At 70.6% G+C, this 57,554-nt stretch carries 47 protein-coding genes, 2 tRNA genes and 2 pseudogenes (1 of these 51 running past the window's edge); 33 read left to right on the forward strand and 18 right to left on the reverse strand.

What is annotated here, in order from left to right; genetic code table 11:
• Window positions 1-194: IS3 family transposase (locus tag ABZ823_RS22285; protein ID WP_361663016.1), on the forward strand; the 194-nt coding region annotated here is incomplete at its 5' end.
• A 117-nt stretch (window positions 195-311) separates the two neighbouring features.
• Here the strand turns inward: ABZ823_RS22285 and ABZ823_RS22290 are convergent.
• The 3 genes from ABZ823_RS22290 to ABZ823_RS22300 form a co-directional block, all read right to left on the reverse strand.
• Window positions 312-385, reverse strand: a tRNA-Pro gene (locus tag ABZ823_RS22290).
• A 33-nt stretch (window positions 386-418) separates the two neighbouring features.
• Window positions 419-1,204, reverse strand: coding sequence for a Pr6Pr family membrane protein (locus ABZ823_RS22295; RefSeq protein ID WP_361663019.1), 786 nt, complete (start codon window positions 1,202-1,204; stop codon window positions 419-421).
• Between the two features lie 99 nt (window positions 1,205-1,303).
• A complete protein-coding gene (locus ABZ823_RS22300) occupies window positions 1,304-2,230 on the reverse strand; it encodes a metallophosphoesterase (protein ID WP_361663022.1) in 927 nt (308 codons plus the stop codon).
• A gap of 242 nt (window positions 2,231-2,472) precedes the next feature.
• On the opposite strand from ABZ823_RS22300, the gene ABZ823_RS22305 reads away from it, so the two are divergent.
• The gene (locus ABZ823_RS22305) at window positions 2,473-2,940 is read left to right on the forward strand and encodes a GatB/YqeY domain-containing protein (RefSeq protein WP_361663025.1); all 468 of its coding nucleotides are present in this window, start codon (window positions 2,473-2,475) and stop codon (window positions 2,938-2,940) included.
• A 106-nt stretch (window positions 2,941-3,046) separates the two neighbouring features.
• Here ABZ823_RS22305 and ABZ823_RS22310 read toward each other — a convergent pair whose 3' ends face one another.
• A complete protein-coding gene (locus ABZ823_RS22310; protein ID WP_361663028.1) occupies window positions 3,047-5,386 on the reverse strand; it encodes a transglycosylase domain-containing protein in 2,340 nt (779 codons plus the stop codon).
• 408 nt (window positions 5,387-5,794) lie between these two features.
• On the opposite strand from ABZ823_RS22310, the gene ABZ823_RS22315 reads away from it, so the two are divergent.
• Window positions 5,795-6,133 (forward strand): WhiB family transcriptional regulator, encoded by a 339-nt coding sequence (locus ABZ823_RS22315; protein ID WP_360984378.1) that lies wholly within the window; start codon window positions 5,795-5,797, stop codon window positions 6,131-6,133.
• A 269-nt stretch (window positions 6,134-6,402) separates the two neighbouring features.
• Here ABZ823_RS22315 and ABZ823_RS22320 read toward each other — a convergent pair whose 3' ends face one another.
• Window positions 6,403-7,884 (reverse strand): ArsA family ATPase, encoded by a 1,482-nt coding sequence (locus tag ABZ823_RS22320; protein WP_361663031.1) that lies wholly within the window; start codon window positions 7,882-7,884, stop codon window positions 6,403-6,405.
• Window positions 7,881-8,858 carry an ArsA-related P-loop ATPase gene (locus ABZ823_RS22325; protein ID WP_361663034.1) on the reverse strand — a complete coding sequence of 326 codons (978 nt, stop codon included), beginning with the start codon at window positions 8,856-8,858 and terminating at the stop codon, window positions 7,881-7,883. The genes ABZ823_RS22320 and ABZ823_RS22325 overlap by 4 nt, the downstream gene beginning before the upstream one ends.
• Window positions 8,859-9,099: 241 nt before the next feature.
• Here ABZ823_RS22325 and ABZ823_RS22330 point away from each other — a divergent pair, with 241 nt between their 5' ends.
• The 4 genes from ABZ823_RS22330 (at window position 9,100) to ABZ823_RS22345 (ending at window position 11,647) form a co-directional block, all read left to right on the forward strand.
• The gene (locus ABZ823_RS22330) at window positions 9,100-9,261 is read left to right on the forward strand and encodes a DUF4177 domain-containing protein (protein WP_003975360.1); all 162 of its coding nucleotides are present in this window, start codon (window positions 9,100-9,102) and stop codon (window positions 9,259-9,261) included.
• Window positions 9,258-9,725, forward strand: a complete 468-nt coding sequence (locus ABZ823_RS22335) for a RidA family protein (RefSeq protein WP_361663037.1) — start codon at window positions 9,258-9,260, stop codon at window positions 9,723-9,725. The genes ABZ823_RS22330 and ABZ823_RS22335 overlap by 4 nt, the downstream gene beginning before the upstream one ends.
• Before the next feature lie 196 nt (window positions 9,726-9,921).
• A complete protein-coding gene (locus ABZ823_RS22340) occupies window positions 9,922-10,791 on the forward strand; it encodes an NUDIX hydrolase (protein ID WP_361663040.1) in 870 nt (289 codons plus the stop codon).
• A gap of 25 nt (window positions 10,792-10,816) precedes the next feature.
• A complete protein-coding gene (locus tag ABZ823_RS22345) occupies window positions 10,817-11,647 on the forward strand; it encodes an MBL fold metallo-hydrolase (RefSeq protein WP_361663042.1) in 831 nt (276 codons plus the stop codon).
• Window positions 11,648-11,824: 177 nt separating this feature from the next.
• Here ABZ823_RS22345 and ABZ823_RS22350 read toward each other — a convergent pair whose 3' ends face one another.
• Window positions 11,825-12,499: a Crp/Fnr family transcriptional regulator gene (locus tag ABZ823_RS22350; RefSeq protein WP_103837943.1), complete on the reverse strand. Its 675-nt coding sequence runs from the start codon at window positions 12,497-12,499 to the stop codon at window positions 11,825-11,827.
• A gap of 251 nt (window positions 12,500-12,750) precedes the next feature.
• On the opposite strand from ABZ823_RS22350, the gene nth reads away from it, so the two are divergent.
• From nth to ABZ823_RS22365, 3 genes are all read left to right on the forward strand, one after another.
• Window positions 12,751-13,986, forward strand: coding sequence for an endonuclease III (gene nth, locus ABZ823_RS22355; RefSeq protein ID WP_361663045.1), 1,236 nt, complete (start codon window positions 12,751-12,753; stop codon window positions 13,984-13,986).
• Window positions 13,987-14,182: 196 nt separating this feature from the next.
• A complete protein-coding gene (locus ABZ823_RS22360) occupies window positions 14,183-14,896 on the forward strand; it encodes a CoA pyrophosphatase (protein ID WP_361663048.1) in 714 nt (237 codons plus the stop codon).
• Window positions 14,897-15,016: 120 nt separating this feature from the next.
• Entirely contained in the window at window positions 15,017-16,216 is a 1,200-nt protein-coding gene (locus tag ABZ823_RS22365) for a MarP family serine protease (protein ID WP_361663051.1), read from the forward strand.
• Between the two features lie 39 nt (window positions 16,217-16,255).
• On the opposite strand, the gene ABZ823_RS22370 is transcribed toward ABZ823_RS22365, so the two are convergent.
• The 6 genes from ABZ823_RS22370 to ABZ823_RS22395 all read right to left on the reverse strand — a co-directional run bounded on the left by ABZ823_RS22370 (window position 16,256) and on the right by ABZ823_RS22395 (window position 24,576).
• Entirely contained in the window at window positions 16,256-16,435 is a 180-nt protein-coding gene (locus ABZ823_RS22370; RefSeq protein WP_361663054.1) for a hypothetical protein, read from the reverse strand.
• Between the two features lie 334 nt (window positions 16,436-16,769).
• Complete coding sequence (locus ABZ823_RS22375) at window positions 16,770-17,720, reverse strand: alpha/beta hydrolase (protein ID WP_361663057.1); 951 nt, start codon at window positions 17,718-17,720, stop codon at window positions 16,770-16,772.
• The gene (locus ABZ823_RS22380) at window positions 17,717-18,196 is read right to left on the reverse strand and encodes a phage holin family protein (RefSeq protein WP_361663060.1); all 480 of its coding nucleotides are present in this window, start codon (window positions 18,194-18,196) and stop codon (window positions 17,717-17,719) included. Before ABZ823_RS22380 ends, ABZ823_RS22375 begins: the two co-directional genes overlap by 4 nt.
• Before the next feature lie 129 nt (window positions 18,197-18,325).
• The gene (gene nhaA / locus ABZ823_RS22385) at window positions 18,326-19,759 is read right to left on the reverse strand and encodes a Na+/H+ antiporter NhaA (protein ID WP_361663063.1); all 1,434 of its coding nucleotides are present in this window, start codon (window positions 19,757-19,759) and stop codon (window positions 18,326-18,328) included.
• 267 nt (window positions 19,760-20,026) lie between these two features.
• Window positions 20,027-21,982: an acetate--CoA ligase gene (acs, locus tag ABZ823_RS22390; protein WP_361663065.1), complete on the reverse strand. Its 1,956-nt coding sequence runs from the start codon at window positions 21,980-21,982 to the stop codon at window positions 20,027-20,029.
• 212 nt (window positions 21,983-22,194) lie between these two features.
• Window positions 22,195-24,576 (reverse strand): bifunctional SulP family inorganic anion transporter/carbonic anhydrase, encoded by a 2,382-nt coding sequence (locus tag ABZ823_RS22395; RefSeq protein ID WP_361663068.1) that lies wholly within the window; start codon window positions 24,574-24,576, stop codon window positions 22,195-22,197.
• A gap of 340 nt (window positions 24,577-24,916) precedes the next feature.
• Here ABZ823_RS22395 and ABZ823_RS22400 point away from each other — a divergent pair, with 340 nt between their 5' ends.
• A complete protein-coding gene (locus ABZ823_RS22400; protein WP_361663071.1) occupies window positions 24,917-26,176 on the forward strand; it encodes a hypothetical protein in 1,260 nt (419 codons plus the stop codon).
• Between the two features lie 90 nt (window positions 26,177-26,266).
• Here ABZ823_RS22400 and ABZ823_RS22405 read toward each other — a convergent pair whose 3' ends face one another.
• Complete coding sequence (locus tag ABZ823_RS22405) at window positions 26,267-27,247, reverse strand: ATP-binding protein (RefSeq protein WP_361663074.1); 981 nt, start codon at window positions 27,245-27,247, stop codon at window positions 26,267-26,269.
• Window positions 27,248-27,347: 100 nt separating this feature from the next.
• Here ABZ823_RS22405 and ABZ823_RS22410 point away from each other — a divergent pair, with 100 nt between their 5' ends.
• The gene (locus tag ABZ823_RS22410; RefSeq protein ID WP_361663077.1) at window positions 27,348-28,172 is read left to right on the forward strand and encodes an oxidoreductase; all 825 of its coding nucleotides are present in this window, start codon (window positions 27,348-27,350) and stop codon (window positions 28,170-28,172) included.
• A 517-nt stretch (window positions 28,173-28,689) separates the two neighbouring features.
• On the opposite strand, the gene ABZ823_RS22415 is transcribed toward ABZ823_RS22410, so the two are convergent.
• The gene (locus ABZ823_RS22415) at window positions 28,690-29,514 is read right to left on the reverse strand and encodes an HAD family hydrolase (RefSeq protein ID WP_361663080.1); all 825 of its coding nucleotides are present in this window, start codon (window positions 29,512-29,514) and stop codon (window positions 28,690-28,692) included.
• 580 nt (window positions 29,515-30,094) lie between these two features.
• On the opposite strand from ABZ823_RS22415, the gene ssd reads away from it, so the two are divergent.
• The 7 genes and pseudogenes from ssd to ABZ823_RS22450 form a co-directional block, all read left to right on the forward strand.
• Window positions 30,095-31,186, forward strand: a complete 1,092-nt coding sequence (gene ssd, locus ABZ823_RS22420; protein WP_361663372.1) for a septum site-determining protein Ssd — start codon at window positions 30,095-30,097, stop codon at window positions 31,184-31,186.
• Between the two features lie 174 nt (window positions 31,187-31,360).
• Window positions 31,361-32,518, forward strand: a complete 1,158-nt coding sequence (locus ABZ823_RS22425) for a TadA family conjugal transfer-associated ATPase (RefSeq protein WP_361663376.1) — start codon at window positions 31,361-31,363, stop codon at window positions 32,516-32,518.
• A 102-nt stretch (window positions 32,519-32,620) separates the two neighbouring features.
• Window positions 32,621-33,463, forward strand: a complete 843-nt coding sequence (locus ABZ823_RS22430) for a type II secretion system F family protein (RefSeq protein WP_361663083.1) — start codon at window positions 32,621-32,623, stop codon at window positions 33,461-33,463.
• Window positions 33,460-34,449, forward strand: a complete 990-nt coding sequence (locus tag ABZ823_RS22435; RefSeq protein ID WP_361663086.1) for a type II secretion system F family protein — start codon at window positions 33,460-33,462, stop codon at window positions 34,447-34,449. Before ABZ823_RS22430 ends, ABZ823_RS22435 begins: the two co-directional genes overlap by 4 nt.
• Before the next feature lie 85 nt (window positions 34,450-34,534).
• A complete protein-coding gene (locus ABZ823_RS22440) occupies window positions 34,535-34,753 on the forward strand; it encodes a DUF4244 domain-containing protein (RefSeq protein ID WP_361663379.1) in 219 nt (72 codons plus the stop codon).
• Window positions 34,740-35,132: a TadE family type IV pilus minor pilin gene (locus ABZ823_RS22445; protein WP_361663089.1), complete on the forward strand. Its 393-nt coding sequence runs from the start codon at window positions 34,740-34,742 to the stop codon at window positions 35,130-35,132. Before ABZ823_RS22440 ends, ABZ823_RS22445 begins: the two co-directional genes overlap by 14 nt.
• A 241-nt stretch (window positions 35,133-35,373) precedes the next feature.
• A pseudogene (locus tag ABZ823_RS22450) lies at window positions 35,374-35,736 on the forward strand (Rv3654c family TadE-like protein); the annotation flags it as partial.
• Between the two features lie 83 nt (window positions 35,737-35,819).
• Here the strand turns inward: ABZ823_RS22450 and ABZ823_RS22455 are convergent.
• A complete protein-coding gene (locus ABZ823_RS22455; protein ID WP_361663092.1) occupies window positions 35,820-38,393 on the reverse strand; it encodes a DEAD/DEAH box helicase in 2,574 nt (857 codons plus the stop codon).
• A 79-nt stretch (window positions 38,394-38,472) separates the two neighbouring features.
• On the opposite strand from ABZ823_RS22455, the gene bldG reads away from it, so the two are divergent.
• The 11 genes from bldG (at window position 38,473) to ABZ823_RS22510 (ending at window position 55,216) form a co-directional block, all read left to right on the forward strand.
• A complete protein-coding gene (gene bldG / locus ABZ823_RS22460) occupies window positions 38,473-38,814 on the forward strand; it encodes an anti-sigma factor antagonist BldG (RefSeq protein WP_010986038.1) in 342 nt (113 codons plus the stop codon).
• Between the two features lie 103 nt (window positions 38,815-38,917).
• The gene (locus ABZ823_RS22465) at window positions 38,918-39,352 is read left to right on the forward strand and encodes an ATP-binding protein (RefSeq protein WP_361663095.1); all 435 of its coding nucleotides are present in this window, start codon (window positions 38,918-38,920) and stop codon (window positions 39,350-39,352) included.
• Window positions 39,353-39,681: 329 nt separating this feature from the next.
• Window positions 39,682-42,084: a sodium-translocating pyrophosphatase gene (locus tag ABZ823_RS22470; RefSeq protein ID WP_361663098.1), complete on the forward strand. Its 2,403-nt coding sequence runs from the start codon at window positions 39,682-39,684 to the stop codon at window positions 42,082-42,084.
• A 228-nt stretch (window positions 42,085-42,312) separates the two neighbouring features.
• Window positions 42,313-42,921: a small secreted protein gene (locus ABZ823_RS22475; protein ID WP_361663101.1), complete on the forward strand. Its 609-nt coding sequence runs from the start codon at window positions 42,313-42,315 to the stop codon at window positions 42,919-42,921.
• Between the two features lie 64 nt (window positions 42,922-42,985).
• Window positions 42,986-44,506, forward strand: coding sequence for a class I SAM-dependent methyltransferase (locus ABZ823_RS22480; RefSeq protein WP_361663104.1), 1,521 nt, complete (start codon window positions 42,986-42,988; stop codon window positions 44,504-44,506).
• A 618-nt stretch (window positions 44,507-45,124) separates the two neighbouring features.
• A complete protein-coding gene (locus ABZ823_RS22485) occupies window positions 45,125-45,322 on the forward strand; it encodes a hypothetical protein (protein ID WP_361663107.1) in 198 nt (65 codons plus the stop codon).
• A 254-nt stretch (window positions 45,323-45,576) separates the two neighbouring features.
• A complete protein-coding gene (gene topA / locus ABZ823_RS22490; RefSeq protein ID WP_361663110.1) occupies window positions 45,577-48,420 on the forward strand; it encodes a type I DNA topoisomerase in 2,844 nt (947 codons plus the stop codon).
• Window positions 48,421-48,546: 126 nt separating this feature from the next.
• Window positions 48,547-51,810, forward strand: a complete 3,264-nt coding sequence (gene tmk / locus ABZ823_RS22495; RefSeq protein ID WP_361663113.1) for a dTMP kinase — start codon at window positions 48,547-48,549, stop codon at window positions 51,808-51,810.
• A gap of 167 nt (window positions 51,811-51,977) precedes the next feature.
• Window positions 51,978-53,183 carry a DNA polymerase III subunit delta' gene (locus ABZ823_RS22500; protein WP_361663116.1) on the forward strand — a complete coding sequence of 402 codons (1,206 nt, stop codon included), beginning with the start codon at window positions 51,978-51,980 and terminating at the stop codon, window positions 53,181-53,183.
• Window positions 53,184-53,487: 304 nt separating this feature from the next.
• Entirely contained in the window at window positions 53,488-55,035 is a 1,548-nt protein-coding gene (locus ABZ823_RS22505) for an alpha/beta hydrolase (RefSeq protein WP_361663119.1), read from the forward strand.
• Window positions 55,036-55,142: 107 nt separating this feature from the next.
• Window positions 55,143-55,216, forward strand: a tRNA-Thr gene (locus ABZ823_RS22510).
• Window positions 55,217-55,263: 47 nt separating this feature from the next.
• Here the strand turns inward: ABZ823_RS22510 and ABZ823_RS22515 are convergent.
• A pseudogene (locus ABZ823_RS22515) lies at window positions 55,264-55,535 on the reverse strand (integrase); the annotation flags it as partial.
• Window positions 55,536-55,627: 92 nt separating this feature from the next.
• On the opposite strand from ABZ823_RS22515, the gene ABZ823_RS22520 reads away from it, so the two are divergent.
• From ABZ823_RS22520 to ABZ823_RS22530, 3 genes are read left to right on the forward strand one after another with little or no spacing between them, the layout of a single operon-like run.
• Entirely contained in the window at window positions 55,628-55,783 is a 156-nt protein-coding gene (locus tag ABZ823_RS22520; protein WP_361663121.1) for a GntR family transcriptional regulator, read from the forward strand.
• On the forward strand, window positions 55,773-55,958 hold the full coding sequence (locus tag ABZ823_RS22525; RefSeq protein WP_361663124.1) for a hypothetical protein: 186 nt from the start codon (window positions 55,773-55,775) through the stop codon (window positions 55,956-55,958). The genes ABZ823_RS22520 and ABZ823_RS22525 overlap by 11 nt, the downstream gene beginning before the upstream one ends.
• On the forward strand, window positions 55,955-56,713 hold the full coding sequence (locus tag ABZ823_RS22530; RefSeq protein WP_361663127.1) for a glycosyltransferase: 759 nt from the start codon (window positions 55,955-55,957) through the stop codon (window positions 56,711-56,713). The genes ABZ823_RS22525 and ABZ823_RS22530 overlap by 4 nt, the downstream gene beginning before the upstream one ends.
• Before the next feature lie 205 nt (window positions 56,714-56,918).
• Here ABZ823_RS22530 and ABZ823_RS22535 read toward each other — a convergent pair whose 3' ends face one another.
• Window positions 56,919-57,554: the 3' portion of a hypothetical protein gene (locus tag ABZ823_RS22535; RefSeq protein WP_361663130.1), read on the reverse strand. It continues 828 nt past the right edge of the window; the window shows 636 of its 1,464 coding nt (coding positions 829-1,464); the start codon falls outside the window, past its right edge; it ends in the stop codon at window positions 56,919-56,921.

Genomic DNA, 57,554 nt, shown 5'->3' on the forward strand with positions numbered 1-57,554 from the left:
TCAACAGCGTGCTCAAGGTCGAGTACGTGCACCGGCACACCTTCCGCACCCGCACCGAGGCCCGCATCAGGATCGCCACCTGGATCACCGACTTCTACAACACCAGGCGGCTACACAGCGTGTGCGGGTTCAAGAGCCCGATCGACTACGAACGTGACTACCGGGCCACCCTTGCCGAGGGACTGGCCGCATAGATCGTCTCCACGCTGCGAGGGGATTGACACTCCCAAGTGGCTCCCAAAACGGGGTCGCAACGCAAATCAGGCCCGGTGCTGATGTCTCAGCACCGGGCCTGACCTGGTGTTTCTCTGTCGGGGTGGCGGGATTTGAACCCACGACCTCTTCGTCCCGAACGAAGCGCGCTGCCAAGCTGCGCTACACCCCGATGTCGCTGCTTGCCGCGGCGACGACGTTTACTTTAGCCCACTGGCGGCTGGAGACGAAATCCGGTTTTCGTGCGGCGGCGGGTGGGGTCCGGGCGCAGGTGGTCGGCGGCGACCATGAGGAGGGCCAGGGCGAAGAAGGCCAGTCCGAGCAGGAGCGCGTTGGCGAGGACGCTCCTGTAGCCGAGCCGGCCGGCGTCCAGGAACGGGTAGAGGTAGCGCTCCGGCGTGCCCGGTGGGAGGTACTCTCCGCGGGCCAGGGAGAAGATCAGGTAGGCCAGGGGGTACAGCAGCCACGTTCTCGCCTGTCGCAGGCCCAGTGGGGCCGGGCTTGTCAGCAGCAGCCAGTCGAGGAGTGCCGCGAGCGGGATCAGCGTGTGCAGGATCTGGTTGGTGAGCGCCGACCAGCCCGTGGGCGGGCCGGTCTGGCCGGTCATGGAGAAGGGGCCCGGTTCGTTCACCAGGAGGACGTGGTAGACGAGGCTCGAGATCAAGGCGTAGAAGACCGTGCCCCCGGTCACCAGGGCGGGGAGCGGGCGGTGGGCCGTCCACGCCCGCCACGCCGACAGGACGAGGACGAGCGCGAGCAGTACGTCGACCTGGATGGTGAAGTAGCTCAGCACCCGCGCCGGGTTGCCGAGCCGCAGGTCCACGGCCACCGCGGCGGCAGCCGTCAGGGCCACCATCAGGCGGTACAAGGCCACCTTCGGGCGGTGTACGACGGCCACCACGGCGGTGGCGGGAACGGCGGACGGCAGCAGTGTCGGCACGCCCGGCACTGCGGGGAGGTCCGGGATGTCCTTGGGGAGCGGCCCGATCATGTCCTCACGCTAAGCAGACCGGGCATAACGGGCGATACGGGTGGCCCAGGCGGGTTACGGCGCCGGCCGCCGCCCCCTTCTCATTGAGCCTCGCCCCGGCTACTCCCTCCCCACCAGCGTCAGCAGCGTCGCCTCCGGCGGGCACGCGAACCGTACCGGCGTGTAGCGGTTCGTACCGCAGCCCGCCGACACGTGCAGATACGAGGTGCGACCCTCCGCTGTGTGCCGGGACAGGCCCTTCACCCGGTCCGTGTCCAGGTCGCAGTTGGTGACCAGGGCGCCGTAGAAGGGGATGCACAGCTGGCCGCCGTGGGTGTGGCCCGCGAGGACCAGCGGGTAGCCGTCCGCGGTGAACGCGTCCAGGGTGCGCAGATACGGCGCGTGGACCACGCCCATCGAGAAGTCGGCCGACGCGGAGGGGCCGCCCGCCACCCGCGCGTACCGGTCGCGCTTGATGTGCGGGTCGTCCAGGCCCGTCAGCTCGATCTCCAGGCCCTCGACCTTCAGCGTGCCCCGTGTGTTCGTCAGGTTCAGCCAGCCGGCCGTGTCGAAGCCGTCCCGCAGATCCTCCCAGGGGTTGTGGATGGCGCCGACCACGGGCGGATTGCCGTTCAGACCGTGGCTCCCCCTCACCTTCTCCACCAAGTAGCGGGCGGGGTTGCGGAGTCTGGGGCCGTAGTAGTCGTTCGACCCGAAGACGTACGCCCCCGGGAATTCCATCAGCGGGCCCAGCGCGTCCAGCACCTCCGGCACGCCCTCGGTGTCGGAGAGGTTGTCCCCGGTGTTGATCACGAAGTCCGGGCGCAGTCCCGCCAGCGAGCGCAGCCACCGCTGCTTCTTGCGCTGACCGTTCACCATGTGGATGTCGGAGACCTGGAGCACACGCAGCGGGCGCATGCCCGGCGGCAGCACCGGGACCGTCACCCGGCGCAGCCGGAAGGAACGGGCCTCGAACCCGGCCGAGTACAGCAGTCCGGCGGCGGCGACCGCCGTCATTCCCAGGGGCACTCCGTATCGCGCGCGCATACGACCATCGTGTCAGAACCACGGCACGCCACGCCCCCACCTGTGGACAACCCCGCCAAACGGCAGACGGTGGAGCGGAGACGCACCCCACTCTCGTCCCGCCGGAAGTGACGGCGCACTTCACCCCGCGCCACCGGAAGTGACGGCGAACCACTCCCGCCGGCCGGAGATTACGGGCACCACTCCCGCGCCACCGGAAATCATGGGGCGGTCGCCCCGGCACACCTGCGACAATCGGAGCCATGACCACGCTCAAGTCGAAGCTGCAGGAAGACCTCAACGCCGCGATCAAGGAGCGCGACGAGCTCCGCTCCTCGACGCTCCGGCTGACGCTCGCCGCGATCACCAAGGAAGAGGTCGCGGGCAAGGAGAAGCGCGAGCTCTCCGACGAGGAGGTCACCAAGGTGATCACCCGCGAGGCGAAGAAGCGCCGTGAGGCCGCCGACGCCTTCGCGCAGGGCGGGCGCACCGGGCAGGCCGAGCGGGAGAAGGCGGAGGGCGAGGTGCTCGCCGCGTACCTGCCCAAGCAGCTGTCCGACGACGAGCTGCGGCAGATCGTCGCCCAGGCCGTGGAGGAGGCGAAGGCGGCGGGCGCCGAGGGCCCGCGCGCCATGGGCCAGGTCATGAAGATCGTGAACCCGAAGGTAGCGGGCCAGGCGGAGGGCGGACGCGTCGCCGCCGTCGTCAAGCAGCTCCTCGCGGGCAGCTGACCCGCCCACCCCTCGCCCCGGCGCTTGAGACAGCGGGGGCGCCCCTCCGGTTGAGGGGCGCCCCCGTCGTCGTACGGGTCGCCGACGTCCGCGGTTCTGAGCGGGGCTACCCCCGCCGCCTGCCGTTGCCGTTCCCTCCGTTTCCATTGCCCTGGAACCATCCCGCCGGGAGGGAGAAGGAAGGCGACGGAAACGTGCCGCCGGCGGTCGCTCCGGTCGTCGCCCCGTTGGTCCCTCCGTTGGTCCCTCCGGTGCCCAGGCCGCCGATCAGCCCGCCGACGAGTCCGCCGGCGTCCTGCCCGCCGTTGTCGTTGCCGTGCCCATCCCCGTTTCCGTTGCCGTTCCCCTGGTCGCCCTGCCCCGCGTCCCTGTTGCTGTTGCTGTCGGGGATGTCGACGAGGTTGAAGTCCTGGACCGGCTTGCCCGCCAGCGCGCCCGACATCATGTCGCGCCAGATCGGACCCGGGACCTGGCCGCCGTAGACCTTGGCGTAGGAGGTGCCGCCGATGGTGATGTTGACCATGCGCCGCTCGTGCGCCGGGTCGCCGACCCAGACCGCGCCCGCCATGTTCGGCGTGTAGCCGACGAACCAGGCCGCGTAGCGGAAGTCCGTCGTACCGGTCTTGCCCGCGCTGGGACGGCTTCCGAGACCGGCCTGCGTTCCCGTACCGTCCTCCACCACGCCCTTGAGGATCGTGTTGATCGTGTCCGCGGTGGTCTCCGACATCGCGCGCGAGCACTTCGACTTCGGGACGGCCAGCGACCTCTTCTGGTTGCCGACGGCCTGTGTGATCGACTCGATGGCGACGGGCGTGCAGTACGTGCCGCGGTCGGCGAAGGTCGCGTACGCGCTCGCCATCGTCAACGGCGACATCTCCTGGGTGCCGAGGGCGATCGACGGTGCCTGGTCGATCTTCAGTCCGTCCGCACGGCTCACGCCCATCTTCGCGGCCATGTCGGTCACCGGGCAGATACCGATGTCGCTGATCAGCTGCACGTAGTAGGTGTTGACCGACTTGGCGGTCGCCTCCTTCATGCCGTACGGGCCGTGCTCCGACTCGTTCTCGTTGGTGAGCTTGGCGTTCTCCGAGTTCAGCCACTTCTTGCCGTCGCAGGCCGCCACCGGGCTGGGGTACTCCATCTCGTACGGAGCGGGGTACTCCTGGGTCGCCGGCTTGCCGCCCTCTATGGCGGCCGCGGCGACGATCGGCTTGAACGTCGAACCGGGCTGGTAGCCCGCGCCGCCGCCCATGGACCTGTCGACCGAGAGGTTGATCTGCGTCTCGTTCTTGCCGAAGCCGTACGGACGGGACTGGCCCATCGCGAGGATCTTGCCGGTGCCGGGCTCGACGATGGTCGCGGCCGTGGCCACCTCGTCACTCTTGTTGACGTGGTCCTTGACCGACTTCTGCACCGACTGCTGGGCCTGCGGGTCCAGAGTCGTCTGGATCGTCAGACCGCCGCGGTTCCAGATCTTCGCCCGGTCGGCCTTGGTCTTGCCGAAAACCGGGTTGTTCAGGAACACCTCGCGGACGTAGTCACAGAAGAAGCCCGCCCCCTTGACCGCCGTGATGCAGCCGTTCTTGGGCTCGCTCACGTTCAGCCCGAGGGGCGTCTCCTTGGCCTTGTCGGCCTCGGCCTGGGAGATGTCGTGGACTTCGGCCATGCGCTGCAGCACCACGTTGCGCCGCTTCTTGGCCTCGGCCTCGTCGTTCACCGGGTCGTACCGGGTGGGGGACTGGACGAGCCCCGCGAGGAGGGCGGACTCCTGGAGGTCGAGGTCCTTGGCGTGCTTGGAGAAGAAGCGTTCGGAGGCGGCCTCCACGCCGTAGGCCTGCTGGCCGAAGAAGGCGATGTTCAGATAGTTCTCGAGGATCTTCTTCTTCCCGAGCTTCTCCTCGATCTGGATCGCGTACTTCAGCTCGCGGACCTTGCGGCCGAGGGTCTGCTGGGTGGCCTGGGCGACCTTCGTCGGGTCGTCACCGGCCTCCTCCACGAAGTAGTTCTTCACCAGCTGCTGCGTCAGCGTGGAGGCGCCCTGCGCCACTCCTCCGCTCTGTGCGTTCTGGTTCAGTGCGCGCAGTACGCCCTTCAGGTCGATCGCGCCGTGCTGGTAGAACCGCGAGTCCTCGATCGCGACGATCGCCTTCTGCATGTACGGCGAGATGTCCTTCAGTTCCACCACCGTGCGGTCACGGGAGTAGACCGTGGCGATCTGCCCACCCTGGCTGTCCAGAATGGTGGTGCGCTGGCTCAGCTGCGGGCTCTTCAGGTTGGACGGGATGTCGTCGAATCCCTGCACCGACCCCTTTGCCGCGAGTCCGAGCGCACCCGCGGCGGGCAGCGCGATGCCGGCCATCACCGCCCCCGCGAGCACACTTACTCCGAGGAACTTGGCGGCCTGCTGCACGGGGGACAGCCCCCCGCCCGAGCGCTTCTTTGGCATGAGGGCAGCCTACGTTCTGATTCGCCGGACACGCGTCTAGGCCTTGGCCTAAGCTGCTCCCAACTGTCACAGCAGCAGGGCCACGTATCAAGTACGTCCGGCGAACCCGAATCGTTCCGGTGTTCCCCCAACTTTTTTGTTGGGTGCGTGTCCGAATCCGCCTTGTGTGTCACCAGGCGTCCGTTGTGACGCAACTGAATTGCCCGGTTTTCCTCGAAGGTCACGTATGTCGTCAGCTCACTCCCCCGGGTGATCTGCCGCTTACCCATAGTCCGTTCGGACCATTCAAGATTGGGCCCGCAGGGGGTGTTGCGCCGTCCCCACCTTCCGTAACGTCCTCAACTGGCGGCGGTGAATATGCCGCTGCCGCCGTGGGGGAGCCTCGATTCGGGAGAGGACGGCGCCGGTATGGGCTGGGTAACCGACTGGAGTGCGCAGGCGGCCTGCCGCACTACCGATCCGGATGAACTGTTCGTTCAAGGAGCAGCGCAGAACAGAGCCAAGGCAGTGTGCACCGGATGCCCGGTACGCACGGAGTGTCTGGCCGACGCGCTGGACAATCGTGTCGAATTCGGCGTGTGGGGTGGCATGACGGAGCGGGAGCGCCGCGCACTGCTGCGCAGGCGGCCGACCGTCACCTCGTGGCGTCGCCTGCTGGAGACCGCGCGTACGGAGTACGAGCGTGGAGCGGGCCTGCTGCCCCTCGATGAGGAAGAGGCGTACGAGGACTACGCGGCGGTGAGCTGAGGGCGTTCACCGCCGGGCGCGTCTGTCGGCCGTAGGAACGGCCGTTCGCCGGCGGAGGGCTTCGTGTGCTGTTGTACGGCTGGTTTGCACTCCTCGCCGGATGAGTCTGGTGGCCGAAGGAGTGTGTGGGGTGTCCGTTGTCCCGGATGAGCCTGTCGGCCCTCGGGCGCGGGTGGCCGGTGGTGTCTTCGGTGTGCTCTTGAGCGGCTGTGGCGTGGGCTGTAGTAGGCGAACCGGGAGCAGGGCAGGCACCCGAATGCCCCCTACGCCTATGCCTCACGCTCCTCCGGGTAATCCGGTCGGTTGGCCGCGAGGCGGTCCCCGATGTCCCGCAGCCCCGCGAGGTCGTGAACGTCGCCGGGCAGCGCGGCCACCTCCGCCACGGCCACTTCGGGGTGGCGGGCGGTGAAACGGTCACGCGTGCGCTGCTCGCGGGAGAGCAGCTGCATACGTTCGGCGTGCAGCCGCAGCAGGCCCGCGGTCAGTTGCTCGATGTTCCGGGCCTGGTCCGTGGAGGCGGGGGAGCCTGAGTCGGGAACAGGTGCCTCGGATGAGAGGGGTTCTGAACTGCCGTACGTGTCGGGAGAGTTACGAAGACCAGCTTTCCCTTCCCGCTGATCCACAATGCGGGGGTCTTCAAGATTTTCGGCGGCGGCGAGCGCCCGCTCGGCCGACAGCTGAACGGCGTCGCTGTCGTGCACGCGGTTGAGGACCAGACCGGCCAGCGGCATGTTCTCGGCGGCCAGCCGCTCCACGAAGTACGCGGCCTCACGCAGCGCGTCCCGCTCCGGAGCCGCCACCACCAGGAACGCCGTGCCCGGCGCCTGCAGCAGCTTGTATGTGGCGTCCGCACGCGTGCGGAACCCGCCGAACAGGGTGTCCATGGCGGCCACGAACGTCTGGACGTCTTTGAGGAGCTGGCCTCCGAGCAGCTTCCCCAGGACGCCGGTCATCATCGACATGCCGACGTTCAGGAACTTCATCCCCGCGCGCCCGCCCACCTTCGCCGGGGCCATCAGGACCCGGATCAGCTTGCCGTCGAGGAAGGATCCGAGCCGTTTGGGGGCGTCCAGGAAGTCCAGCGCCGAGCGCGAGGGCGGTGTGTCGACGACGACGAGGTCCCACTCGTTCCGAGCGCGCAGCTGCCCCAGCTTCTCCATCGCCATGTACTCCTGCGTGCCCGCGAAGCCGGCCGAGAGCGACTGGTAGAAGGGGTTGCCCAGGATGGCGGCCGCCCGGGCGGGGTCCGCGTGCGCCTCGACGATCTCGTCGAAGGTGCGCTTCATGTCGAGCATCATGGCGTGCAGTTCGCCGCCCGCCGTGTCGTCGATGCCCTTCACCCGCCGCGGGCTGTTGTCCAGCGCGTCGATACCCATCGACTGGGCGAGCCGACGGGCCGGGTCGATGGTGAGCACGACCACCTTGCGGCCGCGCTCGGCGGCGCGCAGACCAAGGGCGGCCGCCGTGGTCGTCTTGCCGACGCCACCGGAGCCGCAGCACACCACGATGCGGGTGTCCGGGTCGTCGATGAGCGGGTCGACCTCCAGCACGGGTGCGTGCTTCAACGCGCGCAAAGAGCCTGTGTCCTGGAGGAGTGCCGTATCCGCCGCGGAGGCGGTATCGATCGTGAAGGGCGTGCCGGCGGCGGACGCCGTATCGGGGGCGGAGACGGTGTCCGCCGTGGGGGCGGCGGAAGCCGTGGGGGCCTTGGAGGCCTTGTCGTCGTGCGTGGGGGCCGGGTCCGGACTCATGAGATCCCTTGCTGACGCAGTTCCGTGGCCAGTTCGTACAGGCCCGCCAGGTCCATGCCCTCGGCGAGCAGCGGCAGTTCGTGCAGCGGCAGACCGAGGTCCGTGAGCACGGCGCGCTGCTCGCGCTCCAGGGCGAACCGTTCCGCGTACTCGTCGGCCTGCTTCAGGAGCGGGTCCACCAGCCGCTCCGCGAGTCCGCCGCGGCGCGCACCGCCGAGCCCGGCGTCCGACAGGGCCTTGGCGAGGGCCGTCCTCGGCAGGGTGTGCGCCAGGTCCAGCTCCGACTCGTCCAGGACGGCGGGCCGCACCATGTTCACGATGATCCGGCCCACCGGCAGGTTCGCGGCGCGCAGTTCCGTGATTCCGTCCGAGGTCTCCTGGACGGGCATCTCCTCCAGGAGCGTCACCATGTGAACGGCCGTCTCCGGGGACTTCAGCACCCGCATCACGGCCTGCGCCTGATTGTGTATCGGGCCGATCTTGGCGAGGCCCGCCACCTCGTCGTTCACGTTCAGGAAGCGGGTGATGCGTCCGGTGGGGGGTGCGTCCATCACCACGTAGTCGTACGCGAACCGGCCGCCCTTGTCCTTCCTGCGGACCGCCTCGCACGCCTTGCCCGTGAGGAGTACGTCCCTCAGGCCGGGCGCGATGGTGGTGGCGAAGTCGATGGCGCCGAGCTTCTTCAGGGCCCGTCCCGCGCCGCCGAGTTTGTAGAACATCTGGAGGTAGTCCAGAAGGGCCAATTCGGGGTCGATGGCCAGCGCGTAGACCTCGCCGCCGCCCGGCGCCACGGCGATCTTGCGCTCCTCGTACGGAAGCGCTTCCGTTTCGAAGAGTTGTGCGATGCCTTGTCTGCCTTCGACCTCGACGAGAAGGGTGCGCTTGCCCTCGGTCGCGAGGGCGAGCGCGAGTGCCGCGGCGACCGTGGTCTTACCGGTACCGCCCTTGCCGCTGACGACCTGGAGCCTGCTCACGTCTTCGAGCCTAACCAGTCCGCGCGCGAGCTACGCGGGAGGCTGTGGACAACGCCGGTCACAGTCGGCCACACGCCGGGGTGCGCAAGGGGTCCCGGCGTCGGCCCGCATGCCGGGGCGCCTTCGGCCCGCGTGCCCCTGTCGCCCCGGTCACCTCGGCTTATGTCCGGCCGCAGGTCTTGTGCGCACGGGCCCGTGGTCGGCCGCATGCCCCGGGCGCCTCAGCGGCTACAGTCGGCCCATGACCAAGTGGGAATACGCAACCGTGCCGCTGCTCGTCCATGCCACGAAGCAGATTCTGGACACCTGGGGCGAGGACGGCTGGGAGCTCGTCCAGGTCGTGCCCGGGCCGAACAACCCCGAGCAGCTGGTGGCCTACCTGAAGCGGGAGAAGCAGGCATGAGCGCGGTCGAGTCCCGGATCGCCGAACTCGGGCTGACGCTCCCGGAGGTCGTACCTCCGCTGGCCGCCTACCGGCCCGCCGTGCAGTCCGGGGTGTATGTGTACACCGCCGGCCAGCTTCCGATGGTGGACGGCAAGCTTCCGGTGACCGGGAAGGTCGGCGCCGAGGTCACCGCCGAGGAGGCCAAGGACCTGGCCCGTACGTGTGCGCTGAACGCGCTGGCCGCAGTGAAGTCCGTCGCGGGTGACCTGGACCGCATCGCGCGCGTGGTGAAGGTCGTGGGCTTCGTGGCGTCGGCCGCGGACTTCACGGGCCAGCCGGGCGTCGTCAACGGCGCCAGCGAACTGCTCGGCGAGGTCCTCGGCGACAGGGGCGTGCACGCCCGCAGCGCGGTCGGCGTGGCGGTGCTCCCCTTGGACGCGCCGGTCGAGGTGGAGATCCAGGTGGAGCTGACGGAGGCGTGATCGCGCCTGCCTGAAATCGCGCCTCCAGGGCGCCTCGATGGCTCCTCGGGGGCTTTCGGTCCGTGTCTCGATGGCTCCTCGGTCGCGCCTTCTGAGGGCGCCGTTCGGGCGGCTTCCCCGGGTGCGGCCGGTGGCCCGCCGGGAGCGGCGATCATTGCCTCTCGAACATCCGCGCACTAAGGGATAGCCTCCGCCCATGGCGAATGGGCAGTGGTTTCCACCGGAGTGGCCGACACGGATCCGCGCGCTCGCGGAGGGCACGCTCACCCCGGTCACGCCGAAACGCGCGGCCACCGTCATGCTCCTGAGGGACACCGACGGCGCCCTGGGCGTCCACATGCTGCGCAGACGCGCCTCCATGGCCTTCGCCGGAGGCGCGTACGCCTACCCGGGCGGCGGTGTCGACCCGCGCGACCACGACCGCCGGATCGGCTGGGCGGGCCCCACGCGCGCGTGGTGGGCGGATCGCCTGGACGTCGACGAGACGTCCGCCCAGGCCATCGTCTGCGCCGCCGTACGAGAGACGTACGAGGAGGCCGGCGTCCTGCTCGCCGGCCCCACCCCGGACACGGTCGTCGGGGACACCACGGGCGCGGACTGGGAGGCGGACCGTGCGTCCCTGGTCGCCCGCGACCTCTCGTTCGCCGAGTTCCTCGACCGCCGGGGACTCGTCCTGCGCTCCGACCTGCTCGGCGCGTGGACCCGCTGGATCACACCCGAGTTCGAGCCCCGTCGCTACGACACCTGGTTCTTCGTGGCCGCCCTCCCCGAAGGGCAGCGCACCCGCAACGCCTCCACGGAGGCCGACCGCACCGTGTGGATCCGCCCCGGGGACGCGGCAGCCTCGTACGACAAGGGCGAGCTGCTGATGATGCCGCCGACCGTCGCGACCCTGCGCCAGCTGTTGCCGTACGCCACCGCCGCCGACGCGCTGGAGGCCGCGCCCGGCCGCGATCTGGCCCCGGTGCTGGCCAGGGCCCACCTGGAGGACGGCCAGGTCGTCCTGGTCTGGCCCGGTCATGACGAGTTCACCAAGCACATCCCGACGGGTGGAGCACCCGCATGACCTACGCGACGGAGGGTTCCCCCGCATGACGGACGCCGCAGCACTCCCCGGCCAGCCGCGCGGCGGGGTCCTTTCCGGTCTCGCCACCGAACGTGCCGTCAACGTCCTCGCCCCGAACGCGTCGGCGATGACTCTGGACGGCACGAACACCTGGATAGTCTCCGAGCCCGACTCCGAGCTGGCGGTGGTGATCGACCCCGGCCCGCTCGACGACGGTCATCTGCGCAAGGTGATCGAAACGGCGGAGAAGTCGGGCAGACGGATCGCGCTCACCCTGCTCACGCACGGTCACCCGGACCATGCGGCGGGGGCCGCACGGTTCGCCGAGCTGACGCGCACCAAGGTGCGCGCCCTGGACCCGGCGCTGCGGCTCGGCGACGAGGGACTCGGACACGGGGACGTGGTCGTCGTGGGCGGCCTCGAGCTGCGGGTCGTGCCGACGCCGGGCCACACCGCCGACTCCCTGTGCTTCCACCTCCCGGCCGACCGGGCCGTCCTGACCGGTGACACCATCCTGGGCCGCGGTACGACGGTCGTGGCGCACCCTGACGGCCGCCTGGGGGACTATCTGGACTCCCTGCGGCGGCTGCGGTCGCTCACGGTCGACGACGGCGTCCACACGGTGCTCCCCGGCCATGGGCCCGTCCTGGAGGACGCCCAGGGCGCCGTCGAGTACTACCTCGCCCACCGGGCCCACCGCCTCGCCCAGGTCGAGACGGCGGTCGAGGACGGCCACCGCACGGCGGCCGAGGTCGTGGCCCATGTGTACGCGGACGTGGACCGCTCCCTGTGGCCGGCGGCCGAGATGTCGGTACGGGCGCAGATGGACTACCTCAGGGAACATGGCCTGATCTGAGTGCCGCGGGGCGGGCCCGGACAGGGCCGGGGCGCTTCGGGGCCGTGTACGCGCGCGTCCTTCTCGGCGAGCCACCTGTGCCGGTGCCCCCGTAGAGGCGACCGGGCGATGGACGACAACAGGCCCCGCCTCCTCGGAGGACGGGGCCCACAGTCGTACTACGGCCCGGGCCGGGCGTCAGCGGGAGCGCTTGGCCAGCCGCTCCACGTCCAGCAGGATCACCGCGCGCGCCTCGAGGCGGAGCCAGCCGCGCTGGGCGAAGTCCGCCAGGGCCTTGTTCACGGTCTCGCGCGAGGCGCCGACCAGCTGGGCCAGCTCCTCCTGGGTGAGGTCGTGCACCACGTGGATGCCCTCTTCGGACTGCACGCCGAACCGGCGCGAGAGGTCCAGCAGCGCGCGGGCCACGCGGCCGGGCACATCGGAGAAGACCAGGTCGGACATCTGGTCGTTGGTCTTGCGCAGTCGCCGGGCCACCGCGCGCAGCAGCGCGGCGGCCACCTCGGGCCGCGCGTTCAGCCACGGCTGGAGGTCGCCGTGGCCCAGGCCCAGCAGCTTGACCTCGGTCAGCGCGGTGGCCGTCGCCGTGCGCGGGCCCGGGTCGAACAGCGACAGCTCGCCGATCAGCTCACCGGGGCCGAGCACCGCAAGCATGTTCTCGCGGCCGTCGGGCGAGGTGCGGTGGAGCTTGACCTTGCCTTCCATGACCACGTACAGGCGGTCGCCGGGGTCGCCCTCGTGGAACAGCGAGTCGCCGCGGGCGAGGGTCACCTCACTCATGGAGGCGCGGAGCTCCGCGGCCTGCTCGTCATCGAGCGCCGCGAAGAGCGGGGCGCGCCGCAGAACGTCGTCCACGAGTTCTCTCCTTGTCGACCTGCTCAGGGGATCTTGCTCCCCCGGATACCAGGGGACCGTGTTCCCCATTTTGCCGGACGGTCCAAACAGTGTGATCTGTCACAAGGATGCCGCACCGATGTGCCGGGGTACGCGGCAGGGGTCCGATCGTGGCCCGATCCGTGGGCTCCGGGGCGGATGTCGGTGCCTGGCCTTAGGCTGGCCGAGTGTCCAAATCGCCGGTGAGAACACAGGCCAAGGGGGCTGGGCGGGTGGTTGTACGTCGCGATTCCGCTGTCGGCGAACACGGCGCCGCGGGTGGAAGGAAAGCACCGAAGCAGGAAAAATCGGCGCCGCCGGAGCAGGCGCCGACGAAGACGCCTGCCGGGAAGGCCGCCGCTGAGGAGAGGCCTGCCAAGAAGGCTGTCGCCAAGAGGGCCGCCTCCGGGGAGTCTCCCGCAAAGAAGACCGCCTCCGGGAAGACCGCTGCCAAGAAGGCCGCCGTCAAGAAGGCGGCGCCTGGGAAGGCGACTGCCAAGAAGACTTCTCCGGCTGCGAAGACCTCGCCCGGGAAACAGGCGACGCGCGCGAAGAAGGTGGCCCCCGCGAAAAAGGTGGCCCCCGCGAAAAAGGTGGCCAGGAAGGCGGCGCACGTCGAGGCCGTCGCCAAGAAGGTCACCGTCGCCGTCGAGCACGTCGCCCCTGCCAGGACCGTCGCCCCCGAGCCCCCGGGGAACGAGTCCCGGACCGCCCTCGTCCGCCGGGCCCGCCGGATCAACCGCGAGCTCGCCGAGGCGTACCCGTACGCCCACCCGGAACTGGACTTCGAGAACCCCTTCCAGCTGATCGTCGCGACGGTCCTGTCCGCGCAGACCACCGACCTGCGGGTGAACCAGACCACCCCGGCGCTCTTCGCCAAGTACCCGACCCCCGAGGACCTCGCGGCGGCCAACCCCGAGGAAGTCGAGGAGATCCTGCGGCCGACAGGCTTCTTCCGGGCCAAGACCAAGTCGGTGATCGGGCTCTCCAAGGCCCTGGTGGAGGAGTTCGGCGGTGAGGTCCCCGGCCGTCTGGAGGATCTCGTCAAACTCCCCGGCGTCGGCCGCAAGACCGCCTTCGTGGTGCTCGGCAACGCCTTCGGCCACCCCGGCATCACCGTGGACACGCACTTCCAGCGGCTCGTCCGCCGCTGGCAGTGGACCGACGAGACGGACCCGGACAAGATCGAGGCGGCCGTCGGCGCGCTCTTCCCGAAGAGCGAGTGGACGATGCTCTCGCACTACGTGATCTTTCATGGCCGCCGCATCTGCCACGCCCGCAAGCCGGCCTGCGGGGCATGCCCGATCGCCCCGCTCTGCCCGGCGTACGGCGAGGGCGAGACCGATCCGGAGAAGGCGAAGAAGCTTCTGAAGTACGAGAAGGGCGGCTTCCCCGGGCAGCGGCTGAAGCCACCGCAGGCGTATCTGGACGCGGGCGGCGTCCCGGCGCCGCCGCTGGGGGCCAGGTGAGGCCCGAGCGCCGGCCGGCGCGTGCACTGGTGCATGCCCCGGGGCGCGCGCCGGTGCATGCCCCGGGAATGAGGCGCCGCCCTGCGGAGGGGGTGGGACCGTGTCCACCGGGCCGGGTGATCGGACACCCACACGAGGGATGTGCGGAACGATCCGTGGTCCCGCGGGCGTTGGGATCGGCAGAACGGGGGTGGCGATGACGCACGCGAGCGATACGGACCACATGAGCGACACGGACAGCCGGCGACTGCGGCTGAGCACGGAGGGCCTGCCCGGCTGGCTCGACCCGGTCGTGGGGGTCGTCCGGACCGTCGAGCCGCTCCAGCTCAGCCGCTTCCTGCCGCCTGAGGACGGCGCGGGGCGCCAGTCGGCCGTGCTGATCCTCTTCGGCGAGGGCGACCGTGGCCCGGAGCTGCTGCTGATGGAGCGCGCCAGCTCCCTGCGCTCGCACGCAGGGCAGCCCTCGTTCCCCGGTGGCGCCCTCGATCCGGAGGACGGCGACCCGAAGGCCGAGGGGCCGCTGCGGGCCGCCCTCCGCGAGGCCGAGGAGGAGACGGGACTCGATCCGGCGGGCGTCCAGCTCTTCGGTGTGCTCCCCAAGCTGTACATCCCGGTGAGCGGCTTCGTCGTGACGCCCGTCCTCGGCTGGTGGCGCGAGAGAAGCCCGGTGGGAGTCGTCGATCCGAACGAGACGGCGCGGGTCTTCACCGTCCCCGTGGCGGATCTCACGGATCCGGCCAACAGAGCCACCGCGCTGCACCCCAGTGGGCACCGAGGCCCGGCATTCCTGGTCGAATCGGCTCTTGTCTGGGGCTTCACCGCCGGAGTCATCGACCGCCTGCTGCACTACGCGGGCTGGGAGCGCCCCTGGGACCGCGACAAGCAGGTCCCGCTCGACTGGCGCTCATGACAAGGTGGCCTCTGCGCTGTGGCTTTCCGGGGGATGCTGTGCCCCGTTGCCGTTGCGCGACGGGCCGGACCTCCGGCCGGATGACGGCGACCGGAAAGTGACGAGGCGAGGCTACAAGCAGTGAACGTGCTGGACATCCTGTTGCTGGTCGCCGCCGTGTGGTTCGCGATCGTGGGCTATCGCCAAGGCTTCGTCGTCGGCATCCTCTCGGTGATCGGATTCCTCGGCGGCGGTCTCGTCGCGGTCTATCTGCTCCCGGTCATCTGGGACAGCGTCACCGACGGCGCCAAGGTGAGCACGACCGCCGCGGTGGTCGCCGTCGTCGTGGTGATCGTCTGCGCCTCCGTCGGCCAGGCCCTGACCACCCATCTCGGCAACAAGCTGCGCCGGCACATCACCTGGTCCCCGGCCCGCGCCCTGGACGCCACGGGGGGCGCGCTCGTCAACGTGGTGGCGATGCTCCTGGTCGCCTGGCTGATCGGCTCCGCCCTAGCCGGCACGACGCTGCCCACGCTCGGTAAGGAGGTGCGCAGCTCCAAGGTACTCCTCGGGGTCTCCCGCACCCTGCCCGTACAGGCGAACACCTGGTTCGCGGACTTCTCCTCGGTGCTCGCGCAGAACGGCTTCCCGCAGGTCTTCAGCCCGTTCGTGAACGAACCCATCACCGAGGTCCGGCCGCCCGACCCGGCCCTCGCGACAAGCGCGGTCGCCACGCGCGCGCAGCGCTCCATCGTCAAGGTCATGGGCACCGCGCAGAGCTGCGGGAAGGTCCTCGAGGGCAGCGGCTTCGTCTTCGGCGACCGCCGCGTCATGACCAACGCGCACGTGGTCGGCGGCGTTGACGAGCCCACCGTCCAGATAGGCGGCGAGGGCAGGAAGTACGACGCGAAGGTCGTGCTGTACGACTGGCGGCGCGACATCGCCGTACTCGACGTCCCGGACCTGAACGCGCCCGCGCTGCGGTTCACCTCCACGGACGCGTCCGGCGGCAGCGGCGCGATCGTCGCGGGCTTCCCGGAGAACGGGTCGTACAACGTGCAGCCCGCGCGGGTCCGCGGCCGCATCACGGCCAACGGCCCGGACATCTACCACCGGGGTACGGTCCGCCGCGATGTGTACTCGCTGTACGCGACCGTCCGCCAGGGGAACTCCGGCGGCCCGCTGCTGACGACCGAAGGCAGGGTCTACGGGGTGGTCTTCGCCAAGTCCCTCGACGATGCCGACACGGGGTACGCGCTCACCGCGGACGAGGTCCGGGAGGACATCGCAAAGGGGCGTACGGCGAACCAGCAGGTGGACAGCGACAGCTGCGCGCTGTGATGCCGGAGAGCCGCGCGGGCCGCTTCCGGGCCCGTGTGGTCAGCCGCGCGTATGACGCAGTCGTACCGAGACCCAACGGGCCCGGCGGCGCAGAATGTGCGGGATACCCACCCGGGGATCCGCGCCCTGCAACTGAGGAGCGCCCCTTTGGTGGGTGCCCGGCGCGGTGGCCGAGCGGCGGTCGCGTGCTGCGTCACTGTAGTCGTGCGTCCAGCCCATACCCCGACGTCTGCCCCTGACCCATGGTCGATAACCGCCTTCCCGGCCCCCAATTGGCCTATGCGGCGGGCATGTGGCCGGTACTGGAACAGGCGTTCCCGTCGGGGTGCCAAGCGCATCTGTACGGTCACCGAACGGGTTCGGCAACGAGACACCGAACAGGTTCGAAAACGAGTCACTGAACGGGTCGGAGGACGTCGGCACGGGACCCGGGAGCGGACGAGGTCACCGGGCGGGGGGCGGCGCGGTCATCGGCGGGGAGTGGCGCGGTCTCCGGGCGCGATCCGGCGGCCGTCGGGTCGACCGGCCGGCTCCCGCGTGTGCCGGTGGCGGATCAGCGGTCGGGCTCGGGGTCCTTGAGCCAGTTGATCAGCTCGGAGGAGAACGTCACCGGGTCCTCCTCGTGCGGGAAGTGCCCCAGCCCGTCGAACAGCCGCCAGCGGTACGGCGCCTCGACGTACTGCCCCGATCCGGCCGCGCTCCTCGTACGCAGGACGGGGTCCAGGGAGCCGTGCAGATGCAGCGTCGGGACCCGTACGGGCCGCTTCATGCGCCGGTTGAACTGGATTCCGTCGGGCCGGGCCAGGGAGCGCACCATCCAGCGGTACGGCTCGACGGAGCAGTGCGCCGTCGAGGGGATGCACATGGCGCGCCGGTAGATCTCCACGGCCTCGTCGTCCGGCAGCCGCGGCCCCGACCAGTCCCGGATGAGCCGGCCGACCAGGGCGGCGTCGTCGGCGGTGAGCCGGCGCTCGGGGATCCAGGGCCGCTGGAAGCCCCAGATGTAGGAACTCGCGGCCGTTTGCCTCACATCGCCGAGCATCGCCGACCGCCAGCGCCGTGGATGCGGCATCGAGGAGACGACGAGCCGCCTCACGAGCTTGGGGCGCATGGCGGCCGCCGTCCAGGCCAGGTACCCGCCCAGGTCGTGACCGACGAGTGCGGCGTCGGGCTCGCCCAGGGAGCGGACGACCCCGGTGATGTCGAGCGCCAGGTTCGCGGGGTCGTAGCCGCGCGGCGTACGGTCACTGCCCCCTACCCCGCGCAGGTCCATCGCAACGGCGCGGAAACCCGCATCGGCGAGCGCCACCAACTGGTGCCTCCAGGCCCACCAGAACTGCGGGAAGCCGTGCAGGAGCAGCACCAGGGGTCCGTCGCCCAGTTCCGCGATGTGAAAGCGCGCGCCGTTGGCTGCGACGTCCCGGTGCGTCACCTCCTTCGCGCCGGGCACGTCGAGCCGAACGACCGAGGTGGTTTGCGCCGAATGGGGGGCGGGGTCCGTCATGAGGACGAGCGTGCCACAGCTTCGGCTTCCTTGTCGGTCGGGTGGGGCTGGCGGGGGTGCGGCTTGGCGTGCTGAAGGACGCCCGCCGACTCCTTCATCGACGCGGCGACCTTCTGCGGGCCCTTGCCCTTCTTGGCCTTCTTCGCGAACAGCAGGCCGATGAGCGCGAGGAGTCCCGCGACCAGCACGTTCGCCGCGAAGGAGAGCAGGAAGCAGACGGCCAGGTTCCAGCCACTCCAGGTGCGGATCCCGTAGGCCAGGGCGAAGTTCAGCATCGGAAGGGAGAACAGCAGCACGGCGCCCGCGGCCGAGAACGCGCCTCCGCTCGTCGCGCCACGCTTGACGTCCCGTTTGAGCTGGGCCTTCGCCAGCGCGATCTCGTCGTGCACCAGTGCGGACATTTCGGTCGTCGCCGAGGCGAACAGCTGGCCGATGCTGCGTTCGGCGCCGACCGGGCTGCCGTCGGGTGCGCTCATCGCGGTCTCCCTGCTCTCTGCGTGCCTACTCCGCGGACACTGCGGAGTTTTGTGGATGTGTCAGATCATGCCGGACGGCCGTTCTCCTCGCTTGCCCCGCCCGCTACTTCGGCAAGCGCCGCTACCGACTCAACTCTTCGGTTCGTTGCGGGTCTCGCCCCGGCGGGCCGTTCCCGGCTCGGCCGGTGTCCCGCTCGCGGCGCTTCCCAGCGCGGCGAGCCTGCGGTGCTCGGCGGCCTTGCGCTCGTGGATCTCGGCCATGCGCAGGTGGTATGCCGGGTCGTCCTCCTCGTAGATGTCGGGGATGCCGTCCATGTCCTCGTCGCGCTCCTCGTCCGCGCACAGGGCCCGGTACTTGGCGTTGCGGACCTTCAGCAGTGCGGTGGCGCACACGGCCGCGATCAGTGAGCCGGTGAGGACGGCGGCCTTGACCTGGTCCGTGAGCGTCGGATTGCCGTCGAATGCCAGTTCACCGATGAGCAGAGAGACGGTGAAGCCGATTCCGGCCAGGGAGGCGATGGCGAACACATCGGCCCAGGCGAGGCCCTCGCTGAGCGAGGCGCGGGTGAAGCGGACCGTGAGCCACGTCCCGCCGAAGATTCCGACCGTCTTGCCGACGACCAGACCCAGCACGACACCGAGCGTCTCCGGCTTGGTGAAAACGTCCCCGAGCGCGCCGCCCGAGACCGCGACACCCGCGCTCAGCAGTGCGAACAGCGGAACCGCCAGACCGGCCGACAGGGGCCGTACGAGATGTTCCATGCGCTCGCCGGGGGAGCGCTCCTCGCCCTCGTGGCGGTGGCAGCGCAGCATGAGTCCCATGGCGACGCCGGCGATGGTGGCGTGGACGCCGCTGTTGTACATCAGCCCCCAGATCACCAGCGCGAGCGGGACGTACACGTACCAGCCGCGGACGCCTCTGCGCAGCAGCACCCAGAAGACCGCGAGCCCCGCGAAGGCACCGCCGAGGGCCACGAGGTTCAGACGGTCCGTGAAGAAGACCGCGATGATCAGGATGGCGAACAGATCGTCGACGACGGCGAGCGTGAGCAGGAAGGCGCGCAGGGCCGACGGCAGGGAGGTGCCGATGACCGCGAGGACCGCCAGAGCGAAGGCGATGTCGGTGGCCGTGGGCACCGCCCAGCCGGCGAACGATCCGCCGCCCGCGGCGTTGGTGAGGGCGTAGACGGCCGCGGGCGCGGCCATGCCGCAGAGCGCGGCGACGACGGGAAGCACGGCGGCTCGTGGATCGCGGAGATCGCCGGCGACCAGTTCGCGCTTGAGTTCGATACCGGCGACGAAGAAAAAGATCGCGAGGAGGCCGTCGGCTGCCCAGTGCTGGAGGGACAGGTCGAGGCCGAGAGCGGCGGGCCCGAAGTGGTAGTGGCTGACGCTCTCGTAGCTGCTGCGCATCGCGGGTATGTTCGCCCAGATCAGCGCGGTGACCGCGGCCAGCAGGAGCAGCACACCGCCGAGCGTCTCCGTGCGCAGAGCATCCGCGACAAAGTTCCGCTCGGGCAGGGAGAGCCGCCCGAGGAATGTGCGGGTGCGGGGCGCGGGCACGGTGGAAACCTCCGGTCGGGTAAAGCGAGCTGACCGCCGTCACGAGAGCTGACGGACGGCTTGCCGACCAGACTTCCCGGCACACCTTGAGCTGCCTATTTTACCCGATCCATACGATGGCGAACGGAGTCCGCTTTCGGGACTGATCGGCATGTGCCGGTGGAAAACCGTGTGATTGCGAAAACCGTGCGGACCATGAGAGCAACGGACCGTGAGAGCAAGGGCGCCCGGCATGCCGCCGGGCGCCCTTTCGGCACGTAAAGGGGTTCAGTCCTCGCTGGGTGCCGCCGGCAGCTTCGTCTGGATCAGCTGCATCACCGTCGAGTCCGTCAGCGTCGTGACGTCACCGAGCTCGCGGTTCTCCGCGACGTCGCGCAGCAGTCGCCGCATGATCTTCCCGGAACGGGTCTTCGGCAGCTCCGCGACCGGCAGGATCCGCTTCGGCTTGGCGATCGGCCCGAGCGCCCCGCCGACGTGGTTGCGCAGCTCGCCCACGAGGCTCTCGTTCTCGGAGGCCGTACCGCGCAGGATCACGAAGGCGACGATCGCCTGACCGGTCGTCTCGTCCGCCGCGCCGACCACGGCCGCCTCGGCGACGGCGGGGTGGGACACGAGCGCCGACTCCACCTCGGTGGTGGAGATGTTGTGCCCGGACACGAGCATCACGTCGTCGACGCGCCCGAGGAGCCAGACGTCTCCGTCGTCGTCCTTCTTCGCCCCGTCCCCGGCGAAGTACTTGCCCTCGAACCGCGACCAGTACGTGTCGATGAACCGCTGGTCGTCGCCCCAGATGGTGCGCAGCATCGACGGCCACGGCTCGGTGAGCACCAGGTAGCCGCCACCCCCGTTCGGCACCTCGTTCGCCTCGTCGTCGACCACGGTCGCGGAAATGCCCGGCAGGGGCCGCTGCGCCGAACCCGGCTTGGCCTCGGTCACGCCCGGCAGCGGCGAGATCATGATCGCGCCGGTCTCGGTCTGCCACCAGGTGTCCACGACCGGTGTGCGGTCCCCGCCGATGTGCTTGCGGTACCAGACCCATGCCTCGGGGTTGATCGGCTCGCCGACGGACCCGAGGACACGGAGGCTGCCGAGATCGAACTTGGCGGGGATGTCGTCGCCCCACTTCATGAACGTACGGATCGCCGTGGGTGCCGTGTACAGGATCGTGACCCCGTACTTCTGCACGATCTCCCAGAACCGTCCCTGGTGCGGCGTGTCGGGGGTGCCCTCGTACATGACCTGGGTCGCGCCGTTGGCCAGCGGCCCGTAGACGATGTACGAGTGCCCGGTGACCCAGCCGACGTCCGCCGTGCACCAGTACACGTCGGTCTCCGGCTTCAGGTCGAAGACCGCCCAGTGGGTGTACGACGCCTGGGTGAGGTAGCCGCCGGAGGTGTGCAGGATGCCCTTGGGCTTACCCGTCGTGCCGGACGTGTACAGGATGAACAGCGGGTGCTCGGCGTCGAATGCCTCGGGCGTGTGCTCGGCGGACTGCCGTTCGACGACCTCGTGCCACCACAGGTCCCGGCCCTCGGTCCAGGCGACCTCCTGGCCGGTGCGGCGGACGACGAGCACATGCTCGACGTTGTCCACGCGGTCGACCGCTTCGTCGACGGCCGGCTTGAGGGCGGAGGGCTTGCCACGCCGCCAGCCGCCGTCCGAGGTGATGACGACACGCGCGTCGGCGTCCTGGATGCGGCTGGCGAGCGCGTCCGCCGAGAAACCGCCGAAGACGACGGAGTGGGTGGCGCCGATACGCGCGCAGGCCAGCATCGCGATCGCGGTCTCCGGGATCATCGGCATATAGACGGCGACCCGGTCGCCCTTGCGGACCCCCAGCTCCAGCAGCGCGTTCGCGGCCTTGGACACCTCGTCCTTGAGTTCCGCGTAGGTGAGGGAGCGGCTGTCACCGGGCTCTCCCTCGAAGTGAATGGCGACGCGGTCGCCGTGGCCCGCCTCGACATGCCGGTCGACGCAGTTGTACGCGACGTTGAGCTTGCCGTCCTTGAACCACTTGGCGAACGGCGGGTTCGACCAGTCGAGGGTCTCGGTCGGCTCCACCGCCCAGGTCAGCCGCCGGGCCTGCTCGGCCCAGAAGCCGAGCCTGTCAGCCTTGGCCTGTTCGTACGCCTCTGCCGTGACGTTGGCGCCCGCCGCCAGGTCGGCTGGGGGCGCGAACCTGCGTTCTTCCTTGAGCAGGTTGGCCAGGCTTTCGTTGCTCACGACATCTCCCTTTCCCAGGGTGTCCGCAGTGTCCCAGGCCACAGCTCACCAGACCGGGGGGCCCGATGACAAGGGCCGACCGAAAATTGGTGTAGACCTATTGCGGCGGGCGTGCCGCCCGACCAGCTCTGCCCGAGGTCACGTGGACGTCGCTGCGCCGGTTCACTCGGTAGTGGTGCGGCCGGGATGATCCGGGCCGCACCACCCCTGTGTCATGCCGGGCTGCGCTCCTCCTCGGTGGCCCCCACCCCTCCGAAGACATCGGCCTCCCGGGACCCGGCGAGCAGATACGCCTGTGCCTCGCCGACGTGGAAATACATGCCGTGCAGCTCGAGGGTGCCCTCGTCGAGCGCCCGGGCCACCGACTCGTGCGCCCCGAGGTGCTCCAGCTGCTGCACCACATTGGTCAGGCACAGCTGTTCCACCGTGTCGGCCGACTCCCGCCCGGCGATCCGGGCCCTGGGCCGCTCCTCATCGGCCATCCGCTCCAGGCTGGGCACCCCGTGGCGCAGCCACCGCTCCAGCGGGGTCCGGGCAGCGCCGGGGCCGGAGGCGAGCAGCGCCTGCATCGCGCCGCAGCCGGAGTGTCCGCAGACCGTGATGGAGCGCACTCTCAGGACGTCCACCGCGTACTCGACGGCTGCCGCCACCGAGTCGTCTCCGCGCTCCGCGCCGGGCGGCGGCACGAGGTTGCCGACGTTGCGGACGACGAAGAGGTCGCCGGGGCCGCTGGAGGTGATCATCGATGTCACGAGCCGTGAGTCGGCGCAGGTCAGAAAGAGCCCCGACGGCCGCTGTCCCTCACGTGCCAGACGGGCCAGCTCGCCGCGCATCAGCGGCGCGGTGTTCCGCTGGAAGGCGCTGATTCCGCGCGCGAGCTGCCGCCCGCTCGGCCCGGAGGCGGTGGCCGCCCCGCCCGGATGGCTGCCGGGCGGCGTTTTCAAAGGTTGTTCGCACTGGTGGTTGCGCCACGGCGTCCAGGGCCGGCACCGGCACGCGGACGCCCCCGCGGACTCCTGGCTTCCCGTGAGCGCGGGGGCGCCCGGGGCAGGGACCGCGGCCGGGTTTCCGGCGCGGCCGGTGAGGGCCACCTTGCCGCCCTGCGCGAGGTGCGTGCGCTGCCAGTCCTGCAGGGACTCGTACGCCGCGTGGTCCATGAAGGATCCGTCCAGTTCCACGACGGCAGGCGCCCCGGCGGGCACCAGGTGCAGCGCCCGGCTGAGCCGGGGCACCGCGAGGAAGGTCAGCTGTCCTCGGACTCGTACGTGATGGACTCCTTTCCTGTCTTCGTGGGTGATGCGGGTGCGGGTGAGGCGGTGCAGGGCCACGGCGACGGCCACGGCGACACCCAGGGTCACGCCCTGAAGGACGCCCAGAAGGACGACGCCGAGCGTGGTGACGGCGTAGACCAGCACTTCTCGGTGGCGGGTGACCGTGCGAATGTGGTGCAGGGACACCATCTGGATGCCGACGGCCATCACCAGTGTGGCGAGCGCGGCGAGGGGGATCAGTTCGAGCAGCGGGACCATAAGCAGCGCGGCGACTACTACCCAAACGCCGTGCAGCATCGTGGAGTTCCGGCTGACGGCGCCGGATCGGACATTCGCCGAACTTCTCACGGCGACCCCCGCGATCGGCAGTCCGCCGAGTGCCCCTGAGACCACGTTCCCGGCACCCTGCCCGAGCAGCTCGCGGTCCAGGTCCGAGCGGCCTGGGTGCGGACGGCGTCCCGCTGCCAGCTTGTCCACGGCGACGGCACCGAGCAGCGACTGCACACTGCACACCAGCGTGGTGGTCAGGACGGCGGCGGCGAGGCCGGCTACGGGACCCTCGGGCAGCCCGGCCAGCGCATGGCTGCGCCAGGACGGCAGATCGACCTTCGGCAGCGGGAGCCCGGCGAGCGAGGCGGCAGCGGTGGCCCCGGTGACGGCGACGAGCGCGGCCGGGACCCTGCGCAGGAGGTCTCCGGTCCGTCCGGGCAGCCGTGGCCAGACGAACAGCAGGGCCAGGGTCAGGGCGCTGACCGACAGGGCGGCCGGCTGAAGACGGGCCAACTGGGCGGGCAGCGCCCAGAGGTTGTCCAGGACGGCGCTGTGCGGGGTGCCCCCGAGCACGATGTGCAGCTGGGCGACGGCGATGGTGACGCCGATGCCGGCGAGCATGCCGTGCACGATCGCGGGACTGACCGCGAGTGCCGTACGTGCCACGCGCAGGCAGCCGAGGCCGACTTGGGCGAGACCGGCGAGGACGGTGATGGCGCAGGTCGTACGCCATCCGTAGCGATGGATGAGGTCGGCGGTGACCACGGTGAGTCCGGCGGCCGGGCCGCTGACCTGGAGCGGGGAGCCGCCGAGCCGGCCGGCGACGAGTCCGCCGACAGCCGCGGCGACGAGGCCGGACTGGAGCGGGGCACCGGTGGCGAGGGCGATACCGAGGGACAGGGGCAGTGCGATCAGGAAGACCGCGATGGAGGCCGACAGATCGGCGCCCGCGATGCGGAGGCGGCGGGGCCGGGACGGCGGGGGGCTGTGGGGCTGGTGCACACGCTTCGTCGGAGTCGAGTCGGCGGCGCGGGTGGGGACGCAGGCGGGCATGTTCCCGTTTCCTCCGGGGCGGCGCGGTCGCGGAATGGTGGTCCCCGGCCGAGAGGCCGGGGGGTGGGACGCGGCCGTGGGTCACGGCGTACAGCGGCGGCATGTCTCAACAGTCGGTAAATGGATCGTAATGCCAAGTAAAGGAAAGCTCGCCCATATCAGAGCAAAGGGGGTAACAACTCACTCAATGGAGTGAAGTAATCATTTTTATCGGCTTGTCATACAAATCATGTCGACCCTCTGTGCGACCTTGTCCGGGCTGCGCGTTGAGGCGGGCTGCCGCCGCACCGCAGGACACCGAGCAGCGTGGCGCCGACCGAGGGAGGAAGGTGGGCGGAGCATGGCCACGACCCAGAGGATCGCCGCGGGCGTCGCACTGGCCGCGGCCTGCGCCACCACGTTCGCCGGATGTTCGACGAGCAGGACGTCAGGGCAGGGCACGACGAAGGTTCCCGGCGCTCCGGCACCGGGGAGCGCGGTCCGCCTGATCGGTGACGGCTCCACCGCCTACACCGGTATACAGCCGCATCTGCCCAGCCCCGAGCGGCTCAAGCCCGGTCGGCGGCCCCCGCAGTTCGTGGTCTTCTCCTGGGACGGGGCCGGCGAGGACGGCCGGAAACTCTTCTCGCACTTCCGCAAGGTCGCCAAGGCCAACAACGCGACGATGACGTACTTCCTCAGCGGCGTGTACATGCTGCCGGAGGAAAAACGTGACCTGTACCGACCGCCCCGGCACCCACCGGGCCGCTCGGACATCGGCTTCAACGACGAGGACGGAATCAGGGACACCATCCAGCAGCTGCGCCTCGCATGGCTGGAGGGCAACGAGATCGGCACCCACTTCAACGGCCACTTCTGCGGCGACGACGGCGGGGTCGGCCAGTGGTCGGTCGAGGAGTGGAAGAACGAGATCGGCCAGGCCAAGGCGTTCGTGAAGTCCTGGAAGACCAACACGGACCTGAAGAACGAGCCGCCGCTGCCCTTCGACTACGACAAAGAGCTCATCGGCGGCCGCACGCCCTGCCTGGAGGGGCGGAAGAACTTTGTGAAGGCGGCACGGGACCTGGGTTTCCGCTACGACACCTCAGGCGTGGGCAACCAGGTCTGGCCCGGCAAGAAGGAGGGCCTGTGGGACCTGTCCATGCAGCTCGTGCCCTTCCCGGGCCACCCCTACGAGCAGTTGACGACGGACTACGACTTCATGGCCGACCAGTCGGGCACGCGGACGCGGGGCGATCCCGACAAGTTCGAGGAGTGGGGCGACCAGTTCCGCGACGGCCTGCTCCAGGGCTTCCAGCGCGCGTACGCCGGAAACCGGGCACCCCTCGTCGTCGGCAACCACTTCGAGTCCTGGAACGACGGCGCATACATGCGTGCCGTTCAGGAGGTGGTCGAGCGGATCTGCACCCAGCCCGCGGTGCGCTGTGTCTCCTTCCGCCAGCTCGTCGACTGGCTCGACGCGCAGGACCCGCAGATCCTGCGGAAACTGCGCACGCTCAAGGTGGGTCAGGCCCCCGAGGAGGGCTGGGAGTCCTTCCTGGCCGCCCACCCGGCCCCGGAACCGAAGGGAGCGCCGGGAGCGCCGCCGATCAGGCCGTAGGCGGGGGAAGGGCGGCCGTGCCGGGGGATGCGGGGTGTGGGCGGACGTATGGGATCCGCCCAAGTCGTGCTGCTCGAACGGCCGGTGTTCCTACACGCCGGCCACCAGGCCCTCCCTGAGGACGAACCCGGGATCGATCTGCACCGCCAGGTCGGCCCCGGTGCGCTCGTTGCCCCAACTGGCCGCGTTCCTCAGGTGGAAGTGCACCATCTGGCGCGTGTACCGCTCCCAGTCCCTGAGGTCGTACGTGGCGTCGGCGGCGATCTGGAGGACGCGCAGGGAGCGCCGGTTCGCGTCCTCCAGGAACTCGAACCGGGGCGGACGGCCCTTCTCCATCGAGCGCACCCAGTCCGAATGCCCGACCGTCACGAGCAGGTCGTCACCGACTTCGGCGCGGAGGAAGTCGATGTCGTCCTGGCTCTGCACCTTGTTGCCGACAACCTTCAGGACGACTCCGAAGTCACGGGCGTACTCCTTGTACTGGCGGTAGACGGAGACTCCCTTCCGGGTCGGCTCGGCGACGAGGAACGTGATGTCGAACCGGGTGAACATGCCGGAGGCGAAGGAGTCCGAGCCCGCCGTCATGTCGACCACCACATACTCGTCGCGGCCGTCCACCAGGTGGTTGAGGCACAGCTCCACCGCTCCCGTCTTGGAGTGGTAGCAGGCGACCCCAAGGTCGGCGTCCGTGAAGCGGCCGGTGACCATCAAACGCACGGCACCGCCGGCGAGTTCCACCGGGCGCGCGCAGGCGTCGTACACGGGGTTGTCCTCCCGCACCCGCAGCAGCCGCGAGCCCTCCCCGGGCGGCGTCGTCTTGATCATCGTCTCGGCGGAGGCGATCCGCGGGTTGGAGCCCCGGAGGTAATCCTTGATCAGACCCAGGCGTTCCCCCATGGCCGGCAGGGCCGCGCCCTCGTCCTCGTCCAGTCCCAGGGCCGCCGCGAGGTGTTGGTTGATGTCCGCGTCGATCGCGATGACCGGCGCTCCGACGGCAGCGAGGTGGCGAATGAACAGGGACGACAGGGTCGTCTTGCCGCTGCCGCCCTTCCCGACGAAAGCAATTTTCATGTTCACCAAGAGTAGTGGGGAAGTAGCTGTGGGTTGCAAGCGGCGTGAAGAAGACCACTCCTTCGAAGGAGGGGCCGCGTAGGTGCGTAGTGTCGTACTCATGAGTACGACAGGAGCGACCGCCGATCCGCTCGCCGTCCTGGCGGGGCTGCCCGGCGTGACCGAGTCCGTGGAGTCCGTGCGCAAGGCCGTGGACCGGGTCTATGGACACCGGGTCATGCGGCGCCGCAGTAACGAGATCACCTCAGAGGCGGCGCTGCGCGGCGCACGGGGTTCGGCGGCGCTCTCCGGGGCCGACTGGGCCCTGGAGGAGGTGCGCCGGCGTACCGACTTCAGCGGTGACGACGGGGCCCGGACGGTCGGCGCCGCCCTTAGGCTGACCGCCGAGGCGGGACAGCTGCTGTCCATCTGGCGGCAGTCGCCCCTGCGGGTGCTGGCACGGTTGCATCTGGTGGCTGCCGCGGACTCCGGCCCCCGCGTGGGGCGCCCCCGGCAGGCCGGCGAGCCGGTCGACGAGCCCTTGGTGGAGCTGCCGCTGCCGGACGCGGCCGAGGTCTCCGGCCGTCTGGAGGGGCTCTCGCAGCTGATTGTCGCGGGCGGTGCTGCCCCCGCCCTGGTGACCGCGGCCGTCGTGCACGGGGAGCTGCTGGCCCTGCGACCCTTCGGTTCCCACAACGGCCTGGTCGCGCGTGCGGCCCAGCGCATCGTCCTTGTGGGCAGCGGCCTCGACCCGAAGGCGATCTGCTCTGCGGAAGTCGGCCACGCGGAGCTGGGTCGCGCGTCCTATGTCGCCGCGCTGGACGGCTATGTGTCCGGTACCCCCGAGGGCATGGCGGCATGGATCGCCCACTGCGGCAACGCGGTCGAGCTGGGCGTCCGCGAGTCGACCGCGGTCTGCGAGGCGCTGCAGCGCGGGGCGGCGTAGCCGGCGCGGTCCTGTCGGCGCGGTCCTTGGGCGGGAGAAGCGGGCGGGAGAGCGCGGCCCTCGGGCAGGAGGAGCCAGTATCCGGGCGGGAGAGCGCGGCCCGGGCAGGAGAAGAGGCCCTCCTCGAGGGCCTCTTACATGGTTGCGGCGGTACGAGGGGTCGTACCGCCGCTGGCATGCTCATCGAGTTACCAAGCGTCCTCGATATATGCCCATCAGGCCGGGAACTGCTGCCCGTACCTGGTGCGGCTGGCCCGTAATCGACGGGTCGACGTCGCGTGGGTGCCCGGTGTTCATGCGGGGTCCGTGGGGCCAATTGCGTACTTAAGGCAATCCCTTCGGATGTTTTCCTTTGGTCTCGCGGGCCTAAATCCTTTCTACCCCTGGGCCGGGAGGAGTGGAACCCCTTCCATGCAGTTCTTTACTTTTACGCTCATAGCGGTATCAATCGGGCGCCTGTGTGCGTCCCGCGCGGGTGACGGAGCCGAGGCGGCCGGCGTGCGTCCCTGGGCGGGGCTCAGACGGTCGGTGTGCGGCGTCTGCTCGTGAACCACACGAGTCCCGCGGTGGCCGCGGCCGCGCCTATCGCCGCGGCTGCGAGGAGGGCCGGTCGCGGCGGCACGGCCAGCCGTTGCTTCAGCCGGACCGGGCGGTGGAAGTCCAGAATCGGCCACCCGCGCGCGAGTGCCTCGCGCCGCAGGGTCCGGTCCGGATTCACGGCGTGCGGGTGGCCCACGGCCTTCAGCATCGGCAGATCGGTCGCGGAGTCGCTGTAGGCGTAGCAGCACGAGAGGTCGTATCCCTCGGACCGGGCGAGTTCCTTGATCGCCTCCGCCTTCGTCGGTCCGTAGGCGTAGTACTCCACCTCGCCCGTGAAGCAGCCGTCGTCGCCCACGACCATGCGGGTGGCCACGACGCGGTCCGCGCCGAGCAGCTCGCCGATCGGTTCGACCACCTCCGCGCCCGACGTGGACACGATCACCACGTCGCGGCCGGCGGTGTGGTGCTCCTCGATCAGGGAGGCGGCCTCGTCGTAGATGATCGGGTCGATCAGTTCGTGGAGCGTCTCGGCGACGATCTCCCTGACCTGCTGGACGTTCCAGCCGCGGCACAGCGCGGACAGGTACTCGCGCATCCGCTCCATCTGGTCGTGGTCGGCGCCGCCCGCCAGGAACACGAACTGGGCGTATGCGGTGCGCAACGCGGCCCTGCGGTTGATCAGACCGCCTTGGTAGAAGGACTTGCCGAAGGTGAGCGTGCTCGACTTCGCAATGACCGTCTTGTCCAGATCAAAGAAGGCCGCCGTGCGGGCCAAGGAGTGGTTTTCCACGGGCCTGAGCATAGGGGCCCACCATTCGGCGTAAGGTGCGGCGTGTGGGTTTGCCTGAGAGGGCTCTCGGGTACACCATGGAAGTCACGGATCGTTCGCGACCGTGCTAACCCGGTCCGACTCCTCCCCCCCCGAGTCGGCCGTGGGGACGACCCCCGCTCTCCCCCCCGGCGGGGGTCGTCGCATGTCCGGGTGGGTTTTTCCTCTGTGTGGCGTGATCCCCAGGTCGCTGGGCCGTTTCGCGGCCCCGGCTTCGACGCGTCCACGGTCAATCACTGTGTGTAGTCATGGCGCCGCTCCATGGGGGCCCACCCGTGCTCACCTGTGGGAGTGAAGGCGATATTCACAACCACTGAGTTGTCCACAGTTATCGACCAAGATCCACACGATTTCCGAGTCCGCTGCACCGTGATTCCAACGCGTCCCACCGGCGGCGAGTTCATGGCCGTTCCGGTTTGTCGGGCGTGTATGGCCGGTTCGTATCGGCCGTTCATATGGAGGCCGGTTGCCGGTTCTTCACACGAGCGGGAAGCGCGGGGCCCCAGTGAGCCCCGCGGACCGGGCGGAACAAGCAGCGAAGGGGCTGGAGATCGTGGCGGGAGCCATCACACACGACGGGCCGGACGTCGCCGAGGAGCGGCGGAGCGGACCGCTGATCGTCACCGAGGACGCCGAACTCCTCGACGACCTGCTGCGCCTGTGCGCGGCCGCAGGCGCAAGGCCGGAGGTCCACCCGGGGATTCCGGCGCGCCGCGGCGGGTGGGAGAGGGCGGCGCTCGTGATCGTCGGCGACGACGCGGTGCCCCGGGTGCGCGGGGCCGCGCGCAGACGCGGAGTGGTGCTGGTTGGGAGGGATCAGGACGATTCCGGAGTCTGGCGGCGCGCCGTGGAGATCGGCGCCGACCACGTCCTGATACTGCCCGACGGTGAGCAATGGCTGGTCGACCGTATCGCCGACGTGGCCGAAGGGGTCGGCCGTCCGGCGCTCACGGTCGGCGTGATCGGCGGCCGCGGCGGGGCCGGTGCATCCACGCTCGCCTGCGCCCTGGCCGTCACCTCCGCGCGCGAGGGCAGACGCACGCTGCTCGTGGACGCGGATCCGCTGGGTGGCGGACTCGACGTACTCCTTGGCGGGGAGACCACGGCGGGGCTGCGCTGGCCGGCGTTCGCCGCCTCCCGCGGACGGGTCGGCGGCGGCGCCCTGGAGGAGTCGCTGCCCGAACTGCACGCCCTGCGGCTGCTCAGCTGGGACCGCGGCGACACCGTGTCCGTCCCGCCCCAGGCGATCAGGGCTGTCCTCGCCGCGGCCCGGCGGCGCGGCGGCACGGTCGTCGTCGACCTTCCGCGCCGCGTCGACGAGGGGGCCGCCGAAGTCCTCGCCCAGGTGGACGTCGGGGTGCTGGTGATCCCCGCCGAATTACGAGCGGTCGCGGCCGCGCGGCGGGTGGCTTCGGCCGTCGGCATGGTCCTGGGCGACCTGAGAGTCGCGGTACGGGGGCCGTACGCGCCGGGACTCGACGACCGTGAGGTGGCACGGCTGCTGGGACTGCCGCTGCTCGGCGAAGTGCCGCACGAGCCACCGTCCCAGGACGGTTCCGTACCGCCCGGGGGAGCGGCGCGGGGGCCGCTCGCCCGGTTCTGTGGGGCGTTCTGGGAGCGCGCGCTGGCCGAGGCGGGTGAGTGACGCATGAGCACGGGCTGGGACGCGGCGGCGCGGATCGGCCGCGGCGTGGCAGTCGGTCCCCGGACGGACCCGGGACCCGGGCGTCACGCCGCAATCGGTGAACGCGCACCAGTGATCGGTGAACGCGGGGACGCAATCGGCGAACCCGCGGACGTAGGCGGCGAACGCGCGCGGCTGCTGGACGGAGTGCGGCAGTGGCTGGTGGAGAGCGGGGCCGAGCCGACACCCGCGCGCGTGGCACAGGCCCTGCGCGAGCAGGGAAGGGTACTCGGCGACGCGGAAGTGCTGGGTGCGGCCCGGCAGCTGCGGTCCGAACTGGTCGGCAGCGGTCCCCTGGAACCGCTGCTCGCCGACCCGTCCGTGACCGACGTCCTGGTGGCGGCACCCGACCGGGTGTGGGTGGACCGGGGCGGCGGACTCGAACTGACGGCGGTGACCTTCCCGGACGCGGCGGCCGTACGACGCCTCGCGCAGCGGCTGGCCGCCGTCGCGGGGCGGCGGCTCGACGACGCCAGACCATGGGTCGACGCCCGGCTGCCGGACGGCACCCGGCTGCACGCGGTGCTGCCCCCGGTCGCGGTCGGCTCCACCTGTCTGTCCCTGCGCGTGGTACGGCCGCGGGCGTTCACCCTGGACGAACTGGTGGCCGCCGGGACGGTGCCCCCGGGCGGGGACCGGGTGCTGAGGGCGCTGATCGCCGCCCGGCTCTCCTATGTGATCAGCGGGGGCACCGGATCCGGCAAGACCACGCTCCTGAGCGCGCTGCTGGGCGTGGTGGGGCCGGCGGAGCGCATCGTGCTGGCCGAGGACTCGGCTGAGCTGCGCCCCGACCACCCGCATGTGGTCCGCCTGGAGGGACGGCCCGCGAACCAGGAGGGCGTGGGGCTGGTCGAGCTCCAGGACCTCGTGCGGCAGGCGCTGCGGATGAGACCCGACCGGCTCGTCGTCGGAGAGGTGCGCGGCCCCGAGGTGGTGTCCCTGCTGGCCGCGCTGAACACCGGGCACGAGGGCGGCTGCGGGACCCTCCACGCGAACGCGGCGGCGCAGGTGCCCGCCCGGCTCGAGGCGCTCGGGACGGCCGCGGGGCTGGACCGAGCCGCGCTGCACAGCCAGCTGGCGGCCGCGCTGTCGGTGGTTCTTCACCTTGTGCGCGACCGCACCGGGCGCCGCCGGATCGCTGAGGTGCATGTGCTGGAGCGGGATGCGTCGGGGCTGGTGGTGACGGTGCCGGCGCTGCGGTGGGGGCCGGAGGCGTTCAGACGCGAGCGGGGCTGGGAGCGGCTGCGGGAGCTGCTGCGGAACGGAAGCGGCGGAAGCGATTCGGATGACTGAAGTGTCGGAAAGGGGGCGGGTGTTGCGATCGATGCTGGCGAGGCAGGCGATGCCTGCGATGGCAGGCGACGGGAGAGTGTGGCTGTGACGGGGTTCGGTCAGATGTCAGTCGCTGCGGGGCTGGTGTGCGCCGGCACGGCGGCCTGGATGATGAGCGGTTCGAAGACGGGGGCGCACCGTGCCCGGTTGCTGTTCGCGGGCGGTGGCACGGCGCCGGGGGGTGGGCCGCCCCCCTGGGAGCGGCTCCTTGGGCATATGCGGAAGTTGACGGCCGAATGGTGGTCGCTCGCCGTGGGCGCGCTCGTGGCGGTGCTCGGCGCGTCTGTGCTGCCCCTGCTGGTGGGATCGGTCGGCGTGCCCATGCTGCGCAGGGTGCGGCTGGCTCGGGAGGCCCGGCAGGCGCGGGAGGGGCACGGTGAGGCCGTGATCGCGCTGTGTGTGTCGCTCGCAGGGGAAGTGCGTGCCGGGCGCCAGCCGGGTGAGGCGCTGCTGCGGGCCGCCCGTGACTCGGGCGGGCTCGGCGAGGCCCAGGCGGCGGTGCTGGCGGCGGCCCGGTTCGGTGGGGATGTGCCGGGTGCGCTCGCCGTCGCGGCACGGCAACCGGGGGCCGACGGCCTGTCGGGGCTCGCGGCCTGCTGGCGGGTGGCCGTGGACCGGGGTGCGGGTCTGGCCGCCGGGCTCGATCGGCTGGAGGCGGCCCTACGCGCCGAGCGCGATCAACGGGCCGATCTGCGCGCGCAGTTGGCAGGCGCCCGGTCGACGGCGGTTCTGCTCGCGGGGCTGCCGGTCCTCGGCCTGCTGCTGGGTACCGCGCTCGGCGCCCACCCGCTGCATGTACTGCTGCACACCGGCGCCGGACTGGCCTGCCTCGTGACCGGTGGCGTGCTGGAGAGCACGGGGTTGTGGTGGGCCCTGCGGATCGTGCGAGGGGCGGAAGCGGCATGAGCGCCGGTGTTGTCCACAGGCTGTGGGCGCTGTGTGGGATTCCGGCGCTGTGGTGGTCCGCGTGGATCCTCGCCGCCACGCGGCGCGAGCGGAGGGCGCGGCGGCGACTGGGTGCGCTGCTGTCACGGGATGGCGCGCCCGAGAAGCCGGAGGCGCCAAGGGCTGGGGCACGCGACGCACTGCCCGGTCGGCGGGGTTTCACGGCGAGGAATGCCGTGCCGGCGAGGCGGTGGGCCGGGCTGCGGCGGCGGGACGAGGCACCGGGTGCGGTGCGGCGGAGCCAGGTACCGGGCGAGGTGCGGTGGCGGAGCGAGGTATCGGCTGCTCGGCGGCGAATCGAGCTGCGGCTGCCGCGGAACGTCTTACATCGGAACGTCTCACAAGGGCGGCTTCTGGTCCTGGGGGCGTTGTGTGCCGGCTGGGTGCTGATCGGGGGGCTGGGCGGGGCGGCGGTCGGCCTGGTCACCGGGGTCGGCGTGGCGCGATGGCGCGCCCGGCAGGAGCGCGACCGCCTTGCGCAGGAGTACGACGCCGCCGTGGCGGCCCGCCAACTGCCGCTGGCAGCCGACCTGCTGGCGGCATGCATCGCGGCCGGCGCAAGCCCTGTGTCGGCCGCCCAGGCGGTGGGGGAGGCGCTGCGGGGGCCGGTGGGGGAGCGTCTGGCACGGGGTGCGGCCGAGGTACGGCTCGGCGGCGAACCGGCCGATGCCTGGCGGCGGCTCGCCTCGCTCCCCGGTGCCGGGGCACTGGCACGACTCCTGGAACGTGCGGGTGACTCCGGCGTACCGGCGGCCGCGGCGGTCGGTCGTCTTGCCGCGGAGGCCCGCGCCGAGTGGGGCCGTACGGCGACCGCTCGTGCGCGTCGCGCGGGGGTCATGGTCACCGCCCCGGTGGGGCTGTGTTTCCTGCCTGCCTTCATCGCGGTCGGGGTGCTGCCCGTGGTGATCGGGCTCGCGGGCGGGCTCCTGGGAGGGGGTGGTCACTGACAGCGGAGGGCGTGTGACGAGCAGCGGTCGAGGAATCGAACGGATCAGCGGTATGGCAACGGAACAGCAACTGACGGGGGTTGGTATGAGCAAGGCGGTACGAGTACGAGCTCGGATGCGCGCGCTGGTGCGCCGAGTGCGGTCGGCGGTGCGCCGGGATTCGGGGATGGTCACGTCCGAGTACGCGGTGGGAATCATCGCCGCGGTGGCCTTCGCGGCGGTTCTCTACAAGGTGCTGACGAGCGGGCAGGTCAGCGCGGAGCTCCAGGGCATCGTGAAGCGGGCGCTCGATGCCCGGATGTGACCGGTCGACGACACGCCGGGGAGGGGACCCCGTTCGGGACCGAGGGTTCGTGACGGCGGAGGCCGCGGTCGTCCTCCCCGCCCTGGTGCTCTTCGCGACGGCCCTCCTTTGGGCCCTGCTGGCCGCGTCCGCACAGATCCAGTGCGTGGACGCGGCCCGTGCGGGGGCCCGGGCCGCGGCCCGGCAGGAGCCGGCCGACGTGGTCCGGAGAGTGGCTCGGCAGGCCGCGCCCGACGGAGCGAGGGTCACGGTGAGCCGAGAGGGCGACCAGGTGCACGTGGTGGTGGTCGCCCGCCCACCGGGCCCCGGTGCGCTGACTCTCGAACTGCGCCACGAAGCCGTGGCATTGGCGGAGGACACCGTGGGGGTGAATCGGTGAGACGACGTGAACCGGCGGGCGGGCCCGAACCGATGAAGGGGTGGAGGTGATGGACGTGGGTGGGCCGGTGGATGGGCGGGGAACGGCGGATGTGGGCGGGCCGGTGGTCGAGCGGGCGGTGGTGGTAGGGCAGGGGGCGGTGGAGCAGAGTGGGTCTGCCGGGGAGCGCAGGTCGACGGGAGGGGACGGACGTGACGGTGCCCGCTCCCGGCTCGGGCTGCCGACGGCACTGAACGCCCATGTGGAGCGTGCCCGGAGGGCCCGCTCGGCGGGTGTCCGTTCGGACCGCGGTTCGGCGAGCGTCTGGGTCGTCTGCCTGATCGGAGCCCTCTGTGCCGTCTTCGGTGTACTGCTGGCGCAGGGAGAAGCCGTGCTGGCCCGTCACCGTGCGGCTGCCGCGGCCGACCTGGCCGCGCTGGCGGGCGCCGACCACTGGATGGAGGGAGGCGAAGCGGCATGTACCAGGGCGCGCCGGGTGGCGGGCGCCCAGGGTGGTCGGCTCGTACGGTGCGTCATCGCGGGGGACATCTCCGACGTCACGGCGGCGTCGGCCGCGGGTCCCTTCACCTCCGAGGTGAGGGCGAGGGCCGGCCCGGCGGAACCGCCGGCGCAGGAGGCACCCACGATGGCCCCAGGCCCGCGAGGCCCCGGCCAAGCGGCCCGGCACCTCCGGCGCCCGGACCTGCCCTACCGCCCCTCGGGGGCGCCCGCTGTCCCCCGGTCCTGGGCGACTCCGGCCTCGTGCCCCTTCGCCTTCGCAGCCGGCGCTTCGCTCTCCGCCTGCTCCGGAGGCCCCGCCTCACCGGCCGCCTCTTCCGGCGCCCCGCGCAGCAGGACCGTGAGGAGTCGTACGGCGCCCCTCTTGTGCAGCGGGTCGTTGCCGTTGCCGCACTTGGGGGACTGGATGCAGGACGGGCAGCCGGCCTCGCATTCACAGGACGCGATGGCCTGGCGGGTGGCGTCCAGCCAGGCGCGGGCCGTACGGAAGGCCCGCTCCGCGAAGCCCGCGCCACCCGGATGGCCGTCGTACACGAACACCGTGGGCAGGAGGGTGTCCGGGTGGAGGGGGACGGAGACGCCGCCGATGTCCCAGCGGTCGCAGGTGGCGAAGAGCGGGAGCATGCCGATCGAGGCGTGTTCGGCCGCGTGCAGGGCGCCGCCGAGGATGTCCGGGCTGATCCGGGCGGCATCCAACTGGTCCTCGGTGACGGTCCACCACACGGCACGCGTGCGCAGCGTGCGAGGAGGGAGGTCGAGTCTCGTCTCACCCAGCACTTCGCCGGTGATGAGCCGTCGGCGCAGGAAGGAGACGACCTGGTTGGTGACCTCGACGGAGCCGTAGCAGAGCCGGCCCTCCCCCCAGGGCACCTCCAGGTCCGTCTCCAGAACGGAGATGGAGGTCGTGTCGCGGGCGACCGTCGAATACGGCGGGTTGGCCTCCTCGACCAGGGCGACGGAGTCCTCCAGGTCGAGCGACCGGACGAGATAGGTACGGCCCTGGTGCAGATGGACTGCGCCCTCGTGCACGGTCGTGTGCGCGGCGCCCGCGTCGACCGTGCCGAGCAGCCGCCCGGTGCCGGCCTCGACGACCTGGACCGGCCGCCCGCCCTGCCCGCGGATGTCCGCGAGGTCGGCGGCCCGCTCCCGGCGAGTCCAGTGCCAGGCCTTTGTCCGGCGGCGCAGCAGCTTCGCGGCCTCCAGCTGCGGCAGCAGCTCCGCGCACGCGGGCCCGAACAGCTCCAGGTCCTCTTCGGTCAGCGGGGATTCGGCGGCTGCCGCGCACAGATGCGGGGCCAGGACGTAGGGGTTGTCCGGGTCGAGGACCGTGGACTCCACCGGCTGGTCGAAGAGGGCCTCGGGATGGTGGACGAGGAACGTGTCCAGCGGGTCGTCGCGGGCGATTAGGACGGCGAGGGCGCCCTGTCCGGCGCGACCGGCGCGGCCCGCCTGCTGCCACAGCGACGCCCGGGTTCCCGGGTAGCCGGCGATGAGGACGGCGTCCAGGCCGGAGATGTCGACACCGAGTTCGAGGGCGGTGGTGGCGGCGAGGCCGAGGAGTTCTCCGGAGTGGAGGGCGCGTTCGAGGGCGCGGCGTTCCTCGGGGAGGTAGCCGCCGCGGTACGCGGCCACGCGCCGGGCCAGGGAGCGGTCGATCTCGGCCAGCCGCTCCTGGGTGATCACCGAGATCAGCTCGGCGCCGCGGCGGGAGCGGACGAAGGCGACCGATCGCACCCCCTGCACGGTCAGGTCGGTCAGCAGGTCGGCGGTCTCGGCGGTCGCCGTACGCCGCACGGGCGCGCCCTTCTCGCCGTGGAGCTCGGTCAGTGGCGGCTCCCAGAGGGCGAAGACCAGCTCTCCGCGCGGGGAGGCGTCGTCCGCGACCTCGACGACCGGGAGGCCGGTGAGGCGGCGGGCGGCCACCGAGGGCTCGGCGGCGGTCGCGGAGGCCAGGAGGAACACGGGAGAGGAGCCGTAGCGGGCGCACAGGCGGCGCAGACGACGCAGGACCTGGGCGACGTGGGAGCCGAAGACGCCGCGGTAGGTGTGGCACTCGTCGATGACGACGTACTTCAGGGCCCGCAGGAAGGAGGACCAGCGCGGATGTGAGGGCAATATGCCGAGGTGGAGCATGTCGGGGTTGGTGAGGACGTAGTTGGCGTACTGGCGTACCCATTCGCGTTCCTCGGGCGGCGTGTCGCCGTCGTACACGGCAGGGCGGACAGACGTGCCCAGGGGCTGTGAAAGTTTCTTCACGGCCCGGCACTGATCCGCCGCGAGTGCCTTCGTGGGGGCGAGGTACAGGGCGGTGGCGCCGCGCCCGTTCGGGGCCTCTGCGCCGTCGAGCAGACAGGACAGCACCGGGGCGAGGTAGGCGAGCGACTTTCCCGAGGCGGTGCCCGTGGCGACGACCACCGAATCGCCGTCCAGGGCGTGCTCGGCGGCAAGCGCCTGGTGGGCCCAGGGATGCTCGATGCCCGCGTCCCGCACGGCGGCGATGACCTCCGCGCGGATCCGGTCCGGCCAGACGGCATGGCGGCCCTCCCGCGGGGGCAAGTGCTCCGTATGAGTGATGCGCGAAGCACGGCTCGGTCCCGTGGCGAGCCGGTCCAGCACCGTGCCCGGCGCGAGGCGGGACACGGGGCCTGTCAGGGGTCCATCGGATCGGTGATTCTTGGCCATCGGCACCGAGTGTGTCACTGGCGTGACGGACAATGGGCCCAAGGCGTCGTGCACGCCTGCCGGTAAGTGATTGAATGCCATCGCGGCTGGCGAACCGTCCCGGGGCTCTGCCGAGGTGTCCCATGGGGCGACCGCTCGATAGCAAGGTGCTGGAGGATCCGTGGACCTGTCCCTGTCGACCCGTACCGTCGGCGATCGTACGGTCGTCGAGGTCGGTGGCGAAATCGACGTATATACCGCGCCCAAGTTGCGCGAGCAGCTGGTCGAGCTGGTGAACGACGGGAATTTTCACCTCGTCGTCGACATGGAGGGCGTGGACTTCCTCGACTCCACCGGGCTCGGCGTGCTGGTGGGCGGCTTGAAGCGTGTGCGGGCCCATGAGGGCTCCCTGCGCCTGGTGTGCAACCAGGAGCGCATTCTCAAGATCTTCCGCATCACCGGTCTCACCAAGGTGTTCCCGATTCACACCTCGGTCGAGGAAGCGGTAGCGGCCACCGACTGACCCCGCTTCCGGGCCGCAACGCCCGGACGGCTGAAGTAAGAGCGGGGGACCGGGCCCGGTGGCCCGGCCCCCTGATCGCACGCCCGAGTTCCGAGGGGGATGCATGGCCACCGTTGAACTCCGCTTCAGCGCGCTGCCCGAGCACGTCAGGACCGCCCGACTGGTGGCGGCAGCGGTGGCGCGCAGGGCCGGAGTGGAGGAGGCCGTACTCGACGAGGTCAGGCTCGCTGTCGGCGAGGCCTGCACCCGGGCCGTCGGACTGCACCAGAGCAACGGCATCTCGGCGCCGGTGCGGGTGCTGCTGACCGAGGAGGAGAAACAGTTCTCCATCGAGGTCGGCGATGAGGCGCCGCATTTGGCGCCCGGCGACAAGGCGCCGGGTACCACGGGCGCCGACGAGGCCGAGGCCGAGGAGGACCAGATGGGTCTCGCGGTCATCAGCGGCCTGGTCGACGACGTCGAGGTCTCCGCCGGGGAGGACGGCGGACTGATCAGGATGAGCTGGCCGATCACGCCGCCCGCCACGCTCCCCGCCTGACCGGCCTCGTACGCCTCCCTCTTCCCGTAGCTCTCGTCACGGTCGTGACGGTTTCAAAGGGCCCTGCTGTGTGCAGGGCCCTTCTTTTTGTACAGCCGCAACCCGTATTAGTGAATTCCTTCACGATCAATCAGCCGATAATTTGATCAAGAACTCATCCAGTCAATGGTTTTGGGGCATTACCCCTTTCGGGTTATGTGTCTTGCGTGCGATCTTTTACTGAAGAGCACGTGGAGGCCAAATCCACTTACCGTGCACTGTTTTGATCAGGTTCCGGTACCTACAATCCGTCCACATCTTGAGCTCAGCCCAAGCGTCAAGGAGGACGAATGGCGGGGCTTTTTACCCCTCAACAGTTTGATCACCCCACACCCCTCGCAGCGGCAGTACTGACCGACAGCAACCGCCTCATCGTGATCGTCATCGGGGCGGTCGCCCTCGCGGCCCTCGTGGTCGCCGGGATTCTGGTGCGTCAGGTGCTCGCGGCGGGCGAGGGCACCGACAGCATGAAAAAGATCGCCGCGGCGGTCCAGGAAGGCGCCAACGCCTATCTGGCCCGGCAGCTGCGCACGCTAGGCGTATTCGCCGTGGTCGTGTTCTTCCTGCTCATGCTGCTGCCTGCGGACGACTGGAATCAGCGTGCCGGACGGTCGGTGTTCTTCCTGATCGGTGCGGCGTTCTCGGCGGCCACCGGCTATATCGGCATGTGGCTCGCCGTACGCAGCAATGTGCGGGTCGCGGCCGCGGCCCGCGAGGCGACCCCGGCGAAGGGTGAGCCTAAAAAGGACCTCACCGCCGTCTCGCACCGGGCCATGAAGATCGCTTTCCGCACAGGCGGTGTCGTCGGCATGTTCACGGTGGGGCTCGGTCTGCTGGGCGCCTCCTGTGTGGTGCTGGTGTACGCGGCGAACGCCCCGAAGGTCCTCGAGGGCTTCGGCCTCGGCGCGGCGCTGATCGCCATGTTCATGCGTGTCGGCGGCGGCATCTTCACCAAGGCCGCCGACGTCGGCGCCGACCTGGTCGGCAAGGTCGAGAAGGGCATTCCGGAGGACGATCCGCGCAATGCCGCGACCATCGCCGACAATGTGGGCGACAACGTCGGCGACTGTGCCGGCATGGCGGCCGACCTCTTCGAGTCGTACGCGGTGACGCTCGTCGCCGCGCTGATCCTCGGCAAGGCGGCCTTCGGCGACTCGGGGCTGGCGTTCCCGCTGATCGTCCCCGCGATCGGGGTCGTGACCGCGATGATCGGCATCTTCGCGGTGGCGCCGCGGCGCGCCGACCGCAGTGGCATGTCCGCGATCAACCGGGGCTTCTTCATCTCGGCGGTGATCTCGCTGGCACTGGTCGCCGCGGCCGTCTTCAGCTATCTGCCGTCGTCGTACGCCGACCTCAAGGGCGTCTCCGACGCGATGATCCGGGCCAAGGACGGCGACCCGCGGATTCTCGCGCTCGTCGCGGTGGCCATCGGCATCGTGCTCGCCGCTCTGATCCAGCAGCTGACCGGCTACTTCACCGAGACCAGCCGCCGTCCGGTGCGGGACATCGGCAAGACCTCGCTCACCGGCCCCGCGACCGTCGTCCTCGCCGGCATCTCCCTCGGTCTGGAATCCGCCGTGTACACGGCGTTGCTGATCGGGCTCGGGGTGTACGGGGCGTTCCTGCTGGGCGGCGCATCGATCATGCTCGCGTTGTTCGCGGTGGCGCTCGCCGGCACGGGACTGCTCACCACGGTCGGCGTGATCGTCGCCATGGACACCTTCGGCCCGGTCTCGGACAACGCGCAGGGCATCGCCGAGATGTCCGGCGACGTCGAGGGGGCGGGTGCGCAGGTGCTCACCGACCTGGACGCCGTGGGCAACACCACCAAGGCGATCACCAAGGGCATCGCCATCGCCACCGCGGTCCTCGCGGCCTCGGCGCTCTTCGGCTCGTATCGCGACGCGATCACCACGGCCGCACAGGACGTGGGCGAGAAGGTCGGCAACGGCGGACCGATGAACCTGGTCATGGACATCTCGCAGCCCAACAACCTGGTCGGTCTCGTCGTGGGCGCGGCGGTCGTCTTCCTCTTCTCGGGGCTGGCGATCAACGCAGTGTCGCGGTCGGCGGGAGCGGTGGTCTTCGAGGTGCGACGGCAGTTCCGTGAGAAGCCCGGGATCATGGACTACACGGAGAAGCCGGAGTACGGCAGGGTTGTGGACATCTGCACCAAGGATGCCCTCAGGGAGCTGGCCACCCCAGGTCTGCTCGCTGTCATGGCGCCCATCGCGCTCGGGTTCACGCTCGGCGTCGGCGCGCTCGGCGCGTACCTCGCGGGCGCGATCGGCACCGGCACGCTGATGGCGGTGTTCCTCGCCAACTCCGGTGGCGCCTGGGACAACGCCAAGAAACTGGTGGAGGACGGTCACCATGGCGGCAAGGGCAGCGATGCGCACGCCGCGACGGTGATCGGCGACACGGTCGGCGACCCGTTCAAGGACACCGCGGGCCCGGCGATCAACCCGCTGCTGAAGGTGATGAACCTGGTGTCGCTGCTCATCGCGCCTGCGGTCATCAAGTTCTCGTACGGCAGCGACAAGAGCCTCACCGTGCGGATCCTGATCGCGATCCTCGCCATCCTCGTGATCGTGGGCGCGGTGTACGTGTCCAAGCGGCGCGGAATCGCCGTGGGTGACGAGGACAATGCCGAGAAGGTCCCCAAGTCGCCCGACGCGGCGGTGGTTTCATAGCCGACCGCACGGCACCCGTCCTCCGCCTGGTCAGGCGCAGGACGTAGGTGCCATAGGGGCGGGCGTACGGGGTTCATCGAGACCCCGTACGCCCGCCCTGTCCGTGTTCATGCCCCTCTGCGTGACCCTTCTCTCTCTTGGCGCAAATGACTGCAAGAGCGGTCATGGGCGACAATCGCCGCGCGGCTGTCGCCCGGTTGGCGTGTATCTTCCGGGGCCGAGAGAGCCATGGAAGGGACCAATCCGGTGAACAAGAAGCTCGCGGCCGCGCTGTCCGGCGGTGCGGTACTGGTACTGGCGCTGTCGGGGTGCACCAGCGGCGGCAAGAGCAGCGCAAGCGACGACAAGCTCGGCCCCTGGGCCAAGCAGGTCTGCGACGCGGTGCAGCCGCAGGCGAAGAAGATCGCGGACGCCAGTACCGCGATCCAGAAGCAGACCTCGGACAACAGCACCCCCGAGCAGGTACGGAAGACGGACTCCCAGGCCTTCCAGGACATGTCCGACGCCTACAAGGCGATCGGCGCGGCCGTCGAGCGGGCCGGCGCGCCCGATGTCGACAACGGTGCGACCAAGCAGAAGAACGCGGTCAGGGAGCTCGACGGCATCTCCACGGCCTACGCCGACCTCAAGAAGCGGGTGGACGGGCTCGACACGAAGGACCAGGCGAAGTTCGCCGATGGGCTCAAGGGGATCGCGACCCAGCTCGACAAGCTGAGCAAGAACGGCAACGAGGCGCTCAAGCAGCTGGAGGCGGGCGAGGTCGGCGCGGCGATGGCGAAGCAGGCCAGCTGCAAGAGCGCCTCCGCTCCTGCCTCGGCGCCGGCGACGGCCGGCTGAACGGCGGGTTTCGGGTACCCGGTGCTGCGGTGGGGGCCGGCCTCCCCGAGCCACAATGGGGGGCGTGAGTAACTCCAGTCTGTCCACGCTGCCGTCCACCGATCGCACCGACGTCACCGCACGGCTGCGGAAAGCCCTGCTGGCGGCCTCCTTCACAGCCGACGGGCTGCTCGAACTGCTCGGCGCGCCCGCGTACGCGGCGCTCGCGCGGAGCGAGACTGTGCCCGCGCTCCGGGCCACGCGCGGGGACACGCCGCTGGAGACCCTCGTACGGCTGTTCCTGCTGCAACAGCCCGTGCCGCACGCGCGCGTGGAGGGCGTCCTGCCCGTCGACGCGTGCGTGGACGCCGGCTGGCTGGTGAGCGCCGGGGACGACGAACTCGCCGCGACCGTGGACGTCCGGCCGTACGGGGGAGCCGACGGCGAGGACTGGTTCATCGTCTCCGACCTGGGGTGCGCGGTCGGCGGAGCGGGCGGCATCGGCAGCCGGGACGGGAAAGTCGTCCTGGGGGTCGGCGGCGCCTCCACCACCCTCGCCGGGATCACCGTCCGCACCCCCGTCGGCTCCGCCCTCGATCTCGGCACCGGTTCCGGGATCCAGGCGCTGCACGCAGCCCAGCACGCCACTCGCGTGACCGCGACCGACGTCAACCCGCGGGCCCTGCACATCGCCGCGCTGACCCTGGCGCTGTCCGGCGCTCCGGCCGCGGACCTGCGCCAGGGCTCACTGTTCGAGCCGATCCGGGACGACGAGACGTACGACCTGATCGTCTCCGACCCGCCCTTCGTGATCTCCCCGGGGGCCCGGCTCACCTACCGCGACGGCGGGATGGGCGGGGACGATCTGTGCCGCACGCTCGTTCAGCAGTCGGGGGAGCGGCTGAGCGAGGGCGGGTTCGCGCAGTTCCTCGCCAACTGGCAGCACGTCGAGGGGGAGGACTGGCAGGACCGGCTGCGCTCGTGGGTGCCGCGCGGCTGTGACGCCTGGATCGTGCAGCGGGAGGTCCAGGACGTCACGCAGTACGCCGAGTTGTGGCTGCGGGACGCGGGCGACCACCGCGGCGACACGGCGGATTACCAGGCGCGGTACGACGCCTGGCTCGACGAGTTCGAGGCGCGCAAGGTGCGGGCGGTGGGCTTCGGCTGGATCGCCCTGCACCGAACGGACGCCGCCCAACCGTCGATCACGGTGGAGGAGTGGCCGCACCCGGTCGAACAGCCGCTCGGCGACACGGTACGCGCGCACTTCGACCGTATCGACTATCTGCGGAAGCACGACGACGCGGCCCTGCTCGCCGCGCACTTCAGGCTGGCCGCCGAGGTCGTCCAGGAGCAGGTCGGGCTGCCCGGCGCGGAAGACCCCGAGCATGTGGTGCTGCGCCAGAACCGCGGCATGCGACGGGCCACCAAGGTGGACACGGTCGGCGCGGGCTTCGCCGGTGTCTGCGACGGCACGCTGAGCGCGGGACGGATCCTCGACGCCATCGCCCAACTCGTCGGCGAGGACCCCGTACTGCTGCGCGACCGGACACCCGCACAGATTCGGTTGCTGGTCGAGCAGGGTTTTCTGGAACCGGCACGATAACCGGGCGCACGACGCCCACGCGGGCCTGCCGGGGTGGCTTGCGCGCGTGGATCGGTCGGCCGGTTCGCGCCCGTGGCCGGACCTGCTTGGGGGCTTGCGCCCGCGAGGCTGTGCGAGGGGTTCGCGCCCGCGCGGATCCGTCGGCTCGTTCGCGCCGCTAGCAATGATCGGCCCGTTCGCGCCGCTCGCATTGATCGGCCCGTTCGCGCCCGCGCGGGTCGTTCGGATCGCTCGCACCATGCGGAGGGTTCCCCCCGGGGCCGCTCGCCTGTGCCGGCTGACCGGGTCGCACCCGCACGCGCGGACCGTTGCCCGCCCGCGCGGTCCGTTGGGGGGACGGGGATGGTGCGGGGGCGTGAAACCGGCCAACATCCCTCCCGCCGACCGATTCCGGTGGCCCGTACGCGCCCGTACCGCCTCCTGGCCGGAGGCATGTCCGCCGTCGGCCTGTGCGAGCCGCGGCCCGCACGGCGTACGCGGCGCTCGGGGCGGCACCAGAGGGCGCGTGGGGGCCGTATGGCGGGTCGTCCGCCGCGTGTTCACCCCGGGTTCGCGCGCACGCTTCCCGGATGTGTCAGCCTCCGGTCGCTGGACAGGTCGGAGCGGAAGGAACAGGGCATGGAGAGCGGACCGGCGATCTTCGCGGGTACGGTGTTCGCCCTGTTCGGGGGCGGACTGCTGACCTGGACCGTGACCCGGCTGCACCGCCGCGAGCCCGTCGCCGACGGTGTGAGCCCCATCGCATCCGCCGCCCTCGCGGGCCTCGCCGCACTGGCCGCGCTCGCCGCCGGTGCGTGGTGCTTCACGCGCCTCTGACATCACGGTTCCCGGTCGTCTACGGACCAGGCTCCGGTAACTGGGAGATCACACTCCGGATTGGGCCGAAAGAGCTGTCGGCCACTCCGGGCGGCAGGAATGCCGGTAGTCGGGTTACCGTTCGAGTGGCCGTTGCGGGCTTTTCCCGTTTGACACGGGGGCGGGATGTACCGTCACACTCCGCAGCGTCACCATGACCCGACCCCGGGACCAAGGCCTGGGGAGGCCCCAGCCGACCGGAGAGAAGAGCGAAGTTGTCCCCGACCAGCGAGACCGCACAGGGCGGTCGCCGACTCGTCATCGTCGAGTCGCCTGCCAAGGCGAAGACGATCAAGGGCTACCTCGGCCCCGGCTACACCGTCGAGGCGAGCGTCGGGCACATCCGCGACCTTCCGAACGGCGCCGCGGAGGTGCCGGAGAAGTACACGGGTGAGGTGCGTCGCCTCGGCGTGGACGTCGAACACGACTTCCAGCCGATCTACGTCGTCAACGCCGACAAGAAGGCGCAGGTCAAGAAGCTCAAGGATCTGCTACGAGACTCCGACGAGCTTTTCCTCGCCACCGATGAGGACCGCGAGGGCGAGGCCATCGCCTGGCACCTCCAGGAGGTGCTCAAGCCGAAGGTCCCGGTCAAGCGGATGGTCTTCCACGAGATCACCAAGGACGCGATCCAGCAGGCCGTGCGCAATCCGCGCGAGCTGAACCAGAAGCTCGTGGACGCCCAGGAGACCCGCCGCATCCTCGACCGCCTCTACGGCTACGAGGTCTCGCCGGTCCTGTGGAAGAAGGTCATGCCGCGTCTGTCGGCGGGCCGTGTGCAGTCCGTGGCGACCCGTCTGGTCGTCGAGCGGGAGCGCGAGCGCATCGCGTTCCGCTCCGCCGAGTACTGGGACCTGACCGGCACCTTCGGTACCGGCCGCGCGGGTGACGTGTCCGACCCGTCGACGCTGGTGGCACGACTCGCGACGGTCGACGGCAAGCGGGTCGCCCAGGGCCGGGACTTCGACTCGCTCGGCCGTCTGAAGGGCGCGAACACACTCCACCTCGACGAGGCGAACGCCCGGGCGCTCGCCGCCGCCCTGGAGAACACCCGGTTCTCGGTCCGGTCGGTCGAGTCCAAGCCGTACCGCCGCTCGCCGTACGCGCCGTTCCGTACGACGACGCTTCAGCAGGAGGCCAGCCGCAAGCTCGGCTACGGCGCGAAGGCCACCATGCAGATCGCGCAGAAGCTGTACGAGAACGGCTTCATCACGTACATGCGTACGGACTCCACGACGCTGTCGGAAACGGCGGTCGCCGCAGCCCGCGCCCAGGTCACGCAGCTGTACGGCGGCGACTACCTGCCCGCCCAGCCGCGTACCTACGCGGCCAAGGTCAAGAACGCGCAGGAGGCGCACGAGGCGATCCGGCCTTCGGGTGATCGTTTCCGCACCCCGGCGGAGACGGGACTGACCGGCGACCAGTTCAAGCTGTACGAGCTGATCTGGAAGCGGACCGTCGCCTCCCAGATGAAGGACGCCACCGGTAACTCGGTCACCGTCCGCATCGGTGGCACCGCCGCGGACGGCCGGGACGCCGAGTTCAGCGCGTCCGGCAAGACGATCACCTTCCACGGCTTCCTGAAGGCGTACGTCGAGGGCGCCGACGACCCGAACGCCGAGCTCGACGACCGCGAGCGCAGGCTGCCGCAGGTCGCCGAGGGTGACCCGCTGACCGCGGAGCAGATCACCGCCGACGGCCACGCGACCAAGCCGCCGGCCCGCTACACCGAGGCGTCGCTGGTCAAGGAGCTGGAGGAGCGCGAGATCGGCCGCCCGTCGACGTACGCGTCGATCATCGGCACGATCCTCGACCGCGGCTATGTGTTCAAGAAGGGCACGGCGCTGGTGCCGTCCTTCCTGTCCTTCGCGGTGGTCAACCTCCTGGAGAAGCACTTCGGGCGGCTCGTCGACTACGACTTCACCGCCAAGATGGAGGACGACCTCGACCGCATCGCGCGCGGCGAGGCCCAGGCCGTGCCGTGGCTGAAGCGGTTCTACTTCGGCGAGGGCACCGTCGAAGGGGTTGCCGCGGACGCCGGGAACGGCGACGGCGACCACCTGGGTGGCCTCAAGGAGCTGGTGACCGACCTCGGCGCCATCGACGCGCGTGAGGTCTCGTCGTTCCCCGTCGGCAACGACATCGTGCTGCGGGTCGGCCGGTACGGCCCGTACATCGAGCGGGGAGAGAAGGATTCCGAGCAGCACCAGCGCGCGGACATCCCGGCCGACCTGGCGCCGGACGAACTGACCGTCGAGCTGGCCGAGGAACTGCTGGCCAAGCCGAGCGGCGAGCGCCCGCTGGGCACCGACCCGGAGACGGGCCGGCCGATCGTCGCCAAGGACGGCCGTTACGGCCCGTACGTCACGGAGATCCTCCCCGAGGGCACTCCGAAGACGGGCAAGAACGCGATCAAGCCGCGCACGGCCTCGCTGTTCAAGTCCATGTCCCTGGACACGGTGACGCTCGAGGACGCGCTGCGGCTGATGTCGCTGCCGCGGGTCGTCGGCACCGATGCCGACGGGCAGGAGATCACCGCGCAGAACGGGCGCTACGGGCCGTACCTCAAGAAGGGCACGGACTCGCGGTCGCTTCAGTCCGAGGACCAGATCTTCACCATCACGCTGGAGGAGGCGCAGGCGATCTACGCCCAGCCCAAGCAGCGTGGCCGCGCGGCCGCCAAGCCGCCGCTGAAGGAGCTGGGCGAGGACCCGGTCAGCGGGAAGCCCGTTGTCGTCAAGGACGGCCGCTTCGGGCCGTACGTCACCGACGGCGAGACGAACGCGACCCTGCGCTCCGGCGACAGCGTCGAGACCATCACCCCGGAGCGCGGCTTCGAGCTGCTCGCGGAGAAGCGCGCCAAGGCGCCCGCCAAGAAGACGGCGAAGAAGGCCGCCGCGAAGAAGGCGCCGGCCAAGAAGACGGCGTCGACGACGGCGAAGAAGACGACCGCCGCCAAGAAGACGACCGCCGCCAAGAAGGCGACGGCGAAGAAGACGACGGCGAAGAAGACCGCCGCCGCGAAGACGGCGGCCTCGAAGGACACCGCCGAGGGCTGAGCCGGCTGACCGCGGCCCGGGGCCGGCGGTCCGTGGACGCACGCTTCGGCATCATTTCGATGACGGGGCGTGCGCACGTTCGGGCGCCTGCCATGGGCTGTCCGCGGCTGCCGATAGGCTGAAAGCATGACGCGAGCCGAGCAGCCAACGGCCCCCGACCCGGCCCCCGACGACGCCCTGGTCGCAGATTCCCGGGAGCGCGCCGTCCGCGCCCTGCTGCGCCGACCACAGCTGAAGCGGCTGTGGAGCGCTCAGCTCGTGGGCGGGGTGGGTGACGCACTTGCCCTCTTTGTCCTTGTCATGCTCACCCTCCAGGCGGCCATCGCCGAAGGTTCCTTCGGCGGCGGTTACCGGGGCGTGGCATTCGCGATCGCGACCGTCTTCGGCGCGCGCATCCTCGCCACCCTGCTCTTCGGGGCCGTCCTCCTGGGTCCGCTCACCGCGCTGACCTCCCAGGAGGGGCCGCTCAACCGCCGCTGGACCATGGTCGGCGCGGACGGGCTCAGGGCCGCTCTGCTGATCGTCGCCCCCCTGTGGATCGACTGGACACCGGACGACGCGCTCGCGGTGCTGCTGGTCACCGCCTTCGTCACCGGCGTCGCCGAGCGCTTCTGGACGGTGTGCCGCGAGAGCGCGGCACCCGCCCTGCTGCCCGCGCCGCCGCTCGAGGGCGCGACGGTGCGCCCGCTGCCGGACCACATGGACGCGCTGCGGCGCCTGTCGCTGCGTACGGGTTTCGTGGCGGTTCCGCTGGCGGCCGCCGGGCTCGTCCTCGTGTCGCTGCTGAACAACCTGCTGGGCACGGGCGTCGCCTGGTTCTCCCAGCACCAGGCGGCCCTGTCCTCGTACGTCGCGGCCGGTCTGTTCGCCGCTTCCCTCTCCGTCGTCACCTCCCTCGAACTGCCCGGCACCCGCACCCCGCGCGCGCGGTCGCCGCTGGAGGGCCTGCGCCGTCCCAGGACGGGCGGGGGCGTGGACAAGGGCCGTACGGGCGCGATCCCGCTGCTGGTGCCGGCGTGCGCGGCCGTCGCCGGGGCCGTCTCGGCCGCCGTGGCCGTCTCCGTGCTGCTGGCCAAGGACCTGGGCGGCGGCCCGGTGATGTACGGCCTGCTGATCCTGGCGATGACCGGCGGCACGGTCGTGGGCATCCGTACGGCGCCTCGCGTGCTGCCGTCGCTGTCGCGGCGTCGGCTGCTCGCCCTGGCGATCGCGTTCACCGGGGTCGCGCTGCTCGCTGGCGGGCTCGTCCCAGACGTCACCAGCGTGCTGCTGATCGCAGCCCTCGCGGGTGTCGGCGCCGGCGTCGCCGCCAACACCGGGCACGCGCTGCTCGACCAGGAGGCCGAGGACCACCGGCGGGCCCGGATCACCGAGCACCTCCACGCGGTGGTACGGGTCTTCGTCGCTCTCGGCGCGCTGGCGGCGCCGGTGGTGGCCGCGGCGATCGGGCCCCACCGGCTGGAGAACGGCAAGTTCGTGTTCGCGCACGGGGGCGCCGCCTTCACCCTGATGCTGGTCGGCGCACTGCTGCTGCCGGTGGCGGCCCTGGTTCTCGCCAAGGTCGACGACCGCTCCGGGGTGCCGCTGCGGCAGGACCTGCGCGATGCGCTGCGTGGCGGCGACGACCCGGTGGAAGGGCCCGCCGACAACGGCTTCTTCATCGCCCTGGAGGGCGGCGACGGAGCCGGGAAGTCCACCCAGGCCGAGGCGCTCGCCGAGTGGATCCGCGCCAAGGGGCACGAGGTCGTGCTGACCCGCGAGCCGGGAGCGACGCCGGTCGGCAAGCGGCTGCGCTCGATCCTGCTGGACGTCTCCAGCGCCGGTCTCTCGCACCGCGCGGAGGCGCTGCTGTACGCGGCGGACCGCGCGGAGCACGTCGACACGGTCGTACGGCCGGCCCTGGAGCGGGGCGCGGTCGTGATCTCCGACCGGTACATCGACTCGTCCGTGGCCTACCAGGGAGCGGGCCGCGACCTGTCCCCGACCGAGATAGCCCGTATCAACCGGTGGGCGACCGACGGTCTCGTCCCTCATCTCACCGTGCTGCTGGACGTGGCACCCGAGGCCGCGCGCGAGCGCTTCACCGAGGCTCCGGACCGGCTCGAGTCGGAGCCGGCCGAGTTCCACGCGCGCGTACGCTCCGGTTTCCTCACGCTGGCCGCCGCCGACCCCGGGCGCTATCTGGTCGTCGACGCCGGTCAGGAGCCCGAGGCGGTCACGGCCGTCATCCGGCACCGGCTCGACCAGCTGCTGCCGCTGTCAGAGGCCGAGGTGAAGGCCCAGGAGGAGGCGCGCCGCAAGGCCGAGGAGGAGGCCCGGCGCAAGGCCGAGGAGGAGGCCGCGCGCAAGGCCGAGGAGGAGCGGCTGGAGCGCGAGCGCCAGGAGCAGCTGGCCAGGCTCCGGGCCGAGGAGGAGGAGCGCAAGCGGCGCGAGCTGGAGGAGGCACAGCGCCGCGAGGCGGAACGGCAGGCCGAGGAGGCCCGGCAGCGGGCCGAGGAAGCGCGTCGGCGCGCGGAGGAGGAGCAGGCACGCCTCCTCGCGGAGGAGCAGGCGAGGGCGGCCGAGGAAGCCCGTCGCAAGGCTCAGGAGGAAGCGCGGCGCCAGCAGGCGGAGGAGGAGGCCCGGCTGCGAGCCGAGGCCGAGACGCGCCGCCTGGAGAAACAGCGCAAGGCCGAGGAGGCGCTGCTGCGGGCGGAGGAGGCCCGCCGGGCCGCGGCCGAGGCGGCGGCTTCGGCCGCAGCGGCGGCCTCGGGTACGACGGCTTCCGGGACGACGGCCTCGGGGACGACCGGCGGTGGTGCCGGAGCGTCCCGTTCCGGGCGCGCGTCCTCGCGCGGCTCCTCGGTCTCGCCGCCGGACGACGAGACCACCGTGTCCACACCGCTGGTGACGCCGTCGAACGCGTCCGGTGGGCCGGCGGACGAGACCGCTGTCCTGCCGCCGGTGCGGGCAGGGCAGAGCGACGCCGAGACCACGGCGCAGCTCCCGAGGCCATCGGAGCCACAGGGTGCGGCCGACGAGACCGCGGTCCTGCCGCCGGTGGTGCCGGGTGCCGCGGGCGAGACGGCCGTGCTGCCGCCGGTGGTGCCGGGTGCCGGGGACGAGACGGCCGTGCTGCCGCCCGTGCGGGACGGCGGCGCCGGTGACCCCGCGGACCGGGTGCCGCCGGGCTTCTTCCGCGACGAGCGCGCGACGCCGCGGCCCGACGGGGCCGAGGACCGCACGCGTGAGCTGCCGCACATGGACAGCGAGGGCCGCCCGCGGCGCCGGCCTCGTCCGGACTGGGCGGAGGAGACCCCGCTGGACGATCTCCCGACCTTGGCGGACGAGCTGCTCGGCCCCCGTGAGGACGAGGGCTGGGACGACGACGGGAGCGGCCGCCGCCGCTGAGAGGGGGGCGCCCGGGGGCTCGCGCGGCTGCGCGGCCGTTGCCGTTCCGTGTGCCCTCCGTCCCGTAGGACGCCGACCGCCGGCTGTCTCGGCTGCCCGGCTCGTTGTCAGTGGTGACCCGCACAATGGATCGCGGTAGGGCGCGTACGACGGAAAGGCGGTGTCCCGTGACCGTGTGGGACGACCTGGTGGGGCAGGAGAAGGTGAGTGAGCAGCTGGGCGCGGCTGCCCGCGATGCCGACGCCCTCGTCACCGCGGCCGCCGCCGACACCCCGCCTCCCGAAGCCTCCAAGATGACGCACGCCTGGCTGTTCACGGGCCCGCCCGGCGCGGGGCGTACGCAGGCGGCGCGGGCGTTCGCCGCGGCGTTGCAGTGCGTGAGCCCCGACCGCGCGCTCGGGGGCGCCCCCGGCTGCGGCTTCTGCGACGGCTGCCACACCACCCTGGTCGGCACGCACGCGGACGTGACGACGGTCGCCGCCGTGGGCACGCAGATCCTCGCCGACGACATGCGCGACACGGTCCGCAAGTCGTTCACGTCACCGGCGAACGGCCGCTGGCAGGTGATCCTCGTCGAGGACGCCGAGCGGCTGAACGAGAAGTCGGCCAACGCGGTTCTGAAGGCGGTGGAGGAGCCCGCTCCGCGCACGGTCTGGCTGCTGTGCGCCCCGTCCCTGGAGGACGTCCTGCCGACGATCCGCTCCCGCTGCCGCCACCTCAACCTGCGCACACCGCCCGTGGAGGCGGTCGCGGACATGCTCGTACGGCGGGACGGCCTGGAGCCGGAGATCGCGTACGCCGCCGCCCGCGCCACCCAGGGCCACGTCGACCACGCCCGCCGCCTGGCCACGGATGAGCGGGCCCGCGCCCGCCGTGCCGCCGTACTGAAGCTCCCGCTGCGGGTCGACGACATCGGCGGCTGCCTCAGGGCGGCGCAGGAGTTGGTCGACGCGGCCACGGAGGACTCCAAGCAGCTCGCCGAGGAGGTGGACGCCAAGGAGACGGAGGAGCTGAAAGCGGCGCTGGGTGCGGCACAGGGCGGCCGGATGCCCCGTGGCACGGCGGGCGTGATGAAGGAGCTGGAGGACAAGCAGAAGCGCCGTAGGACGCGTACGCAGCGCGACAGCCTGGACCAGGCCCTCACCGACCTCACGGGCTTCTACCGTGATGTGCTCGCCCTCCAGCTCGGTTCTCGTATCGCCCTCGCCAACGCGGACGCGGAGGACGCCCTGGAGCGCCTGGCCGGGGGCAGCACGCCCGAGTCCACACTCCGCCGCATCGAGGCGATCGCCGCCTGCCGGGAGGCCCTGGACCGCAACGTGGCACCGCTGCTGGCGGTCGAGGCCATGACGATGGCACTGCGGGCCGGGTGAGAGGGCGTGCGGTGAAGGGGGCAGGCGCGCTGAGAGGGCGAGGAAGAGACCTGGCCCGCGAGGGTACGGAGGCGCGGGTCCGGAAGGGGCGGTCCGCCGTGTGGGGGAGACGGCTCACGACGCATTGACCGCGTCACTCGTACGAAGGGACGAGGCGACGGACAGCGATCAATGCATTGCTCAGGGTTACGCTCACGAGATGCAGAACAGGCGCATTCCCGGACCGTCCCCCCATTCCCACCGCCTCCGCAGTCCCCGTCCGTCCCGCCGTCCCGGCCTTCTCCGTCTCTTCCGTCCGCCCCGGATGATGCGGACGGGCGGCACGCTGCTAGCCGCCGCCGCGCTGCTCGCATCGGCCTGCTCCGCCAGGGACGCGACGTCGGCGACGGCGGCGGACGCGGTGCTGGCCGCGCTGCCCCGGGCCACGCCGTCGGCGCTGTCCCAGTACTACGCGCAGAAGCTGACCTGGAGACCCTGCGGAGTCCCCGGCTTCGAGTGCGCCACGATGAAGGCTCCCCGCGACTACGCCAGCCCTGCCGCGGGCGACGTGAAACTGGCCGTGGCACGCAAGCGCGCCACGGGCCACGGCAAGCCCCTCGGCTCGCTGCTGGTGAACCCGGGCGGGCCGGGCGGCTCAGCCGTCGGCTATCTGGAGCAGCACGCGGGCGTCGGCTATCCGTCGGAGATCCGCGCCCGTTACGACATGGTGGCGGTCGACCCGCGCGGCGTGGGCCAGAGCGAGCCGGTCAAGTGCCTCGACGGCCGCCAGATGGACGCGTACGCCCAGACCGACCTCACGCCCGACAACCGGACGGAGGTGAACCAGCTGGTTGCCGCGGACAAGAGGTTCGCGGAGGGCTGCGGGCGGCATTCGGCCGGCCTGCTGCGCCATGTCTCGACGGTCGAGGCGGCCCGTGACATGGACATCCTGCGCTCGGTGCTGGGCGACCGGAAGCTGAACTATGTGGGGGCGTCGTACGGGACGTTCCTCGGGGCGACGTATGCGGGGCTGTTCCCGGACCGGGCGGGCCGGCTCGTGCTGGACGGCGCGATGGACCCCTCCCTGTCCTCCCGCAGGCTCAACGAGGACCAGACGGCGGGCTTCGAGACGGCGTTCCAGTCCTTCGCCAAGGACTGTGTCCGGCACCCCGACTGCCCGTTGGGCGGCCCGGGGACCTCGCCGGCGAAGGTCGGCGACCATCTGAAGGCCTTCTTCGGGAAACTCGACGCGTCCCCCCTGCGGACGGGCGACGTGAGCGGCCGCAAACTCGGCGAGGCCCTGGCCACGACCGGGGTGATCGCCGCGATGTACGACCAGGCGGCTTGGCCCCAGCTGCGCGAGGCGCTGACGTCGGCGATGAAGCATCACGACGGGACGGCGCTGCTCGTCCTGTCCGACAGCTACTACGAGCGGGACGCGCACGGCAGGTATTCGAACCTGATGTTCGCGAACACGGCCGTGAACTGCCTGGATCTTCCTCCGGCGTTCTCGAGCCCGGAGGAGGTGGAGAAGGCGCTCCCGGCGTTCGAGAAGGCGTCACCGGTCTTCGGCAGGGGGCTGGGCTGGGCCTCGCTGAGCTGCGCGTACTGGCCGGTGCGGGCGACGGGCGAGGCGCACCGCATCGAGGCCGTCGGTGCGGCACCCATCGTGGTGGTCGGCACGATCCGCGACCCGGCGACCCCATACCGCTGGGCGCGGTCCCTGGCGTCCCAGCTTTCCTCCGCCAGGCTCCTGACGTACGACGGTGACGGACATACGGCGTACGGCCGTGGCAGCAAGTGCATCGACTCGGCGATCGACGCGTACCTGCTGCGTGGCACTCCACCGGCGAAGGGGAAACGCTGCTCGTAACCGCCCCGGCCACCCCGGAGGCGTCGCTTCCGGGGGCTGGTCGGAGCACCACCGGAAACTGTGTAGACTTACCGACGTTGCTGATCGCACCATAGTGCGGTCAGCGCGCCGCCTTAGCTCAGATGGCCAGAGCAACGCACTCGTAATGCGTAGGTCTCGGGTTCGAATCCCGAAGGCGGCTCTACCCGAACCCCAGCTCAGATACTGCCTGAGCTGGGGTTTTCGCGTTCAGCGCACGCGGCGACGGCGGAGGGCTCGGCCGCGCGGCTGTCCATGGTCTCCCTTCTGGTCTCAGTAGCGGATTCCGGACGGGGCATGAAGGCGTCCCCCATGCGACGCATCGTGTCCTTCGACAGGGGTGATCTCCCCTTCACGTACCGCCTCGTCCGACTGATCGGGGTGTGCCGAATCTCCATGATCGTCGGCATGGCCACACCCAGCCCGTTCAGGATCGTGCCGGCGGTGTGGCGGCCGCCGTCGTACAGGCGGCGGTCGTCGATCCGGTGACTGGGTCAAACAGTCAACGCGACATGGATGCAGGCAACTTGCGTTGGTTGTGACGTGTGGGCAAGTGGGGTGAGAGAGTGCAGCCATGGCAAACACGTCGAAGTACCTGGAGCTGGCCGATGCGCTGGCCGCTGAGATCCGGAGGGGGGAGTATGCGCCTGGTGACCGGTTTCCCACCGTGAACGAGCTGGCCAGAGCGCATAAGGGGCGCCGGCAGGTCCATCTCGTACATGCCACATGACCTCGCCGGCCAGAACCCGGGACTCTTCGACCTGGAACGAGCGCCCTGGCCCGGCGGTGCCCTGCACCAACTCCACACCGTGGGCGTCGAGGTCGACCGCATCGAGGACTGGGTGACAGCCTCGATGCCGACCGACACTGAGATGGAAGAGCAGGACATTAGGCGGTGGTCATGACTCGAATCTTCAGCGTGGTAACGCCCGTCTATGACGGAGGGCAGAAATACCTGCGAGAAGCGTACGAGTCCGTTCGGGACGAGCGTGATCGTCTTCCCGATGGGTGGGATGTGCAGTGGCTCGTCCAGGAGGACGGGACCACGGGCAGGCCACTCAACGCTCTTCCGAATGAGCCCTGGGTCTCGCCTGGAACGGCGGGTAAAGGCGGCGCTGGAGCGGCCCGCACAATGGCCCTGTCGCGAGCAACCGGCGAGTTGGTACGCACGCTAGACGCCGATGACGTGATCACCCCCGGAGCCCTGGCACGGGATATCGCCGCGATGGAAGAGCACCCGGAGATGGGATGGTGCATATCCGCGGGGCTGGACCTGCTGCCGGATGGGTCCACGGTCGCCGGGCCGTACGATCCCCCGGAGGGGCCTCTCACCTATGAGACGCTGCTGACTGCGTACGATGAGGATCGTTTTCCGGTTTTGGGGCAACAGTTGACGGTGCGAACGCCGCTGCTGCTTGAAGTAGGGGGGTGGCCGACCCTACCTGCATGGGAGACAGTCGCCGTCGTTCTTCTCTGCGCTGCCGTCTCTGACGGGTGGATGATCGAAGCCCCAGGTGGCTTTTACCGAAAGCATCCCGGCCAAACGACCGCGCAAGCAGGGTACGTCGGTATTGCTGACGCGGATCACCTTCGAGTCGTCGTCAGAGCACAGGCGGAAGCCCTACATGCCACCGGCCGGCGGTGGTCTGCGGGAGGATGATGGCCTACGGATTCACGGACCGTCCGCGCGGCAGCGAGGGGCTGAGGCGGGGGCTGTTCAGTCTCGGCTGCTCTCACCGTGATTCCCCGCTCGAGCCGGTGCGGTTGTGGTGCATGGCTGAGGGACGTCCAACGGTCAGCGTCGAGCGTGATGGGCGCGACGACGGTGCCCCTGACGCAACAGCTCGACGTGGTGCAGGGGAATTTCAAGGCCCAGACGAATCAGCAAGAGCCCGTCGCAACCCGTCTGTTAGGCCTCGGGTGCGCCCAGGGTGAACGTACCCACCTTCCGTGTAGGCATCGGAGAATGCGATATAAGCCGTTACGGCCAGACTCAACTCGCGGCATGTAATGAAGCCCTCACAGGCCCTAACGGAATACGCTGCCGCCTGATCCCATTGCTGCAATTGGAGCGCCCGCTCTGCTACCTGTAGTTCCCATTTGTGGGCGAATATCTCGCCTACGCTGCGTTCCAGCTCGTTGGCGAGCCAGAGCAGAATGGGCGCGGGCAATTGAGCTGTAGCATCTGCGAGGTTGCGGTCTACGGCGCCTGAGCCGTTAAGGACGAGTGGCTTGCAAACCTTGCCGAAGTCGTCGACAAACCCTGGTGAGAATCTGTAATTCTCGTACCCTGCCAGAGCGGCGACACCGTCTGCCAACTCTTTAACGATATGGGATGGGTTTAGATCAGAGTTTGCATTGACTGCAGTGACGGTCAATCGCATAAGTCCGCCAAGGCAGCCAGTTAGACCTCGCTGAGTCACAGCGTCGGGGCCGGCGCGCAGGCAGGTGAGAATATCCGATGCCGATCGAGCAAAACTAAGGCTAATTCGCCTATCGTG

The organism is Streptomyces sp. NPDC047079, from assembly GCF_040643755.1.
Lineage (GTDB): Bacteria > Actinomycetota > Actinomycetes > Streptomycetales > Streptomycetaceae > Streptomyces.

Coding starts and splice junctions, on each gene's coding strand:
- ABZ823_RS22295 (WP_361663019.1), bottom strand. CDS start 1,204: ATGATCGGGCCGCTCCCCAAGGACATCCCGGACCTCCCCGCAGTGCCG.
- ABZ823_RS22300 (WP_361663022.1), bottom strand. CDS start 2,230: ATGCGCGCGCGATACGGAGTGCCCCTGGGAATGACGGCGGTCGCCGCC.
- ABZ823_RS22305 (WP_361663025.1), top strand. CDS start 2,473: ATGACCACGCTCAAGTCGAAGCTGCAGGAAGACCTCAACGCCGCGATC.
- ABZ823_RS22310 (WP_361663028.1), bottom strand. CDS start 5,386: ATGCCAAAGAAGCGCTCGGGCGGGGGGCTGTCCCCCGTGCAGCAGGCC.
- ABZ823_RS22315 (WP_360984378.1), top strand. CDS start 5,795: ATGGGCTGGGTAACCGACTGGAGTGCGCAGGCGGCCTGCCGCACTACC.
- ABZ823_RS22320 (WP_361663031.1), bottom strand. CDS start 7,884: ATGAGTCCGGACCCGGCCCCCACGCACGACGACAAGGCCTCCAAGGCC.
- ABZ823_RS22330 (WP_003975360.1), top strand. CDS start 9,100: ATGACCAAGTGGGAATACGCAACCGTGCCGCTGCTCGTCCATGCCACG.
- ABZ823_RS22335 (WP_361663037.1), top strand. CDS start 9,258: ATGAGCGCGGTCGAGTCCCGGATCGCCGAACTCGGGCTGACGCTCCCG.
- ABZ823_RS22340 (WP_361663040.1), top strand. CDS start 9,922: ATGGCGAATGGGCAGTGGTTTCCACCGGAGTGGCCGACACGGATCCGC.
- ABZ823_RS22345 (WP_361663042.1), top strand. CDS start 10,817: ATGACGGACGCCGCAGCACTCCCCGGCCAGCCGCGCGGCGGGGTCCTT.
- ABZ823_RS22360 (WP_361663048.1), top strand. CDS start 14,183: ATGACGCACGCGAGCGATACGGACCACATGAGCGACACGGACAGCCGG.
- ABZ823_RS22370 (WP_361663054.1), bottom strand. CDS start 16,435: ATGGGCTGGACGCACGACTACAGTGACGCAGCACGCGACCGCCGCTCG.
- ABZ823_RS22375 (WP_361663057.1), bottom strand. CDS start 17,720: ATGACGGACCCCGCCCCCCATTCGGCGCAAACCACCTCGGTCGTTCGG.
- ABZ823_RS22380 (WP_361663060.1), bottom strand. CDS start 18,196: ATGAGCGCACCCGACGGCAGCCCGGTCGGCGCCGAACGCAGCATCGGC.
- ABZ823_RS22395 (WP_361663068.1), bottom strand. CDS start 24,576: ATGCCCGCCTGCGTCCCCACCCGCGCCGCCGACTCGACTCCGACGAAG.
- ABZ823_RS22400 (WP_361663071.1), top strand. CDS start 24,917: ATGGCCACGACCCAGAGGATCGCCGCGGGCGTCGCACTGGCCGCGGCC.
- ABZ823_RS22405 (WP_361663074.1), bottom strand. CDS start 27,247: ATGAAAATTGCTTTCGTCGGGAAGGGCGGCAGCGGCAAGACGACCCTG.
- ABZ823_RS22410 (WP_361663077.1), top strand. CDS start 27,348: ATGAGTACGACAGGAGCGACCGCCGATCCGCTCGCCGTCCTGGCGGGG.
- ABZ823_RS22415 (WP_361663080.1), bottom strand. CDS start 29,514: ATGCTCAGGCCCGTGGAAAACCACTCCTTGGCCCGCACGGCGGCCTTC.
- ABZ823_RS22430 (WP_361663083.1), top strand. CDS start 32,621: ATGTCAGTCGCTGCGGGGCTGGTGTGCGCCGGCACGGCGGCCTGGATG.
- ABZ823_RS22435 (WP_361663086.1), top strand. CDS start 33,460: ATGAGCGCCGGTGTTGTCCACAGGCTGTGGGCGCTGTGTGGGATTCCG.
- ABZ823_RS22440 (WP_361663379.1), top strand. CDS start 34,535: ATGAGCAAGGCGGTACGAGTACGAGCTCGGATGCGCGCGCTGGTGCGC.
- ABZ823_RS22445 (WP_361663089.1), top strand. CDS start 34,740: ATGCCCGGATGTGACCGGTCGACGACACGCCGGGGAGGGGACCCCGTT.
- ABZ823_RS22455 (WP_361663092.1), bottom strand. CDS start 38,393: ATGGCATTCAATCACTTACCGGCAGGCGTGCACGACGCCTTGGGCCCA.
- ABZ823_RS22465 (WP_361663095.1), top strand. CDS start 38,918: ATGGCCACCGTTGAACTCCGCTTCAGCGCGCTGCCCGAGCACGTCAGG.
- ABZ823_RS22470 (WP_361663098.1), top strand. CDS start 39,682: ATGGCGGGGCTTTTTACCCCTCAACAGTTTGATCACCCCACACCCCTC.
- ABZ823_RS22475 (WP_361663101.1), top strand. CDS start 42,313: ATGGAAGGGACCAATCCGGTGAACAAGAAGCTCGCGGCCGCGCTGTCC.
- ABZ823_RS22485 (WP_361663107.1), top strand. CDS start 45,125: ATGGAGAGCGGACCGGCGATCTTCGCGGGTACGGTGTTCGCCCTGTTC.
- tmk (WP_361663113.1), top strand. CDS start 48,547: ATGACGCGAGCCGAGCAGCCAACGGCCCCCGACCCGGCCCCCGACGAC.
- ABZ823_RS22505 (WP_361663119.1), top strand. CDS start 53,488: ATGATGCGGACGGGCGGCACGCTGCTAGCCGCCGCCGCGCTGCTCGCA.
- ABZ823_RS22520 (WP_361663121.1), top strand. CDS start 55,628: ATGGCAAACACGTCGAAGTACCTGGAGCTGGCCGATGCGCTGGCCGCT.
- ABZ823_RS22525 (WP_361663124.1), top strand. CDS start 55,773: ATGCCACATGACCTCGCCGGCCAGAACCCGGGACTCTTCGACCTGGAA.
- ABZ823_RS22530 (WP_361663127.1), top strand. CDS start 55,955: ATGACTCGAATCTTCAGCGTGGTAACGCCCGTCTATGACGGAGGGCAG.